This window comes from Pseudomonas sp. SF2, assembly GCF_036858055.1.
Lineage (GTDB): Bacteria > Pseudomonadota > Gammaproteobacteria > Pseudomonadales > Pseudomonadaceae > Aquipseudomonas.
The window spans coordinates 130361-180259 of record NZ_JAMBDI010000005.1 but is presented as its reverse complement, the minus strand read 5'-3'; the positions used below and the strand labels follow the sequence as shown (position 1 = coordinate 180259).

37 protein-coding genes, 1 other RNA gene and 1 pseudogene are annotated in these 49899 nt (G+C 65.4%); 15 read left to right on the top strand and 24 right to left on the bottom strand.

Translation table 11 applies throughout. The features are described from left to right. Positions 1–88 precede the first annotated feature (88 nt). The gene (gene ligA, locus M2S36_RS03390; protein WP_333956703.1) at positions 89–2419 is read left to right on the top strand and encodes an NAD-dependent DNA ligase LigA; all 2331 of its coding nucleotides are present in this window, start codon (positions 89–91) and stop codon (positions 2417–2419) included. Between the two features lie 280 nt (positions 2420–2699). Next, an RNA gene (gene ffs / locus M2S36_RS03385) (signal recognition particle sRNA small type) lies at positions 2700–2796 on the top strand. 28 nt (positions 2797–2824) lie between these two features. Here ffs and M2S36_RS03380 read toward each other — a convergent pair. Further along, positions 2825–3244 carry a helix-turn-helix domain-containing protein gene (locus M2S36_RS03380; protein ID WP_241105875.1) on the bottom strand — a complete coding sequence of 140 codons (420 nt, stop codon included), beginning with the start codon at positions 3242–3244 and terminating at the stop codon, positions 2825–2827. 82 nt (positions 3245–3326) lie between these two features. Here M2S36_RS03380 and M2S36_RS03375 point away from each other — a divergent pair, with 82 nt between their 5' ends. Continuing rightward, complete coding sequence (locus M2S36_RS03375; protein ID WP_207830004.1) at positions 3327–3815, top strand: DUF2938 domain-containing protein; 489 nt, start codon at positions 3327–3329, stop codon at positions 3813–3815. A gap of 164 nt (positions 3816–3979) precedes the next feature. On the opposite strand, the gene M2S36_RS03370 is transcribed toward M2S36_RS03375, so the two are convergent. After that, positions 3980–4747 carry a substrate-binding periplasmic protein gene (locus tag M2S36_RS03370; protein WP_333956702.1) on the bottom strand — a complete coding sequence of 256 codons (768 nt, stop codon included), beginning with the start codon at positions 4745–4747 and terminating at the stop codon, positions 3980–3982. A gap of 122 nt (positions 4748–4869) precedes the next feature. Between M2S36_RS03370 and dnaX the strand changes: the two genes are divergently transcribed. The 3 genes from dnaX to recR all read left to right on the top strand — a co-directional run bounded on the left by dnaX (position 4870) and on the right by recR (position 8249). Continuing rightward, positions 4870–6948: a DNA polymerase III subunit gamma/tau gene (gene dnaX, locus M2S36_RS03365; RefSeq protein ID WP_207830009.1), complete on the top strand. Its 2079-nt coding sequence runs from the start codon at positions 4870–4872 to the stop codon at positions 6946–6948. Positions 6949–7012: 64 nt separating this feature from the next. Next, entirely contained in the window at positions 7013–7348 is a 336-nt protein-coding gene (locus tag M2S36_RS03360; protein ID WP_003259671.1) for a YbaB/EbfC family nucleoid-associated protein, read from the top strand. Between the two features lie 298 nt (positions 7349–7646). Further along, positions 7647–8249, top strand: a complete 603-nt coding sequence (gene recR, locus M2S36_RS03355) for a recombination mediator RecR (protein ID WP_003259670.1) — start codon at positions 7647–7649, stop codon at positions 8247–8249. Between the two features lie 41 nt (positions 8250–8290). Here the strand turns inward: recR and M2S36_RS03350 are convergent, their stop codons facing one another. The 16 genes from M2S36_RS03350 to ccoN (M2S36_RS03275) all read right to left on the bottom strand — a co-directional run bounded on the left by M2S36_RS03350 (position 8291) and on the right by ccoN (M2S36_RS03275) (position 23980). Continuing rightward, positions 8291–8839, bottom strand: a complete 549-nt coding sequence (locus M2S36_RS03350; RefSeq protein WP_009683910.1) for an adenine phosphoribosyltransferase — start codon at positions 8837–8839, stop codon at positions 8291–8293. A 55-nt stretch (positions 8840–8894) separates the two neighbouring features. After that, positions 8895–9629, bottom strand: a complete 735-nt coding sequence (gene fnrA / locus M2S36_RS03345) for a Crp/Fnr family transcriptional regulator FnrA (RefSeq protein ID WP_016711709.1) — start codon at positions 9627–9629, stop codon at positions 8895–8897. A gap of 185 nt (positions 9630–9814) precedes the next feature. Continuing rightward, on the bottom strand, positions 9815–11197 hold the full coding sequence (gene hemN, locus M2S36_RS03340) for an oxygen-independent coproporphyrinogen III oxidase (RefSeq protein ID WP_063912765.1): 1383 nt from the start codon (positions 11195–11197) through the stop codon (positions 9815–9817). 142 nt (positions 11198–11339) lie between these two features. Further along, positions 11340–12023 (bottom strand): sulfite exporter TauE/SafE family protein, encoded by a 684-nt coding sequence (locus tag M2S36_RS03335; RefSeq protein WP_207830012.1) that lies wholly within the window; start codon positions 12021–12023, stop codon positions 11340–11342. Next, positions 12016–12231 (bottom strand): cbb3-type cytochrome oxidase assembly protein CcoS, encoded by a 216-nt coding sequence (gene ccoS / locus M2S36_RS03330; RefSeq protein ID WP_087499884.1) that lies wholly within the window; start codon positions 12229–12231, stop codon positions 12016–12018. The genes M2S36_RS03335 and ccoS overlap by 8 nt, the downstream gene beginning before the upstream one ends. Beyond that, positions 12210–14684, bottom strand: coding sequence for a heavy metal translocating P-type ATPase (locus M2S36_RS03325; protein ID WP_241105873.1), 2475 nt, complete (start codon positions 14682–14684; stop codon positions 12210–12212). The genes ccoS and M2S36_RS03325 overlap by 22 nt, the downstream gene beginning before the upstream one ends. A gap of 150 nt (positions 14685–14834) precedes the next feature. Beyond that, positions 14835–15359 (bottom strand): FixH family protein, encoded by a 525-nt coding sequence (locus M2S36_RS03320; protein ID WP_207830018.1) that lies wholly within the window; start codon positions 15357–15359, stop codon positions 14835–14837. A gap of 15 nt (positions 15360–15374) precedes the next feature. Further along, the gene (gene ccoG, locus M2S36_RS03315; RefSeq protein WP_207830021.1) at positions 15375–16790 is read right to left on the bottom strand and encodes a cytochrome c oxidase accessory protein CcoG; all 1416 of its coding nucleotides are present in this window, start codon (positions 16788–16790) and stop codon (positions 15375–15377) included. A 322-nt stretch (positions 16791–17112) separates the two neighbouring features. Beyond that, complete coding sequence (gene ccoP, locus M2S36_RS03310; RefSeq protein WP_207830023.1) at positions 17113–18090, bottom strand: cytochrome-c oxidase, cbb3-type subunit III; 978 nt, start codon at positions 18088–18090, stop codon at positions 17113–17115. Then, a complete protein-coding gene (locus tag M2S36_RS03305; RefSeq protein WP_015271138.1) occupies positions 18087–18284 on the bottom strand; it encodes a CcoQ/FixQ family Cbb3-type cytochrome c oxidase assembly chaperone in 198 nt (65 codons plus the stop codon). The genes ccoP (M2S36_RS03310) and M2S36_RS03305 overlap by 4 nt, the downstream gene beginning before the upstream one ends. A gap of 5 nt (positions 18285–18289) precedes the next feature. Next, positions 18290–18898 carry a cytochrome-c oxidase, cbb3-type subunit II gene (gene ccoO / locus M2S36_RS03300; protein ID WP_207830025.1) on the bottom strand — a complete coding sequence of 203 codons (609 nt, stop codon included), beginning with the start codon at positions 18896–18898 and terminating at the stop codon, positions 18290–18292. Further along, positions 18898–20340, bottom strand: a complete 1443-nt coding sequence (ccoN, locus tag M2S36_RS03295) for a cytochrome-c oxidase, cbb3-type subunit I (protein WP_063912758.1) — start codon at positions 20338–20340, stop codon at positions 18898–18900. Before ccoN (M2S36_RS03295) ends, ccoO (M2S36_RS03300) begins: the two co-directional genes overlap by 1 nt. Before the next feature lie 458 nt (positions 20341–20798). Next, positions 20799–21737, bottom strand: coding sequence for a cytochrome-c oxidase, cbb3-type subunit III (gene ccoP / locus M2S36_RS03290; protein WP_207830027.1), 939 nt, complete (start codon positions 21735–21737; stop codon positions 20799–20801). Continuing rightward, the gene (locus tag M2S36_RS03285; RefSeq protein WP_063912756.1) at positions 21734–21928 is read right to left on the bottom strand and encodes a cbb3-type cytochrome oxidase subunit 3; all 195 of its coding nucleotides are present in this window, start codon (positions 21926–21928) and stop codon (positions 21734–21736) included. Before M2S36_RS03285 ends, ccoP (M2S36_RS03290) begins: the two co-directional genes overlap by 4 nt. A gap of 5 nt (positions 21929–21933) precedes the next feature. Then, positions 21934–22542 carry a cytochrome-c oxidase, cbb3-type subunit II gene (gene ccoO / locus M2S36_RS03280; protein ID WP_207830029.1) on the bottom strand — a complete coding sequence of 203 codons (609 nt, stop codon included), beginning with the start codon at positions 22540–22542 and terminating at the stop codon, positions 21934–21936. Positions 22543–22555: 13 nt separating this feature from the next. Beyond that, positions 22556–23980: a cytochrome-c oxidase, cbb3-type subunit I gene (gene ccoN / locus M2S36_RS03275; RefSeq protein WP_233693699.1), complete on the bottom strand. Its 1425-nt coding sequence runs from the start codon at positions 23978–23980 to the stop codon at positions 22556–22558. Between the two features lie 50 nt (positions 23981–24030). On the opposite strand from ccoN (M2S36_RS03275), the gene M2S36_RS03270 reads away from it, so the two are divergent. Beyond that, a complete protein-coding gene (locus M2S36_RS03270; RefSeq protein WP_233693698.1) occupies positions 24031–24723 on the top strand; it encodes an alpha/beta family hydrolase in 693 nt (230 codons plus the stop codon). Between the two features lie 113 nt (positions 24724–24836). Here M2S36_RS03270 and ppnP read toward each other — a convergent pair whose 3' ends face one another. Both ppnP and M2S36_RS03260 read right to left on the bottom strand, forming a co-directional pair. Further along, positions 24837–25121, bottom strand: coding sequence for a pyrimidine/purine nucleoside phosphorylase (gene ppnP, locus M2S36_RS03265; RefSeq protein ID WP_003259920.1), 285 nt, complete (start codon positions 25119–25121; stop codon positions 24837–24839). 74 nt (positions 25122–25195) lie between these two features. Beyond that, positions 25196–25747: an exonuclease domain-containing protein gene (locus M2S36_RS03260; RefSeq protein ID WP_207830033.1), complete on the bottom strand. Its 552-nt coding sequence runs from the start codon at positions 25745–25747 to the stop codon at positions 25196–25198. 173 nt (positions 25748–25920) lie between these two features. Between M2S36_RS03260 and M2S36_RS03255 the strand changes: the two genes are divergently transcribed. Together M2S36_RS03255 and M2S36_RS03250 are read left to right on the top strand one after the other, a co-directional pair. Beyond that, positions 25921–26721 carry a substrate-binding periplasmic protein gene (locus tag M2S36_RS03255; protein WP_207830034.1) on the top strand — a complete coding sequence of 267 codons (801 nt, stop codon included), beginning with the start codon at positions 25921–25923 and terminating at the stop codon, positions 26719–26721. Positions 26722–26784: 63 nt separating this feature from the next. Beyond that, positions 26785–27798: a GNAT family N-acetyltransferase gene (locus M2S36_RS03250; RefSeq protein WP_207830038.1), complete on the top strand. Its 1014-nt coding sequence runs from the start codon at positions 26785–26787 to the stop codon at positions 27796–27798. A gap of 115 nt (positions 27799–27913) precedes the next feature. On the opposite strand, the gene M2S36_RS03245 is transcribed toward M2S36_RS03250, so the two are convergent. After that, the gene (locus tag M2S36_RS03245; protein WP_207830039.1) at positions 27914–28444 is read right to left on the bottom strand and encodes an RNA polymerase factor sigma-70; all 531 of its coding nucleotides are present in this window, start codon (positions 28442–28444) and stop codon (positions 27914–27916) included. Between the two features lie 370 nt (positions 28445–28814). On the opposite strand from M2S36_RS03245, the gene M2S36_RS03240 reads away from it, so the two are divergent. Next, entirely contained in the window at positions 28815–41768 is a 12954-nt protein-coding gene (locus M2S36_RS03240; protein ID WP_333956693.1) for a non-ribosomal peptide synthetase, read from the top strand. Positions 41769–41840: 72 nt separating this feature from the next. On the opposite strand, the gene dsbG is transcribed toward M2S36_RS03240, so the two are convergent. The 3 genes from dsbG to dsbD are packed head-to-tail and all read right to left on the bottom strand — an operon-like array spanning position 41841 to position 45152. Further along, positions 41841–42599 carry a thiol:disulfide interchange protein DsbG gene (gene dsbG / locus M2S36_RS03235; RefSeq protein WP_233686966.1) on the bottom strand — a complete coding sequence of 253 codons (759 nt, stop codon included), beginning with the start codon at positions 42597–42599 and terminating at the stop codon, positions 41841–41843. A 1-nt stretch (position 42600) separates the two neighbouring features. After that, the gene (locus M2S36_RS03230) at positions 42601–43437 is read right to left on the bottom strand and encodes a TlpA disulfide reductase family protein (RefSeq protein ID WP_207830046.1); all 837 of its coding nucleotides are present in this window, start codon (positions 43435–43437) and stop codon (positions 42601–42603) included. Beyond that, the gene (gene dsbD / locus M2S36_RS03225; protein ID WP_333956692.1) at positions 43437–45152 is read right to left on the bottom strand and encodes a protein-disulfide reductase DsbD; all 1716 of its coding nucleotides are present in this window, start codon (positions 45150–45152) and stop codon (positions 43437–43439) included. The genes M2S36_RS03230 and dsbD overlap by 1 nt, the downstream gene beginning before the upstream one ends. Positions 45153–45369: 217 nt before the next feature. Between dsbD and M2S36_RS03220 the strand changes: the two are divergent. From M2S36_RS03220 to M2S36_RS03200, 5 genes and pseudogenes are all read left to right on the top strand, one after another. Next, positions 45370–45510, top strand: a pseudogene (locus M2S36_RS03220) (XdhC family protein); the annotation flags it as partial. Positions 45511–45533: 23 nt separating this feature from the next. Next, entirely contained in the window at positions 45534–46103 is a 570-nt protein-coding gene (locus M2S36_RS03215; protein WP_207830050.1) for a nucleotidyltransferase family protein, read from the top strand. Between the two features lie 113 nt (positions 46104–46216). Then, entirely contained in the window at positions 46217–46900 is a 684-nt protein-coding gene (locus tag M2S36_RS03210; RefSeq protein WP_013973469.1) for a response regulator, read from the top strand. Continuing rightward, complete coding sequence (locus M2S36_RS03205; protein ID WP_207830055.1) at positions 46897–48219, top strand: ATP-binding protein; 1323 nt, start codon at positions 46897–46899, stop codon at positions 48217–48219. Before M2S36_RS03210 ends, M2S36_RS03205 begins: the two co-directional genes overlap by 4 nt. A 216-nt stretch (positions 48220–48435) precedes the next feature. Next, positions 48436–49827 carry an aspartate aminotransferase family protein gene (locus M2S36_RS03200; protein WP_233686964.1) on the top strand — a complete coding sequence of 464 codons (1392 nt, stop codon included), beginning with the start codon at positions 48436–48438 and terminating at the stop codon, positions 49825–49827. Positions 49828–49899 lie beyond the last annotated feature (72 nt).

Below are 49899 nucleotides of genomic sequence, written 5' to 3'. Positions count from 1 at the left end.
CGAAGAGGCCGGCACAGGCAATAAATACCTCAAGCCCCCGGCACCACCCCCAGGCTGCTCTTTTGCTTTGCAAGAGAAGACAAATCCCATGACCGCCGAAACCCGCATCCACGAACTGCGTTCCCAGCTCGACCAGCACAACTACCGCTACTACGTGCTCGACGAGCCCAGCGTGCCCGATGCCGAATACGACCGCCTGTTCAACGAGCTCAAGGCGCTTGAAGCCGAATACCCGCACCTGGTAACCCCTGACTCGCCCACCCAGCGTGTCGGCGGTGCAGCCTTGGCCGCGTTCAGCCAGGTGCGCCACGAAGTGCCGATGCTCAGCCTGGGCAACGCCTTCGAAGAAGCCGACCTGCGTGAGTTCGGCCGTCGCGTGGTAGACGGCCTCGACCAGCCCGGTGCGGTCGACTACAGCTGCGAGCCCAAGCTCGACGGCCTGGCCGTAAGCTTGCTGTACCGCGACGGCCAGCTGGTACAGGGCGCCACCCGTGGCGACGGCACCACCGGTGAGGATATCAGTGCCAACGTGCGCACCGTGCGCAACATCCCGCTCAAGCTGCAAGGCGAGGGGTGGCCGGCGGTGCTGGAGGTGCGCGGTGAGGTGTACATGAGCAAGGCCGGTTTCGACCGGCTCAACGCCGCCCAGGCCGAAGCCGGCGGCAAGACCTTCGCCAACCCGCGCAACGCCGCCGCCGGCAGCCTGCGTCAGCTGGATTCGAAAATTACCGCCAGCCGCCCGCTGGAGTTCTGCTGCTATGGCGTCGGCCAGGTGTCCGCGAGCATCGGCGACAGCCACATCGGCATCCTCGAACAGCTCAAGGCCTGGGGCCTGCCGATCAGCCGCGAGCTCAAGCATGCCGCCGGCATCGAAGAATGCCTGGCCTACTACCGCGACATCGGCGAGCGGCGTAACAGCCTGCCCTACGAAATCGACGGTGTGGTGTTCAAGGTCAACAGCCTGGCCGCCCAGCGCGAACTGGGCTTCCGCGCCCGTGAGCCGCGCTGGGCAATTGCCCACAAGTTCCCGGCCATGGAAGAGCTGACCGAGGTGCTGGATGTCGAGTTCCAGGTCGGCCGCACCGGCGCGGTAACGCCCGTGGCACGCCTGAAGCCAGTCAAGGTCGCCGGTGTGACCGTGTCCAACGCCACCCTGCACAACATGGACGAAATCGCCCGCCTGGGCCTGCGCATTGGTGACACGGTGATCATCCGCCGCGCCGGTGACGTGATCCCGCAGGTGATGCAGGTGGTGCTGGAGCGCCGCCCGGAGGATGCCCGCCCGGTGCAGGTGCCGAGCGAGTGCCCGGTGTGCGGCTCGCAGGTCGAGCGTACCCAGCTGGTCAAGCGTAGCAAGGGCAAGGAAACCACCAGCGAGGGCGCGGTGTACCGCTGTGTCGGTCGCCTGGCCTGTGGCGCCCAGCTCAAGCAGGCGATCATCCACTACGTGTCGCGCCGCGCCATGGACATCGACGGCCTGGGCGAGAAGAGCGTCGAGCAGTTGGTGGACGAAGGCCTGATTGGCTCGCCGGCCGACCTGTACAAGCTGGAGTTCGACCAGATCGTCGGCCTGGAAGGCTTTGCCGAAGTGTCCAGCAGGAAGCTGCTGGATGCCATCGAAGCCAGCAAGCGCCCGGTTCTGGCGCGCTTCATCTACGCCCTGGGCATCCCGGACGTAGGCGAGGAGACCGCCAAGGTACTGGCCCGCTCGCTGGGTAGCCTGGCGCGAGTGCAGCAGGCGCTGCCGCAGGTGCTCACCTACCTGCCGGACATCGGCCTGGAGGTGGCCTACGAGATCCACAACTTCTTCCAGGACGAGCACAACCGCAAGGTCATCAAGCAGCTGCTCGACAGCGGCATGCAACTGCAGGACGAAGGCGAGCTGGCTGCCGAATTCGCCGCCAGCACCACCCTGGCCGGGATGATCGCCAAGCTCGACATCGCCTCGGTTGGCCCGACCGGTGCCGAAAAGTTGGTGGCCAAGCTCGACAGCCTGGACAAGATCATCGCCGCCGACGGTATCGACCTGCGCCAGGCCCTGGCGGCCAAGCAGGCCGAAGCTGTGCGCGAGTTCTTCAAGGATGAAGCCAACCAGAAGCTGGCCCGGGACATCGAGGCACAATTACTGGCGTTCGGCATGCACTGGAGCAGCGAGAAGAAAGTGGCTGAAGGCTTGCCGCTGGCCGGCCAGACCTGGGTGCTGACCGGTACCCTGGAGCGCATGAGCCGCGATATTGCCAAGGAGAAACTGGAAAGTCTGGGGGCCAAGGTAGCGGGTTCGGTTTCCGGCAAGACCCACTGTGTGGTGGCGGGGCCGGGGGCGGGCTCCAAGCTGGCCAAGGCCAGTGAGTTGGGGGTGAAGGTGCTCGATGAAGATGCCTTTGTCACCTTCCTGGGCGAGCAGGGCATCGCTGTCTAGAAGTCCTTGCACGGTCCATGTGGGAGCGGGCGTGCCCGCGAACACGGGCGAAGCCCGTGCCATCCGCCGCGGCGCCTGCTCCCACAGGTCCTGCGCTGGTCTTGCTGTCAGCGCCACCCCTGTAGGAGCGGGATCACCCGCGAATTGGCAGCTCCAGGCCACCCCGGCCGGGACAAGTCATTGAGAAATGATGACTTTTTCTCCTCCAGAGGTTGTATCTGCCCCCAAGACCGGTACAATGGCGCCACTCGCTGCTCAGCGAGCCTTGTAGTGGTGGCCCCATCGGTCCCCCCGCATTGATTACCCGTTAACCTGGTCAGGCCCGGAAGGGAGCAGCCATAGCGGGAACATCGAGTGCCGGGGTGTGGCTGGTGGGGCCGCCTCCATTTCCGGGGGCCGAAAACCTCAATCTGCAGTGAACGCCTTAGTTCTGTCCTGCTTCTCGCCCAATACCCCCGCCGCCGACAGCTTCATCAGCCGCTGGAATTTCGGGCATGCCAGGTGATCTTCCTCAGGGCACTGCGCCGCATGCCGCAAGCCCTTGCTCATCGCCTGCAAGCGCCTGATCCGTGCATCCAGTTCGTCGGCCTTGGCGATCAGCATCTGCCGGTCGACCTGCAGCTCCACCAGCATCGCCCCCACTTCATCCAGCGAAAACCCCGCAGCCTGGCCCAGGGCGATCAGCGCCAGTCGGTCTGCCACATCGGCTGCGAACTGCCGCCGCTGGCCAGGTCCGGCGAGTGATTTGAGCAGGCCTTTCTTCTCGTAGTAGCGCAGCGTCGAGGCGGGTACGCCTGTGCGTTTGGCGACGTCGGCAATGTCCATTTCGGGCCCTTGACTTGAAGTTGACTTCAACTTCTATGCTGCGCGGCAGAGTGATGACCGTCAATCTTCGAGGGCTTGTTCAATGACGTTTGCTGCGATGGTTTCCGCTGCCTTGCCGATTGGCATTGGCGCCACGGTGATGATGGACCTGTGGGGGCTGCTGCTGAGGCGGCTGGGTGTCGCCACGCTGAATTTCGCCATGGTTGGGCGTTGGGCGGGGCATCTGCTGTACGGGCGTGTGCGGCACCAGGCGATTGCCAAGGCTGAGCCGGTCCGGCATGAGCTGGCGTTGGGGTGGGGGATTCATTACGCCATCGGCGTGCTGTTCGCGATGCTGCTGGTTGTGATCGTGGGCGAGGGTTGGCTACTGGCGCCTACAGTGTTGCCTGCGCTGGTTGTTGGTGTGGGGACCGTCGTGGCGCCGTTGTGCTTCATGCAGCCGGCGATGGGGGCGGGGTTCTTTGCGTCGAGGACGCCGACGCCGGCGCGCAACTGCCTGAAGAGCCTGGCTACGCATTTTGTGTTTGGCGTGGGGTTGTTCTTGAGTGCGGATTTGCTGGCTTTGGTGTGAGGGCCAACGGGTCAAGATTTCTGGACGGTGCTGGGAATGGGCATGCCCGCGCAGAAGGTGACTCGGTGGATGGCACCGGCGTTGCCGGTGTTCGCGGGCTCGCCCGCTCCCACAGTGATCGCGCCGACTTCGAGATTGTTGGTGCCTGCCGGTATTCCAGGAAATCAGGGGCGAGCCACAGACATGGTGGTCGGATAGCCCGCCCCACCATGGCGCTGCACAATTCGCTCGACTTCCCCCGACTGCTTCATCCGCACCAGCGCCCGCAACACTTCTTGTGCCGGTATCGCCGGGTCGTTACGCACCATGCACCCCAGGTCCTGTTCCTCCAGCACTGCCAGCGGCTGCAGGCGCTGTTCCGCCGGCAAGCCCTGGTTGAACCACTGCAACGATAACTGGTTGCTTACCGCATGCCGATACCGCCCGGCCTGCAGCTTCTGTAGCACCAGCAACTGGTTGCGGCTGTCTTCACGGTGCAGTCGGCCCTGGTCAAGCAATGGCTGCAGGGTCGAATAGGTGTAGCCCAGCACCGTGCCGATCGCCTGGGGTGGCAGTTGTTGCAGAGATAGCGGGGGGCTGTCGCCCGGGCGGCCGACCAGCAGGTCGCGCTGGTGAATCAGTGGAATGCTCCAGACAAAATTCCTTGGAGGGTCATCGAACCACTGGCTGCTGACATAACAGCGCACGTCGATATCACCGTGGACCATGGCCTCCTGCAGGCGCAGGCGGGCCATCATATGGTAAACAGGGCGTGCGCCCACCTCTTTGGCTAACGCCTGCGTCAGGTCGTACAGCAGGCCTTCAACCGGCTGGTCACCTTCGATGCGCACCAACGGCATGCTCCAGCTCTCGGCCACGGAAAAGCGCAGCAGCGGCTGTTCGGCCATGCCCTGCGAGGTCCAGAGCAACAGCAAGGCCAGTAATCTTCGCAAGGCTTATCCTCCCTGGACAGCGTACAGTTTCATAGCTTAGCCGAGCTGCGCAGGGTGCAATTTTGCCCCCGCTCCGCTAGCATTAGCGATCTTCCGCTCGATCAGGCTACGATGGTTTTTCGATGAGTTATCAGGTTCTTGCACGTAAATGGCGTCCGCGCTCGTTCCGCGAAATGGTCGGCCAGGCCCATGTGCTCAAGGCCTTGATCAACGCCTTGGACAATCAGCGCCTGCACCATGCCTACCTGTTCACCGGTACCCGGGGCGTGGGCAAGACCACCATTGCGCGTATCATCGCCAAGTGCCTGAACTGCGAAACCGGTATCACCTCCACGCCCTGTGGCACCTGTTCGGTGTGCCGGGAGATCGACGAAGGCCGTTTCGTCGACCTGATCGAGATCGACGCCGCCAGCCGCACCAAGGTCGAGGACACCCGTGAACTGCTCGATAACGTGCAGTACGCCCCGAGCCGTGGGCGCTTCAAGGTCTACCTGATCGACGAAGTGCACATGCTCTCGACTCACTCGTTCAACGCCTTGCTCAAGACGCTGGAAGAGCCGCCACCCTACGTCAAGTTCATCCTTGCCACCACCGACCCGCAGAAACTGCCGGCCACCATCCTGTCGCGCTGCTTGCAGTTCTCGCTGAAGAACATGAGCCCGGAGCGGGTGGTCGAACACCTCAGCCATGTACTGGCCGCCGAGAATGTGCCGTTCGAGCCGGACGCCCTGTGGCTGCTGGGCCGCGCGGCCGATGGCTCGATGCGTGACGCGATGAGCCTGACCGACCAGGCCATCGCCTTTGGCGAAGGCAAGGTGCTGGCCGCCGATGTGCGGGCCATGCTTGGCAGCCTCGACCATGGCCAGGTCTACGGTGTGCTGCAGGCGCTGCTCGAAGGCGATGCCCGGGCCTTGCTGGAGGCCGTGCGCAACCTGGCCGAGCAGGGGCCGGACTGGGCTGGCGTGCTGGCCGAGATGCTCAATGTGCTGCACCGCGTGGCGATTGCCCAGGCGCTGCCGGAAGCGGTGGACAACGGCCAGGGCGACCGTGAGCGAGTGCTGGCGCTGGCCTCGGCACTGCCGGCCGAGGATGTGCAGTTCTATTACCAGATGGGCCTGATCGGCCGCCGTGACCTACCCCTGGCGCCGGACCCGCGTGGCGGTTTCGAAATGGTCCTGCTGCGCATGCTGGCGTTCCGCCCGGCCGACACCGACGATGCGCCGAAGCCGGTACTAAAGCCAGCGGGGATCAGCCAGGCCACAGCTGATCCTGCAACACCGGTGGCAGCGCCGGCGGTTGCCGTGGCGCCGCCGGCTGCTGCTGTCGTGGAGCCTGTTGCACCGGCTGCCGCGCCACAAGTGCAGGCGCCCGCACCGGTCGAGCCAGCGCCACAGCCGGTTGTAGAGCCTGTGGTGGCGGCTGAGCCTGCCCCGGTTTGTGAACCTGAGCCAGAACCCGAACCAGAGCCCGTGGCAGAGGCGGTTGACCTGCCATGGGAAGAGCCCGCACCAGCGCCCGCACCGGTAGTGGCCGAGCCTGCGCCGGCTCCTGCACCGCCCCCTGCGCTGGCGCCGGCGCCTGCCGCCCCGGCACACGACGACGAGCCGCCCTTCGACCCGTCCGCCTATGCCGCCGTGGGCATGGACCGCGACGATGAGCCGCCACTGGACGAAGACTATTACGGCGGTGAGAGCGACCCGGTCGGCTTCAGCTACCTGGACGAACTGGCCGAGCACGTCCAGGAAGAAGCACCCAGGCCGGCAGCCGAGCCGCTGCCAGCAGCCAAGCCAGCCACCGGCCTGGCCCTGCAATGGCTGGAATTATTCCCACAGTTGCCTGTGTCCGGGATGACAGGCAACATCGCGGCAAACTGTACGTTGATCGCCGCTGATGGCGACGACTGGTTACTACACCTGGACCCTGGCCAGGGTGCGCTGTTCAACGCCACCCAGCAGCGGCGCCTGAACGAAGCGCTCAACCAGCACCTGGGGCGCACGCTGAACCTGCGTATCGAACTGATCCTGCCCGAGCAGGAAACCCCGGCCCAGGCAGCGGCGCGCAAGCGTGCCGAGCGCCAGCAGGACGCAGTCAACTCGATCGAACAGGATCCGTTGATCCAGCAGATGATCAAGTTGTTCGGCGCCAAGGTGCGGCAGGATACTATTGAGCCTGTAGAAGCCCTGGTGAATCAGGGCCAGTAACGGATAACCATGCGGCCGGCCCGGTGCCGGGCCGCATCACATGACCCAATCGAGGTATACCCCCATGATGAAAGGTGGCATGGCCGGCCTGATGAAGCAGGCCCAGCAGATGCAGGAAAAGATGCAGAAGATGCAGGAAGAGCTGGCCAACGCCGAAGTCACCGGCCAGTCCGGTGGCGGCCTGGTGAGCGTGGTGATGACCGGTCGTCACGACGTCAAGCGTGTCAGCATCGACCAGAGCCTGATGTCGACTGATGAAGACGACAAGGAAGTGCTGGAAGACCTGATCGCCGCCGCGCTGAACGACGCTGTGCGCAAGGTCGAGCAGAACAGCCAGGACAAGATGGGTAGCATGACCGCTGGCATGCAGCTGCCGCCGGGCTTCAAGATGCCGTTCTAAGGGCATTTGCGTTACCGAAAACCGCCGCTGACAACAGCGGCGGTTTTTTTGTTGGTGAGATTTCAACCCTGGTGCGGTCTGTTTTTTTGTGGGAGCGGCCTTGTGTCGCGAAAGGGGCGCGCAGCAGCCCCGGCAATTCACGCTGCGAAGCTGAAATCCCGGGGCCGCTGCGCGCCCCTTTCGCGACACAAGGCTGCTCCCATAAACAAGGCGGACCGCACAGGTCGCGGGGCCGATTTGACGCCATTGCCCCCCGCTGGGTATAAACCGCCTCTTATTTGTTTGTCAGGCCTTTCCCATGAGCTTCAGCCCTCTCATCCGCCAACTGATCGATGCCCTGCGTATTCTCCCGGGTGTCGGCCAGAAAACCGCCCAGCGCATGGCCCTGCAACTGCTCGAGCGTGACCGCAGTGGCGGCCTGCGCCTGGCCCAGGCCTTGACCCAGGCCATGGAAGGAGTTGGGCATTGCCGTCAGTGCCGCACCCTGACCGAGCAGGAGCTGTGCCCGCAATGCGCCGACACGCGCCGTGACGATACCCAGTTGTGTGTGGTCGAAGGGCCGACCGACGTGTATGCGGTGGAGCAGACCGGCTACCGTGGCCGTTACTTCGTGCTCAAGGGCCATTTGTCACCGCTGGATGGCCTGGGGCCGGAGGCGATCGGGATTCCGCAGCTGATGGCGCGGATCGAGGAACAGGGCACCTTCACCGAGGTGATCCTGGCGACCAACCCGACGGTGGAAGGGGAGGCGACGGCGCATTACATTGCCCAGTTGCTGAGCGAGAAGGGCCTGGTGGCGTCGCGGATTGCCCATGGCGTACCGCTGGGCGGCGAGCTGGAGCTGGTGGATGGTGGGACCTTGGCCCATGCCTTTGCGGGGCGGCGGCCGATTTCGCTCTGATTCAGAATTGCCGGGGCTGCAAAGCAGCCCCAAAATCAAACTCAGTACTCGCTGAGCGAAAACTCGGTCAGGCAGAAGGTCGGCACACCCGCCGCCTGCAAACGGCGCGAGCCGTCCAGTTCTGGCAGATCGATGATCGCCGCCGCCTCGAACACCTGCGCCCCGGTCCGACGCACCAGGTTGGCCGCTGCCAGCAGCGTACCGCCAGTAGCAATCAAATCATCGAAGATCAACACCGAATCCCCTTCGCACAGGCTGTCGGCATGCACTTCCAGGAAGGCTTCGCCGTACTCGGTCTGGTAACCCTCGCTCAGCACGTCGGCCGGCAGCTTGCCCTGTTTGCGGAACAGGATCAGTGGTTTGTTCAGCTGGTGGGCGATGATCGAGCCAATCAGAAAGCCCCGCGCATCCATGGCACCGATGTGGCTGAACTCGGCTTCGACATAGCGCTCGATGAACTGGTCGGCCACATAGCGCAGCCCGCGCGGCGACTGGAACAGCGGGGTGATGTCGCGGAAGATCACGCCGGGTTTGGGGAAGTCCACTACCGGGCGGATCAGGGCTTTGAGGTCGAAGGCGTCGCTGTGCATTGTTGCGGGTATCCTGGAAAAACGAATGCCCAAGTATACCCGCTAAACGCCGGCTTCAGGCCTCGATTGCACCACCGGCCAGCGCGCATAGCTGGATCGGGTCGAGGATGTGCACTTCCTTGCCTTCGGCACGGATCAGGCCGTTCTGCTGGAAGCGGGTGAACACCCGCGACACGGTTTCCACCGCCAGGCCCAGGTAGTTGCCGATTTCGTTGCGCGACATGCTCAGGCGGAACTGGTTGGCCGAATAGCCGCGGGCGCGGAAGCGCGCCGACAGGTTGACCAGGAAAGTGGCAATACGTTCGTCGGCGGTCTTTTTCGACAGCAGCAGCATCATTTGCTGGTCGTCGCGGATTTCCCGGCTCATTACCCGCATCAGCTGGCGGCGAAGCTGCGGCAGTTGCACCGACAGCTCGTCGAGGCGCTCGAACGGAATTTCGCACACCGAGGTGGTTTCCTGGGCCTGGGCCGATACCGGGTAAGCCTCGGTATCCATGCCCGACAGGCCGACCAGCTCGCTGGGCAGGTGGAAGCCGGTAATCTGTTCTTCGCCGCTGTCGCTGAGGCTGAAGGTTTTCAGGGCGCCGGAACGTACCGCGTAGACCGAGCCGAAATTGTCACCCTGGCGGAACAGGAACTCGCCTTTTTTCAGCGGCCGCCCACGCTTGACGATTTCGTCCAGTGCATCCATGTCTTCCAGGTTCAGTGACAGAGGCAGGCACAGGGGGGCCAGGCTGCAGTCCTTGCAATGGGCCTGGTTGTGTGGGCGCAGTTTGACTGGCTCGGACATTTTCATTCGATCCTTGTGGGAAAGCACACATAAGACGTAAGGGTAACTCACGGCGTAGGTTGTAGGCCAGCGTGCGCTGCTGTGGTGCGAGCTGGACTGGCCGCGGCGGGTGCGCGCCGGGGCCTTCGCTGTGCCCATGGTGTGCCTGGCAAGGAAACTTGTCCATGCGGTTGAACGACTCGGTTTCAGATCACCCGCGAAAAGCGCTGGCGGTTGTGCATTGCCAGGTAGGCGTCGAACACCATGCACACCGAGCGCGCCAGCAGGCGGCCGGCCGGCAGGATGCGGATGCCCTTGTCGTCCAGGCGGATCAGGCCGTCGCGCTGCAAGGTCAGCAGTTCCGGCCAGAGGTCGTTGAAGTAGCCGCGAAAATCGATGGTGAAGGCCTGTTCGATCGGCTCGAAATCCAGCTCGAAATGGCAGATCAGCTGCTGGATCACCGCGCGGCGTATGCGGTCGTCGTGGTTGCACAGCAGGCCGCGCTGGGTGGCCAGCTGGGCGTTGGACAAGCTGTCCTGATAGGTGTTGAGGTCGCTGCTGTTCTGGCAGTACAAGTCACCGATCTGGCTGATGGCCGACACGCCCAGGCCGATCAGGTCGCAGTGCCCATGGGTGGTGTAGCCCTGGAAGTTGCGCTGCAGGGTGCCTTCCTCCTGGGCGATGGCCAGCTCGTCGTCGGGCAGGGCGAAGTGGTCCATGCCGATGTAGCGGTAGCCGGCTGCGGTCAGTTGGTCGATGGTGGCGTGCAGCATCTCCAGCTTGGCGGCCGCGCTGGGCAGGTCATTGCTGTCGATGCGCCGTTGCGGCATGAAACGCTCGGGCAGGTGGGCGTAGTTGAACACCGACAGGCGGTCGGGTTGCAGGCGGATCACTTCTTCGACGGTGCGGGCAAAGCCTTCCGGAGTTTGCTTGGGCAGGCCGTAGATCAGGTCGAGGTTGATCGAGCGGAACTGCAGGGTGCGCGCGGCTTCGATCAGGGTGCGGGTCTGCTCCAGGCTCTGCAGGCGGTTGACCGCGCGCTGCACGGCCGGGTCGAGGTCCTGCACGCCCAGGCTGACGCGGTTGAAGCCCAGTTCGCGGAGCAGGCCCATGGTCGACCAGTCGGCCTCGCGCGGGTCGATCTCGATGCCGTAGTCGCCGGAATCATCGTCCAGCAGATGGAAGTGCTGGCGCAGGGTGGCCATCAGCTGACGCAGTTCCACATGGCTGAGGAAGGTCGGTGTGCCGCCGCCGAAATGCAGCTGTTCAACACGTTGTTTAGGGGCGAGGTGGCAGGCGATCAGCTGGATTTCCTGCTCCAGGCGCTGCAGGTAGGGCGCGGCGCGGCCGCGGTCCTTGGTGATGACCTTGTTGCAGGCGCAGTAGTAGCAGATGTTGGCGCAGAATGGCACGTGCACGTACAGCGACAGCGGGCGCACGGCCCGACGGCTCTCGCGCAGGGCGTGGAGCAGGTCGAACGAGCCCACTTCGCTGTGCAGTTGCACGGCGGTCGGGTAAGAGGTGTAGCGTGGTCCGGCCAGGTCGTAGCGGCGGATCAGGTCGGTATCCCAACGTAGGTCGTCGAGCATGAGGGCGGTCCCCGGAAAGAGCAGCAGTGCCCCGGAGTCTATGGCCGTCTGTAGGAATCTGTGTTGATTTGTATCAAGGGCATTGGGGCTGCTCTGCAGCCCTTCGCGGGCTTGCCCGCGAAGGGTCGCAAAGCGGCCCCGATCAATGCCCCATCAACCAATGCTGGTGCGGTCCAGGCATGGTCCAGATACCAAACAGCATCACCAGCACCCCGCCAGCCACCCGCACACTGCGTCTTTTCAACAAAATGTTTACCCGCTCCGCGGCTAATCCGGTAGCCAGCAGCACCGGCCAGGTCCCCACGCCGAACGCCAGCATCAGCGCCGCGCTGTACCCGGCATTGCCTTGGCTGGCTGCCCACAGCAAGGTGCTGTACACCAGGCCGCATGGCAGCCAGCCCCACAGCGACCCCAGCAGCAACGCGCGGGGCAGGCTGGACACTGGCAGCAAGCGCGACGCCACTGGCTGGATATGCCGCCACAACCCCCGGCCCAGCGCCTCGATGCGGGTCAGCCCGCTCCACCAGCCGGCCAGGTACAGCCCCATGGCGATCAACAGCAGCGCCGCCACCACCCGCAGTGCCAGCGCCGCCGGGCTGCTGGCCACGGCCCAGCCGGCCAGGCCCAGCAGCAGGCCGGCACAGGCATAACTGAGAATGCGCCCAAGGTTGTAAGCCAGCAGCAGGCGCAAACGCCGGCCACGCTGTTCGGGTGGGATGGCAAGGGTCAGCGCGCCCATCAGGCCGCCGCACATGCCCAGGCAGTGGCCGCCGCCGAGCAGGCCGAGGATCATCGCCGAGCCCAGCAGGGGCAGCAGGTCAGGCACGGGGTGGGGGTTCCTTGTCGGTGTCGGCCTGGCTGTCGTCAGGCTTCACCGCCGCCTGGTGGCGCGGGTCCTGGTCGTCGAACAGGATGCTGTGGGCCGGGCTTTCCAGGTCGTCGTACTGGCCACTGTCCACCGCCCAGAAGAAGATGTACACGGCCACGCCGACCAGCAGCAGGGCCGCGGGGATCATGACGTAGAGGGCGGGCATGGTGACTTCCTCCCAGGCAGGGGCGCTTCATTCGTTGGCAAGCCCGATGCCAAGGGCAGGCGGGTCAGGCGCAGGGCGTTGAGCACCACGATCAGTGAACTGACCGACATGCCGATGGCTGCCCATACCGGGGTGATCCAGCCGAGCGCGGCAAACGGCAACATCAGGCCATTATACAGGGTCGCCCACAGCAGGTTCTCGAGGATGTTGCGGCGGGTGCGGCGGGCCAGTTCGAAGGCCTGTACCAGCGCCTGCAGGCGGTTGGACAGCAGCACGGCGTCGGCGCTGGTCTTGGCCAGGTCGGTGGCGCTGCCCATGGCGATGCTGATGTCGGCGGCGGCCAGCACCGGCACGTCGTTGACCCCGTCGCCCAGCATCAGCACCTTGTGCCCGGCTGCCTGCAGCGCCTTCAGCCGGTCCAGTTTGTCGTCCGGGCGCAGGCCGCCGATGGCCTGGTCGATGCCCAGCTGTGCGGCCACTTCGGCAACCATCGGCGAGCTGTCGCCGGACAGCAGCAGCGTGCGCCAGCCACGGGCCTTGCAGGCTGCCAGCAGGGCAGGGGCATCGTCGCGCAGGCGGTCGTCCAGGCCAAACCAGGCCAGCGGGCCCTGGCGGTCGCCCAGCAGCAGCCACTGTCCGCGTGGCTCCGGTACACTGGGGATCTCCGCGCCGCTCAGGGCACAGACGAAGGTGGCCTGGCCAATGCGCAGGTGCTGGCCTTCGACCAGCCCTTCCAGGCCCAGGCCAGGTACGGTCTGCACATCGTCAGCAGGCGTGGCGGTGCGGCCGAAGGCACGGGCGATGGGGTGTTCGGAGCGGTTTTCCAGCGCCGCGGCCAAGGCCAGGCAGCGGTCGGCGGGCAGGCTGCCGAGCGGGCGGATGCTGCGCAAGGTCAGGCGGCCTTCGGTCAGGGTGCCGGTCTTGTCGAAAATCACCGTGTCGATCTGGTTCAGGCCTTCCAGCACATGGCCGCGGGTCACCAGCAGGCCGAGCTTGTGCAAGGTGCCGGTGGCCGCAGTAAGCGCCGTTGGCGTGGCCAGGGACAGCGCGCAAGGGCAGGTCGCTACCAGCATGGCCAGTACGATCCAGAACGCCCGCGCCGGGTCCAGGTGCCACCACCACAGGCCGATGGCTGCGGCGGCCAGCAGCGAGAACAGCAGGAACCACTGCGAGGCCCGGTCGGCGATTTCGGCCAGGCGTGGTTTCTCGGTCTGGGCGCGTTCCAGCAGACGGACAATGGCCGACAACCGCGAGTCGTGGCCGAGGGCTTCCACTTCCACGTTCAGGGTGCTTTCGACATTCAGGGTGCCGCCGGTAACCCGCTCGCCGACTCGGCGTGGTTGCGGCAGGTATTCACCGGTCAGCAGCGATTCATCGACGCTGGAGCGGCCTTCGACGATGCGCCCGTCGGCGGGGATTACTGCGCCTGGCAGCACCTGTACCGTGTCACCGCACTGCAGTTCGCTGAGCAGGATGCGCTCGCTGCGGCCGTGGGTGTCCAGGCGCAGGCACGAGGCCGGCAGCAGGTTGACCAGCTGCGCAGTGGCCGCGGCGGTGCGTTCGCGGGCGCGGCGCTCCAGGTAGCGGCCAGTGAGCAGGAACAGCGCAAACATGCCCACGGTGTCGAAATACAGCTCGCCGCTGCCGGTGATGGCGGTCCAGATGCCCGCGCCGAAGGCCAGGCCAATGGCCAGCGACACCGAAACGTCCATGGTCAGGTGGCGGGTGCGCAGGTCGCGTGCCGCGCCCTTGAAGAACGGTGCGCAGCTGTAGAACACGATGGGGATGGTGAGGAACAGCGCCACCCAGCGCAGGATGGTGTGCAGTTCGGGCGACAGGTCGATGTTGAATTCCGGCCAGGTGGCCATGGTTGCCATCATCGCCTGAAACCACAGCAGCCCGGCCACGCCCAGGCGGCGCAGGGCGCTGCGGTTCTCGCGGGCCAGTTGCTCGGTGGCCTGGTCGGGCTGGTAGGGGTGGGCGGCGTAGCCGATCTGGCGCAGCTCGGCGAGCAGGCGCGAGAGTGGCAGTAGCTTGTCATCCCAGTTCAGCAACAGGCGGTGGTTGGACAGGTTCAGGCGTGCTTCGGCAACACCGGGCAGGTTGCGCAGGTGCTTTTCGATCAGCCAGCCGCAGGCGGCGCAGCTGATGCCTTCGACCAGCAGGGTAGCTTCGGCCAGATCGCCGGCATGGCGCACGAAGGTTTGCTGTACGTCGCTGCGGTCGTAGAGGGCCAGTTCGTCCTGTAGCTGATTGGGCAGGGCCTCGGGGTTGGCGCTGTTGTCGCTGCGGTGCTGGTAGTAGTGCTCCAGGCCACCGGCAACGATCGACTCGGCCACCGCCTGGCAGCCGGGGCAGCAGAACTGCCGGGGTTGGCCGAGGACCACGGCGCTGAAGCGGTTGCCGGCGGGGACGGGCAGGGCGCAGTGGTAGCAGGGGGTGGGCTGGGTCATCACATCATTTGCCTTACACAAATCGGCTGGTTGGGCACGGTGCCTGTGGGAGCGGGTTCACCCGCGAAAGCGTCAGATCCGGCGATGATGCTTTAAGGTCTGACGCCTTCGCGGGTAAACCCGCTCCCACAAGGAGCGGCGGAGGTGCGTTTATCGGTGCTCGGCCCCCTGGAGCGCTTCATCACCCAGCTGCAAGGTCACACCATGCTCCACCTTTTCTTCCTCGAACAAGCGCCACACCTGGCCGCCTTCGCTCCCCAGCAGTTCGACGAAGCGCCGCCCGTCGACCTTGTCTTCCAGCTGCCCCACATAGCGCCCTGCCTCGACCCTGCTCAGCAGCACCTTGCGGTCTTTCTCCGGCTGGGTCGGCGAAATCAGGTTCAGCTCCAGGCTCTGCGGGTCGCTGTTGCCGGCCAGGCGCACGTCCACTTCGCCGGTCAGCTCGTCCAGGTGCACGCCGGCCTTCAGGCCCAGGTTCTGTGCCAGCAGTTCTCGGTCCAGCGAGCGGTTGATGCCCTTGCCGGCCTCGTAGTAATTGTCGTTCACCAGGTTGTCCGGGTTGTGCACGGCGATGCTGACCATGGTCAGGCTCAGGCACACCGAGGTGGCGAGGATACCGATGATGATCCAGGGCCAGAGGTGCTTGTACCAGGGGCTGGCGGCGGTGGCAGGCATTGGTGGTTATCTCTCTTAGCGGATCTGTGGGCCGATGAAACGGCTCTTGGCTTCAACCTGGGCGTCGCTGTCATCGGCGCTCTTGAGGATGAAGGTGATTTCGTTGGTGGTCGACGGCAGTTTCTCGGGCGCGACCGACAGTTGCACCGGCAGGCTGACGATATCACCAGCGTCCACGCGGATCTCGCGCTGGCCTTCAAGCTTCAGGTCCGGCAGGCCAGTGGCGTCCAGCACGTAGACGTGGTCACGCTGGTCCTTGTTCATCACCTTCAGGCTGTACACGTTCTCGATCCGCCCCTGGGCGTTCTCGCGGTACAGCACACGGTCCTTGCTGACGTCGAAACCGACCAGCGAACGGGTGGCGAAGGCGGTGGCCAGGCCGACCATCATCACCAGCAGTACCACGGCGTAACCGATCAGCCGCGGGCGCAGCAGGTGGGTCTTCTGCCCGGACAGGTTGTGTTCGGTGGTGTAGCTGATCAGCCCTTTGGGGTAGTTCATCTTGTCCATGATGTTGTCACAGGCGTCGATGCACGCGGCGCAGCCGATGCACTCGATCTGCAGGCCGTCACGGATGTCGATGCCGGTGGGGCAGACCTGCACGCACATGGTGCAGTCGATGCAGTCGCCCAGGCCCGCAGCCTTGTAGTCCAGGTCCTTTTTGCGCGGGCCGCGGGTTTCGCCACGGCGCGGGTCGTAGGAAACGATCAGCGTGTCCTTGTCGAACATCACGCTCTGGAAGCGCGCGTAGGGGCACATGTACACGCACACCTGCTCGCGCAGCCAGCCGGCGTTGCCGTAGGTGGCGAGGGTGAAGAAGCCGACCCAGAAGTAGGCCCAGCCGTCGGCCTGACCGGTAAAGAATTCGGTGGCCAGTTCACGGATCGGCGAGAAATAGCCGACGAAGGTCATGCCGGTGACGAAACCGATCAGCAGCCACAGGCTGTGCTTGGCGAACTTGCGCAGGAACTTGTTGCCGCTCATGGGGGCTTTGTCGAGCTTCATGCGCTGGTTGCGGTCGCCCTCGGTGACCTTTTCGCACCACATGAAAATCCATGTCCACACGCTTTGCGGGCAGGTGTAGCCGCACCACACCCGGCCGGCGAACACGGTGATGAAGAACAGGCCGAAGGCAGCAACGATGAGGATGCCTGAAAGCAGAATGAAGTCTTGCGGCCAGATGGTGGCGCCGAAGATGTAGAACTTGCGCTCGGGCAGGTTCCACCACACGGCCTGGTGGCCGCCCCAGTTCAGCCACACGGTGCCGAAGTACAGCAGGAACAGCACTGCCCCGCCGACCATGCGCAGGCGTCGGAACAGGCCGGTGAAGGCACGGGTGTAGATCTTTTCCCGGGAGGCGTAGAGGTCGACGGAATCCTTCCCTTTGTTGGCAGGCGGGGTCACGTCATGTACCGGAATTTGCTTGCTCATCATCAAGTCCCACGGCAGTGGAGAAACGCCGCAGCCAGTGCGTGCCGGCCGCAGTCTCGCGCAATCTGCTAGCGCTCTGCGGCCCATGATACGCCGCTGATGGCGGTATGGGGCTGCACTGCGACCTTTAGTCGCGTTGGGTTCGTGGCACGAATCGTGTTATGGCAGGTGTCAATTGATCCAGGTCATGGAGCCTGCAACAAATGTGTTTTCAGTACCGGCCTCTTCGCGGGTGAACCCGCTCCCACAGGGACCGCACAGATTCTGACGCGAGCGCAGTGCCTGTGGGAGCGGGTTTACCCGCGAAGAGGCCGGGCCTGCCTTACTCGGCCTTGGCCGGTTCGGCCTGCTGCGACAGGCTGTAAACATACGCCGCCAGCAAGTGCACCTTGTCATTCCCCTGCAACTGCTCCTGGGCCGGCATCTGCCCCTGGCGGCCATAGCGGATGGTCTGCTGCAGTTGCGCAAAGCTCGAACCGTAGATGAACGCCTGCGGATGGGTCAGGTTTGGCGCGCCCATGGCCGGCGTACCCTTGCCCTCGGGCCCGTGGCAGGCCACGCAGTTGGCGGCGAAGATCTTCTGCCCGTTCTCGGCATCGGCCTTCACGCCTTCTGGCAGGGTACGGCCATCGAGCTTGCTGACCACGAACGCGGCCACGTCGGCCACGCCCTGGTCACCGATCACCTCGGCCCAGGCCGGCATCACGCCGTGGCGGCCGCCCATGATGGTGGTCTTGATGGTGTCCGGCTCGCCGCCCCAGCGCCAGTCGTTGTCGGTGAGGTTAGGGAAGCCGAAGGCACCCTTGGCGTCGGAGCCGTGGCACACCGAGCAGTTGGAAGCGAACAGCCGCGCGCCCATCTTCAGGGCCTGCGGGTCCTTGGCCACCTCAGTGATGGGCATGGCCGCGAACTTGGCGAAGATCGGCCCGAAGCGGGCGTCGGCCTTGGCCATTTCCTTTTCCCACTCGTGCACGCCGGTCCAGCCCGGCTGGCCGTTGGAGAACTCGGTCTGCTTGTCGTTATCCAGGTACGAGTAGCCCGGCAGGATGCCTTTCCAGTTGCCCAGGCCCGGGTACAGCACCAGGTAGCCGAGGGCGAAGACGATGGTGCCGACGAACAGCCAGAACCACCATTTCGGCAGCGGGTTGTCGTACTCCTCGATGCCATCGAAGGCATGCCCGACGGTTTCGTCGGTGACCTCTTCGCGCTGGCCCTTGCGGGTCGACAGCAGCAGCCAGGTCAACGAGAAGATGGTGCCCAGGGTCAGGACGGTAACGTACAGACTCCAGAAGGTTGTCATTGTTTTTTGCTCCCAGAAGCTTTTGCGTGCTCTTGCTCGACGTGGCGGCAGGCCTCGGGGTCATCCGCGAAGGGCAGTTGGGTGGCTTCGTCGAAGTCCTTTTTACGCCGTGGGTTGAACACCCACAGCGCCAGGCCCACGAAAGCCACCATCACCACGACGGTGCCCAGGCCGCGAATCATCCCGATATCCATCAGCGTCACCGTTTGCTCTTGATGATGGTGCCAAGACCCTGCAGGTACGCGACGATGGCGTCCATTTCGGTCTTGCCCTTGACCGCATCGCGGGCCCCGGCGATGTCGGCGTCGGTGTACGGCACGCCCAGGGTGCGCAGCACTTCCATCTTCTTCGCGGTGTCCTTGCCGTCGAGCTTGTGCTCGACCAGCCATGGGTACGACGGCATCTTCGATTCCGGTACCACGTTGCGCGGGTTGTACAGGTGCGCGCGGTGCCAGTCGTCGGAGTAGCGGCCACCGACCCGGGCCAGGTCCGGCCCGGTGCGCTTGGAGCCCCACAGGAACGGGTGGTCCCACACGCTTTCACCGGCCACCGAGTAGTGGCCATAGCGCTCGGTTTCGGCGCGGAACGGGCGGACCATCTGCGAGTGGCAGCCCACGCAGCCTTCGCGGATGTAGATATCGCGGCCTTCCAGTTCCAGCGCGGTGCGCGGCTTCATGCCTTCCACGGGCTTGTTGGTGACGTCCTGGAAAAACAGCGGGACGATCTGGGTCAGGCCACCGACGCTCACGGCGATGACCATGAAGAAGGCCAGCAGGCCTATGTTCTTCTCGACGGCTTCATGCTTCATCAGTGCGCTCCCACGACGACGATCTTGGCGGCTTCCTCAGCCTGTGCCGGGTTGGCGGCACGTACGGTACGGAACACGTTGTAGGCCATCAGCAGCATGCCGGTGGCGAAGAACGCACCGCCCAGGGCGCGGACGATATAGCCAGGGTGGCTTGCCTGCAGGGCTTCGACGAAGGAGTAGGTGAGGGTGCCGTCATCGTTGATGGCGCGCCACATCAGGCCTTGGGTGATGCCGTTTACCCACATCGAGGCGATGTACAGCACAGTGCCGATGGTGGCCAGCCAGAAGTGCGCGTTGATCAGGCCGATGCTGTGCATCTGCTCGCGACCGTAGAGTTTCGGGATCATGTGGTACACGGCGCCGATCGAGATCATCGCCACCCAGCCGAGGGCGCCGGCGTGGACGTGGCCGATGGTCCAGTCGGTGTAGTGCGACAGCGAGTTCACGGTCTTGATGGCCATCATCGGGCCTTCGAAGGTGGACATGCCGTAGAACGCCAGCGACACCACCAGGAAGCGCAGGATCGGGTCGGTGCGCAGTTTGTGCCAGGCACCGGACAGGGTCATCATGCCGTTGATCATGCCCCCCCAGCTTGGTGCCAGCAGGATGATCGACATCACCATGCCCAGCGACTGTGCCCAGTCAGGCAGGGCGGTGTAGTGCAGGTGGTGCGGGCCGGCCCAGATGTACAGGGTGATCAGTGCCCAGAAGTGCACGATCGACAGGCGATACGAGTAGATCGGGCGTTCGGCCTGCTTGGGTACGAAGTAGTACATCATCCCCAGGAAGCCGGTGGTGAGGAAGAAGCCCACGGCGTTGTGGCCGTACCACCACTGGATCATCGCGTCGGTAGCGCCGGAGTAGGCCGAGTACGACTTGAACAGGCTTACCGGCAGCGAGATGTGGTTGACGATGTGCAGCATCGCGGTAACCACGATGAAGGCGCCGTAGAACCAGTTGCCGACATAGATGTGCTTGGTCTTGCGCTTGACGATGGTGCCGAAGAACACCAGCCCGTAGGTGACCCAGACGATGGCCAGCAGGATCGCCAGCGGCCACTCGAGCTCGGCGTATTCCTTGGTGGTGGTGTAGCCCATCGGCAGGGTGATCAGCGCGCCGACGATCACCGCCTGCCAACCCCAGAAGGTGAAGGCGGCCATGCTGTCGGAGATCAGCCGGGTCTGACAGGTGCGCTGCACCACGTAGTAGCTGGTGCCGAACAGCGCACAGCCCCCGAAGGCGAAGATCACCAGGTTGGTGTGCAGCGGGCGCAGGCGGCCGAAGCTGGTCCAGGGCAGGTCCAGGTTCAGTTGCGGCCATACCAGCTGCGAGGCGATGAAGACGCCGAGGCCCATGCCAAGGATCCCCCAGACCACCGTCATGATGGCGAACTGGCGGACGACCTTATAGTTATAAGCAGTCGGACTGATTGCTGTGCTCATTGCTAAGGTTCCACGGTTTTGATGTTCTTGTTGGTCGAAAAATCGGCGCCAGTATTGATAACCACTGGGGTTACCGCAACGCAACTTTGGTACGCCGACCCGTGCCCGAGCCCGTTCACTGATGTCCCGCAGTAATCGGGTTCTGGCGATTGTACACAAATAAATATTTGTAATGTGTACCGTTTTTCGTCTTTTTCTGATCGATCGGTCAAGCTTTTTATCGGGACGGCAACAGGCTACGCGCCGCGTCTGCTTCGGTCCTTTCGGAGCGAGGCCCACTGAGGCAACAAGCTTAGTTCTGTTCGGAGGGGGTGCAAGGAGGGGTAGAGCAGGGAGAGGGGCTGCTTTGCAGCCCTTCGCGGGCTTGCCCGCTCCCACAGGTTCACCACAATACTTGAAATCTGTGGTTGACCTGTGGGAGCGGGCGAGTCGGGACGCCGAACCGCCGCGAATGGGTGTTACTTGGCTGTCAGGTCTGGCGAAGCTTGATCCTGCGACAGGCTATACACATACGCCGCCAGCAGGTGCACCTTGTCGTTGCCCTGGATCTCGGCCTGCGCCGGCATCTGCCCCTGGCGACCATAGCGAATGGTCTGCTGCAACTGGGCAAAGCTCGAACCGTAGATGAACGCCTGCGGGTGGGTCAGGTCTGGCGCACCCATGGCCGGAGTGCCCTTGCCTTCAGGCCCGTGGCAGGCCACGCAGTTGCCGGCGAAGATCTCCTTGCCTTTGGCCGGGTCGGCCTTGACCCCTTCCGGCAGGGTGCGGCCAGCGAGGTCGGTGAGCACGAACGCGGCCACATCCGCCACGCCCTGCTCGCCGATCACTTCGGCCCAGGCCGGCATCACGCCGTGGCGGCCGTTCATGATAGAAGCCTTGATGGTTTCCGCCTCGCCGCCCCAGCGCCAGTCCTTGTCGGTGAGGTTGGGGAAGCCGTAGGCACCCTTGGCGTCCGAGCCGTGGCATACCGAGCAGTTGGAGGCGAACAGGCGGCTGCCCATTTTCAGCGCCTGCGGGTCCTTGGCCACTTCTTCCACGGGCATGGCAGCATACTTGGCGAAGATCGGGCCGAATTTTGCGTCGGCCTTGTCCATTTCCTTCTGCCATTCGTTGGCGCCGGTCCAGCCGTTTTCATAGCCTGGCAGGATGCCCTTCCAGTTGCCCAGGCCCGGGTAGAGGATCAGGTAGCCGACCGAGAACACCAGGGTGCCGACGAACAGCCAGAACCACCACTTGGGCAGCGGGTTGTCGTATTCCTCGATGCCGTCGAAGCTGTGGCCCATGGTCTGGTCGGTGGTGTTGCTCTGGCCCTTGCGGGTGGCGAGCAACAGCCAGGTCAGGCCAATCAGGCTACCGATGGTCAGTACGCAGATGTACGTACTCCAGAAGGTGGTCATTGCCCGTTACTCCTTTTTGCAGCAGGTTCCTGTCCGGCAGAGGGCAGGCGGTCGTCGACGAAGGGCAGCAGGCGCGCTTCGGCGAAATCATGGTCGCGGCGGCGGTTGAATACCCACAGGGTGAGGCCGATGAAGGCGATCATCACCACCAGGGTACCCAGGCCGCGGATCATGCCGATGTCCATTTCCATCGCACTCACCTCTTGTTCTTGATCGCGGTGCCGAGCACCTGCAGGTAGGCCACCAGGGCGTCCATCTCGGTCTTGCCCTTGACCGCGTCGCGGGCCCCGGCGATGTCGGCGTCGGTGTAGGGCACGCCCAGGCTGCGCAGGGTGCGCATCTTGGTGTCGGTGTGGCTATTGTCGACCTGCTGGGCGACCAGCCACGGGTACGACGGCATCTTCGACTCCGGGACCACGTTGCGCGGGTTGTACAGGTGCGCACGGTGCCAGTCGTCCGAGTAACGGCCACCGACCCGGGCCAGGTCCGGCCCGGTGCGCTTGGAACCCCACAGGAACGGGTGGTCCCACACGCTTTCACCGGCCACCGAGTAGTGGCCATAGCGCTCGGTTTCGGCGCGGAACGGGCGGATCATCTGCGAGTGGCAGCCTACGCAGCCTTCGCGGATGTAGATGTCGCGGCCTTCCAGTTGCAGTGCGGTGTAGGGCTTCATGCCTTCCACCGGTTTGTTGGTGACGTCCTGGAAGAACAGCGGGACGATCTGGGTCAGGCCGCCGATACTGACGGCAAACACCATCAGCAGGGCCAGCAGGCCGACGTTTTTCTCGATGACTTCATGTTTCATCAGGCAGGTCTCCTCAAGCCAGCTGGGCGTTCGCAGGGGCGACATCGAGCGCCGGCGAACGCACGGTGCGCCAGGTGTTCCAGGCCATCAGGAACATGCCGCTGAGGAAGATCGCACCACCGACGAAGCGCACGATGAAGCCTGGGTGGCTGGCCACCAGGGTTTCCACGAACGAGTAGGTGAGCGTGCCGTCACTGTTGACCGCGCGCCACATCAGGCCCTGGGCGATACCGTTGACCCACATCGAGGCGATGTACAGCACGGTGCCGATGGTGGCCAGCCAGAAGTGCGCGTTGATCAGGCCGATGCTGTACATGCGCTCTTTGCCGAACACTTTCGGGATGGTGTGGTACAGCGCGCCGATCGAGATCATCGCCACCCAGCCGAGGGCGCCGGCGTGCACGTGGCCGATGGTCCAGTCGGTGTAGTGGGACAGGGCGTTGACCGTCTTGATGGCCATCATCGGGCCTTCGAAGGTGGACATGCCGTAGAACGCCAGCGACACCACCAGGAAACGCAGGATCGGGTCGCTGCGCAGTTTGTGCCAGGCACCGGACAGGGTCATCATGCCGTTGATCATGCCGCCCCAGCTGGGTGCCAGCAGGATCAGCGACATCACCATGCCCAGCGACTGGGCCCAGTCAGGCAGGGCGGTGTAGTGCAGGTGGTGCGGACCGGCCCAGATGTACAGGGTGATCAGCGCCCAGAAGTGCACGATCGACAGGCGATAGGAATAAACCGGGCGTTCGGCCTGCTTGGGCACGTAGTAGTACATCATCCCCAGGAAGCCCGCGGTCAGGAAGAAGCCCACCGCGTTGTGGCCATACCACCACTGCACCATGGCATCGGTAGCGCCGGCATAGACCGAGTAGGACTTGGTCAGGCTGACCGGCAGTTCCAGGTTGTTGACGACGTGCAGCATCGCCACGGTGAGGATGAAGGCGCCGAAGAACCAGTTACCGACATAGATGTGCTTGGTGTTGCGTTTCATCAGCGTGCCGAAGAACACGATGGCGTAGCTCACCCAGACGATGGTGATCAGGATGTCGATCGGCCATTCCAGTTCGGCGTATTCCTTGGAGCTGGTGTAGCCCAGCGGCAGGCTGATGGCCGCCAGCAGGATCACCAGTTGCCAGCCCCAGAAGGTGAACGCGGCCAGGCCTGGTGCAAACAGGGTGGTCTGGCAGGTGCGTTGCACCGAATAATAGGAGGTGGCGAACAGCGCACAGCCGCCAAAGGCGAAGATCACCGCATTGGTATGCAGGGGACGCAGGCGGCCGAAGCTGGTCCAGGGGAGGTCGAAGTTGAGGGAAGGCCAGGCGAGCTGGGCGGCGATGAAGACGCCGAGCCCCATCCCGACGATTCCCCACACCACCGTCATGATGGCGAATTGGCGGACCACCTTGTAGTTATAGGCGGTACTGCTGGTTGTGTTCATGTATGGGTTCCCATCCACGGTTATTTGGCAGGCTTTACAGCGAGGCAAGCATGATTAATGGGCAAAGTGCCGGTATTGACGGGGATCAATGGGCGAAGGTCGGAAATGTCCCAGGCTTGCGCTGCGATCCTCCGCACGTTCAGGGCCAGGACGGCTACAAGGGTTGCCTGATCCTGGCCCATGGCGCAGGTGCACCGATGGACAGCGGGTTCATGGACGAAATGGCGCAAAGGCTTGCGGCGCTTGGGGTGGCGGTAGTGCGCTTCGAGTTCCCGTACATGGCCGAGCGCCGGGTTACCGGCGGCAAGCGGCCGCCGAACCCACAGAAGGTGTTGCTGGAGTGCTGGCGCGAGGTGTACCGGCAGGTGCGACCTTTGGTCACGGGCAAGCTGGCGGTGGGTGGCAAGTCCATGGGCGGGCGCATGGCCAGCCTGCTGGCCGATGAGTTGGGGGCTGATGCACTGGTGTGCCTGGGCTATCCGTTCTATGCGGTGGGCAAACCGGAGAAGCCACGGGTCGAGCACCTGGCCGAATTGAAGACGCCGACCTTGATCGTGCAGGGCGAGCGGGATGCGCTGGGTAACCGCGAGGCGGTGGCAGGGTATGCGTTGTCGCCGGCGATCGAGGTGAGCTGGCTAGTGGCGGGGGACCATGACCTGAAGCCGCTTAAGGCCTCGGGGTTCAGCCACGAGCAGCATTTGCAGGCGGCGGCTGAGAAGGTTGCAGCATTCCTGAAGGATTAGTGCCGGGTTCTTCGCGGGTGAGCCCGCTCCCACAGGTTCACCACAGGATCTGAAAACTGTGCAGTACCTGTGGGAGCGGGTTTACCCGCGAAGAGGCCGGACCAGGCTGACGCTTAGTCGCGGTACTCGCACAGGTAAGCGGTATCCACCTTCACCTGCAACTGGAACTTGCTGTCCGCCGGCACGTTGAACTTGTCGCCCGCCTTGAAGGTTTCCCAGTTGTCGCTACCTGGCAGTTTCACGGTCAGCGCACCCGAAACCACGTGCATGATCTCGCGCTTGGCAGTGCCGAACTCGTATTCGCCCGGGGCCATCACACCGACAGTGGCCGGGCCTTCTTCGCCCGCGAATGCGATCGACTTGACGGTGCCGTTGAAGTACTCGTTGACCTGGAACATGGGCGACTCCTGAAAAGGGGGGGATGAAAAGGGCTGGCCAGTATGCCCAAGCCCACGGGCCCCGTCATCTGCTTTCAGGTTGCCCCCGCAGGCAGGCTCAACGGCAGCAGTCGCGCGGTATTGCGCGCATCTTCCAGAGCCCGGTGCTGCTGCCCGCAAAAGTGCATGCCGGCCAGCTGCAGGGCACCGTTCAGGCCGGTGGGGCGCTGCAGGTGGCGAGCCTTGGCGAAGCGTTGCTTGAGGTTGATGTGCGGCAGGGTCCGCAGCAGGCTGTCCAGCCCATGCTGCTGCCATTCCTGATGCAGCTGCTGGCGGTCGTAGTCGCCCCAGCTGACCCAGGCCTGAAGCTGCCCACGGTGGTGCCCGAGCCAGCGCTCGAAGCTTGCCCACACCTCGCGGAACGATGCGGCACTGTCCACGCTGGCCTGGCTGATGTGGGTCAGCTCGCGGCAGAACGGGGTCAACTGCGGCCGCCGCCGAGGCTTGACGAAGCGCTGGAAGTGGTCGACCTCACGGCCTTCGCGGGTAACCAGGCTTGCGCCGATTTCAATGACTTCCATCTCTGTGACCGGCCACCCACCATCGTCGGTGGTGGCTTCCAGGTCGATCACCAACCAATGGCCCATACCAGGCTCCCTTGCAGATCCTGCTAGAGCGTAGCCAAACTCCGGGCATCCGGCACCCCCTGGCAATTTGCCCGCGGCTTTGGCACAAAGGGCCACATAACCGGCAGTTGTATCCGGCCCGGAAAACGCCTAGCTTAGGCGGACCCAGGCATGAACCGTGATGAGTGTCCGTCTTGACTCCAGCGCCCGGCCTCAAGGCCTTGTCTTCCCTGATGCTGCTGGCTGTGTTCTGGCTGGCGGTGCCGTCATGGGCGGCTGGTACCGTCGAAGTGAAGATTGGCGCGGCGCATTTCCCGCCCTACACCGTGCGCCCGGAGCAGGGCGCCGACACCGGCCTGCTGCCGCAACTGGTCGACGCGCTCAATCGTGCGCAGCAGCACTACCGCTTCGTTCTGGTGCCCACGTCCATCCAGCGGCGTTTCGGTGACTTCCAGCAAGGCCGCACCGACATGGCCATTTTCGAGAACCCGCAATGGGGTTGGCAGCAGATAGCCCACCAGACCGTGGACATGGGCCTGGAAGACGCCGAAGTGTTCGTTGCCCGGCAGGCCAATGGCCGTGACCCGCATTACTTCGATGACCTGCATGGCAAGCGCCTGGCGCTGTTCAACGGCTATCACTATGCGTTCGCCGGCTTCAATCCCGACCCGGACTACCTGCGCAAGGCCTTCAACGCGACCCTGACCTACTCCCACGACAGCAACCTGCTGATGGTGCAGGCCGGCCGCGCCGATATAGCCCTGGTCACGCGTTCCTACCTCAGCGATTTCCTGGCGCGCAACCCGGCCAGCCGGGAGCGGTTGGTGCCTTCGCAGCGCATTGACCAGGTCTACCACCACTACGCCTTGCTGCGCCCGGGGGCACCCATCGGCGAGCAGTCGTTCGCGGCGCTGCTGCGCGCCCTGCGCGACAGCGGCGAGCTGGCGCGCATCTTCGAGCCCTACCGCATCACGGTGGCCGCACCACGCAACTAAATTCGCGCGTCGCGGCAACGTTCTCAGCAGTGAGCCTTTTCTTCATTGCCGTGAGTCAAGCCCATGCCGTTCGATGCCGCTTCGCAGCCCCTGTCAGTACCACGCTGGCGCAGCCTCAGTGCCGAGGAGGGCGACAGCTGGCTGAGCCTGTCCCTCGAAGGCCGCCCGCTGATCCAGTTGCGCCTGGAGGCGGGCGCTACCCTGCACCTTCACCTTGAGCGCCTGTGCCCCGAGCGCCCCTATCAGGCCTTGTGGGCCGCCTGTTATTGGCTGCTGTCCCGCGATCCGGCCTGTCAGCGCCTGGCCTGGCACCTACCCGAGGCGTTGCCCCAGGCATTGACCAGTGGCCTGCTGCTAGCCGGTGAGCAGCCAGGCCAGTACCTGTGCGAGCGAGCGCTGTTCTGGCAGCTGCCGCAGCCGTGGCTGGGCGAGTCGGCCACCGTGGCATACCCGCAGCAGATGCAGATCAGCAACGGCAAGCGCCACCCACGCCGCACGCCCAAGCCCCGTGGCGAGGTGTACCGGCGCTTCGATGCGCGCCTGGGCAGTTGGGTGTCGCTGCGGACCTTGGAGATCGAGCATGACCTGGAGCGCTTCAACCGCTGGCAGAACAACCCACGGGTGGAGGCGTTCTGGCAGGAGGGTGGCACCCTTGCGCAGCATCGCGAGTACCTGGGCAAGCTCGAGGCCGACCCGCATACCCTGACGCTGATCGGCTGCTTCGATGACCAGCCGTTTGCCTACTTCGAGGCGTACTGGGCCAAGGAAGACCGCATTGCGCCGTTCTACCCGGCCGATGACTACGACCGTGGCATCCACATGCTGGTAGGGGAGGAGAGCCACCGCGGGCCGCACAAGGTGGCCAGTTGGCTATCGGCGCTGGTGCATTACCTGTTCCTGGATGACCCACGCACCCAGCGGGTGGTGGCCGAGCCGCGTGCCGACAACGGCAAGATGATCGGCTACATGCACGACCAGTGCTTCCATTGCGACAAGGAGTTCGACTTCCCGCACAAGCGTGCGGCGTTGATGATTCTGGGGCGGGAACGGTTTTTCGACCGCTGCAAACTGGCTTGATATCGAGGTGGCTTCTTCGCGGGCACGTCCGCTCCCACAGGTCCCCCTCAGTCTTTGAGGTCTGTGCTTATCCTGTGGGAGCGGGCTTGCCCGCGAAGAAGCGAACTCTGCTTGATCAGGCCTGCCGACTGGCCGTCTTGCGGCAATGTACCAGCGCATCGCGGATCATGAAGTTGACCAGCGTCGGCGACACGCCCAGCTCCTTGGCAATGTCTTTTTGCGGCACGCCATGCAGGCGATACATCTCGAAGGCATAGCGGGTGCGCTGAGGCAGTTCGTTCAGCGCCTCGGCAATGTCATCCAGCGCGGCGAGGTTGATGTGGGTGGCTTCGGGGGAGGCGTTTTGCACGACCACGTTCAGGCCTTCCTCCTCGCTGCCGGAGTACTTCAACTCCATGGCCTGCTTGCGGTAGTGGTCGATGGCCAGGTTGCGCACGATCTGGAACAGGTAGCTCAGCTGCGCCTTGAACGACGAGGTGATGTGCGGAGCGGCGCCGAGCCGGAAAAAGGCGTCCTGCACCACATCTTCGGCGCGCGAGCGGCAGCCGGTGATGCGGGCGGCGATCTTGACCAGGATGCTGCGGTTGTCGACGAAGGCCTGTAGTAATGGTGAATCGCACTTACTTGTGGATAGTTGTTCCGCCATGGAAATCACCTTGTCACAGAGGGGAAAGGACGCACCCAAAGTTGGGAAGCTTCCTACGACGGGCGACAAGCTATTCAGAATGATAATAATTGTCAAATGCGAAATGTAATTAGTTTCATGTGATTTCAGTTCTAAGGCGTGAGGGTTGCTGGGTGCATGGCAGGGCGTTTTCAGCGCCTGTGAGATCGAGCGCCGCACCACCCAAGGCATACCCCCAGCAGCCCAAATGCAGCCCCCAAACCCTTTCATACGCTAATTTATCCCCCCGCCCATCCGTTCCCCTGTGTACACCCCAGGCCGCCACACGCCGCCGCGCCCACGTTCGCGCAGCAGCCGGCCCGACCCAACCAGACACTGGCAGGAACACCCCATGACGGACGCCTTCGAACTCCCGCTCTCGCTGGTCCAGGCCCTGGCGCAACGCGCCGCGCAGAGCCCGGACAAAGTCGCCTTGCGCTTTCTGGCCGACGCGCCCGGCGAGCAGGCCGTGCTCAGCTATCGGGACCTCGACCAGCGTGCGCGCACCATCGCCGCTGCCTTGCAGGCCCGGGCCGGCTTCGGCGACCGTGCAGTGCTGCTGTTCCCCAGCGGGCCAGACTACGTGGCGGCGTTCTTCGGCTGTCTGTATGCCGGTGTGATTGCAGTGCCGGCCTACCCGCCGGAGTCCGCGCGCCAGCACCACCAGCAGCGCTTGTTGTCGATCATCGACGACGCCGAGCCGCGCCTGCTGCTGACCGTTGCGGCGCTGCACGGCAGCCTGCAGGGCCTGGAGGCCCTGGCGGCGCCCAACGCTCCCGAACTGCTGGCAGTGGATAGCCTGGACCCGGCGTTGGCTGCGAACTGGCGCGAGCCCGCACTCAAGGGTGATGACATCGCCTTCCTGCAGTACACCTCAGGCTCCACCGCATTGCCCAAAGGCGTGCAGGTCAGCCATGGCAACCTGGTGGCCAACGAACAACTGATCCGCCAGGGCTTTGGCATCGACCTCAATCCTGATGACGTGATCGTCAGCTGGCTGCCGCTGTACCACGACATGGGCCTGATCGGCGGCCTGTTGCAGCCGATCTTCAGCGGCGTACCCTGCGTACTGATGTCGCCGGGCTACTTCCTGGCCCGGCCGCTGCGCTGGTTGCAGGCCATCAGTGAATACGGCGGTACCATCAGCGGCGGCCCCGACTTCGCCTACCGGCTGTGCAGCGAGCGGGTCAGCGAAGCCTCGCTGGCCGGGCTCGACCTCAGCCGTTGGCGGGTGGCCTATTCCGGCTCCGAGCCGATCCGCCAGGACAGCCTGGCGACCTTCGCCGACAAGTTTCAGGCCTGCGGCTTCGACTCACAGAGCTTCTTCGCCAGCTACGGCCTGGCCGAGGCGACCCTGTTCGTCAGCGGCAGCCGCCGTGGCCAGGGCATCGCCGCATTGGAGCTGGACGCCGAAGCCTTCGCCGCCAACCGTGCGGAACCTGGCAAGGGCAGTGTGCTGATGAGCTGTGGCTACCCGCAGCCCGGGCATGCCGTGCGCATTGTCGAACCACAACGCCTGCAGGTGCTGGGCGACAACCAGGTGGGCGAGATCTGGGCCGGCGGCCCGAGCATCGCCCTGGGCTACTGGCGCAACCCAGAGGCCAGCGCCCGCACCTTCGTCGAGATGGACGGCCAGACCTGGCTGCGTACCGGTGACCTGGGTTTCATGCGCGAAGGCGAAGTGTTCGTCACCGGGCGCCTGAAAGACATGCTGATCGTGCGTGGGCAGAACCTGTACCCGCAGGACCTGGAAAAAACCCTCGAGCGCGAAGTGGATGTGCTGCGCAAAGGCCGGGTGGCGGTGTTCGCCGTTGAGCAGCAAGGCGAGGAGGGCATCGGCGTGGCGGTGGAAGTCAGCCGCAACGTGCAGAAGGCGATCAAACCCCAGGACCTGATCAAGACCCTGCGCCAGGTGATCGCCGACGCCTGCCGCCAGGCCCCGGCCGTGGTCCTGTTGCTGAACCCGGGCGCGCTGCCCAAGACCTCCAGCGGCAAGCTGCAGCGTTCGGCCTGCCGCTTGCGCATGGACGATGGCAGCCTGGACTGCTATGCCCGCTTCCCTGAAGTGGGCGAGCCCGTTGCCACGGGGGCAGCCGGCGATGAACTACAGGCACGCATCGCCGCTGTGTGGCGCGACATCCTCAAGGTCGAGGCGGTGGCAGCAGACGACCATTTCCTGCTGCTGGGCGGCAACTCCATCGCCGCCACCCACGCCACCGCACGCCTGGCCGATGAACTGGGCATCAACCTGGGCCTGCGCACCCTGTTCGAGGCGCCGGTACTGGCTGATTACGCCAAGGCAGTGGCCGCGATCATCGCCGAAGGCGGTGGCCGGGTCGGGGCCATCGCCACCCTGGAGCGCACCCAGGCGCTGCCCCAGTCGCTGGCGCAAAACCGCCTGTGGCTGCTATGGCAGTTGGACCCGCAGTCGGCCGCCTATAACATTCCGGCCGGCCTGCAGTTGCGCGGTGAGCTGGACGAAAGTGCCCTGGAAGCGGCCTTCAAGGCGCTGGTGGCGCGCCACGAATCACTGCGTACCCTGTTTGCCGAAGAGAACGGCCAGGCGCTGCAGCGCATCCTGCCGCAACAGGCGTTCAACCTTCGCCGCCTGGACCTCGAAGGCCAGGCCGCCGAACAGGTCGCCGCCCAGCGGGAAACCGAGGCCCGCCAGCCGTTCGACCTGACCCATGGGCCATTGCTGCGGGTGACCCTGGCGCGCCTTGACGATGAACACCATCAGCTATGGGTGACCCTGCACCATATCGTCGCCGATGGCTGGTCGCTGAACATCCTGCTCGACGAATTCGCCAAACTGTACGCCGCCCGTTGCCAAGGCCTTGAGGCCAACCTGGCAGCGCTGACCCTGGGTTACGCCGACTACGGCACCTGGCAGCGACAGTGGCTGGCCGCAGGCGAAGCCGGGCGTCAGTTGCAGTACTGGCAGGTGCGCCTGGGAGATGAACTACCGGTGCTCGACCTGTGCACCGACCATCCACGCGCCAGCCAGCGCGACCACCGTGCCGCCCGCTTCAGCCTCAAGGTACCGGCCAGGCTCACCGAGGCGCTCAAGGGCCTGGCCCGCGAACAGCAGGCCAGCCTGTTCATGGTCCTGCTGGCCGGCTGGCAGGCGCTACTGCACCGCTACAGTGGCCAGGCCGATATCCGCGTCGGCGTGCCCAACGCCAACCGCCCGCGCCTGGAAACCCAAGGTATGGTCGGCTTCTTCATCAATACCCAGGTGCTGCGCGCGCAACTCGATGGCCGCCTGCCGTTCGATCAGTTACTGGCCCAGGTGCGCCAGGCCACCCTGGACGCCCAAGCCAACCAGGACCTGCCGTTCGAGCAACTGGTCGACGCCTTGCCCGAGGCACGCGAGCAAGGCCTGTTCCAGGTCATGTTCAACCACCAGCAACGTGACCTGTCTGCCCTGCGCCGCCTGCCGGGCCTGCTGGCCGAAGAACTGCCGTGGCACAGTCGCGAAGCCAAGTTCGACTTGCAGTTGCACAGTGAGGAAGACCACCAGGGCCGCCTGAGCCTGGCTTTCGACTATGCCGCAGAACTGTTCGACGCCAGCACCGTCCAGCGTCTGGCCCGGCACCTGCTGGCCCTGCTGGAGCAGGTGTGCGCCGAGCCGCAGCGGGCGCTGGGCGAGGTGCAATTGCTCGACGAGCCTGGCCGCGCGCAACTGCTGAGCTGGGGCCAGGCACCGGTAGCGGCACCGCAGCGTCTGCTGGTCGAGCAGCTCAATGAACAGGCACGCCTGACCCCGCAGCGCACCGCCCTGGTGTGGGACGGTGGCAGCCTGGAGTACGCCGAGCTGCACCAGCAAGCCAACCGTCTGGCCCACTATCTGCGTGACAAAGGCGTCGGCCCCGACACCTGCGTGGCCATCGCCGTAGAGCGTTCGCCGCAGCTGCTGGTCGGCCTGCTGGGCATTCTCAAGGCCGGTGGCGCCTATGTGCCGCTGGACGTCGATTACCCGGCCGAGCGCCTGGCCTACATGCTCGGCGACTGCAACGCTGGCCTGCTGCTGAGCCACAGCAGCCTGCTGGGCAGGCTGCCACAGGTCGAGGGCGTCAGCGCCATTGCCCTCGACCAGTTGCACCTGGACAGCTGGCCTACCCATGCGCCTGGCCTGCACCTGCATGGCGACAACCTGGCCTACGTGATCTATACCTCCGGCACCACTGGCCAGCCAAAAGGCGTGGGCAATACCCATGCAGCACTGGCCGAGCGCCTGCAGTGGATGCAGGCCAGCTATGCGCTGGACGACAGTGACGTGCTGATGCAGAAGGCGCCGATCAGCTTCGACGTTTCGGTGTGGGAATGCTTCTGGCCGCTGGTGACCGGTTGCAAGCTGGTGCTTGCCGGCCCCGGCGAGCACCGTGACCCGCAGCGCATCGCCGCGTTGGTGCAAACCCATGGCGTGACCACGCTGCACTTCGTGCCGCCGCTGTTGCAGGTATTCATCCAGGAGCCGCAGGCGGGTGCCTGCAGCAGCCTGCGCCGGCTGTTCTCCGGTGGTGAAGCGCTGTCCGTCGCGCTGCGTGACCGGGTGCTACAGGCGCTGCCACAGGTGCAACTGCACAACCGCTATGGCCCGACCGAAACCGCCATCAACGTCACCCACTGGCATTGCCAGGCTAGCGATGGCGAGCACTCGCCGATCGGCCGCCCGCTGGGCAATGTGCTGTGCCGCGTGCTGGACGACGAGCTGGAACTGACGGCCCCTGGTGTACCGGGCGAGCTGTACCTTGGCGGTGCAGGCCTGGCCCGTGGCTACCTGGGCCGCCCGGGCCTCACCGCCGAGCGCTTCGTGCCCCGGGCCGACGGCCATGGCGAACGCCTGTACCGCAGTGGCGACCGCGCCCGCTGGCAGGTGCAGACCGAGGCGCTGGAGTACCTTGGCCGCCTCGACCAGCAGGTCAAGGTGCGTGGCTTCCGGGTCGAGCCCGAGGAAGTCCAGGCCTGCCTGCTGGCGCAAGCGTGGGTCGAACAGGCGCTGGTGCTGATCCACAAGGATGCCGTCGGCGCACAACTGGTCGGCTACTACACCGGCAGCGCCCAGCCTGATGCATTGCTGACGGTGCTGGCTGAACAACTACCGGCTTACATGGTGCCGGCACAACTCATCCCGCTGGCGCAGATGCCGCTGGGCCCCAGCGGCAAGGTCGAGCGCAAGGCATTGCCGGCCCCGGTGTGGCAGCAGCGTGCGCACGTCGAGCCACAAACCGAGCTGCAGCAGCAGGTTGCCGCCATCTGGCGCGAGGTGCTGAACCTGCCGTGCATCGGCCTGCAGGATGACTTCTTCGCCCTCGGCGGCCATTCGCTGCTGGCCACTCAAATTGTTTCGCGCACGCGTCAGGCCTGCGATGTCGAGCTACCGCTCAAGGCCCTGTTCGACGCCAGCGAGCTGGGCGCCTTCTGTGCCGAGATCGCGCGTGTCCGCGCTGCCGGTGAGCACAACCTGCAAGGCGCAATCGCCCGTGTCGACCGCCGTCAGGCGGTGCCGCTGTCGTATTCGCAGCAGCGCATGTGGTTCCTCTGGCAAATGGAGCCGGACAGCCCGGCGTACAACGTCGGCGGCATGGCACGCCTGCGCGGCGCCCTGCATGTGGATGCCTTCGAGCGTGCGCTGCAGGCGCTGGTGGTGCGCCACGAAACCCTGCGCACCACCTTCCCCGGCATCGATGGCGTGCCGTACCAGTGCGTGGCCGAAGACAGCAGCCTGCACCTCGACTGGCAGGACTTCAGCGCCTTGCCCGCCGATGCCCGCCAACAACGCCTGCAACAACTGGCCGACGACCAGGCGCACCAGCCGTTCGATCTGGAGCGCGGCCCGCTGCTGCGCGCATGCCTGGTCAAAGCCGAAGAGCGTGAGCACTTCTTCGTACTGACCCTGCACCACATCGTCACCGAAGGCTGGGCCATGGACATCTTCGCCCGCGAACTGGGCGAGCTGTACGAGGCCTTCGTCGATGACCGCGAATCGCCGCTGGCGCCGCTGCCGGTGCAGTACCTGGACTACAGCGTTTGGCAACGGCAATGGCTGGAGAGCGGCGAGGGCGCCCGCCAGCTGGCCTACTGGAAGGATCGCCTGGGCGACGAACACCCGGTGCTGGCGTTGCCTGCCGACCGCCCGCGCCCGGCCGTGCAGAGCCACCGTGGCGAGCTGTACCGTTTCGAGCTCGACCCGGCGCTGGTTGCCCGCGTACATGCCTTCAACAGCCAGCGTGGCCTGACCCTGTTCATGACCATGGCAGCCACCCTGGCCGCCTTGTTGCACCGCTACAGCGGCCAGCGTGACCTGCGCATTGGCGCGCCGGTGGCCAACCGCATCCGCCCGGAAAGCGAAGGGCTGATCGGCGCGTTCCTCAACACCCAGGTGCTGCGTTGCGAGCTGGACGGCCAGATGACCGCCGCACAGTTGCTGGAGCAGATGCGCCAGGTTGCCATCGAAGGCCAGTCGCACCAGGACCTGCCGTTCGACCAGCTGGTGGAAGCCCTGCAGCCACCGCGCAGCAGTGCCTACAACCCGCTGTTCCAGGTGATGTGCAACGTGCAGCGCTGGGCCTTCCAGCAAAGCCGCCAGCTTGCTGGCATGCAGGTGGATTACCTGGTCAACGACGCCAGCGCCACCAAGTTCGACCTGTACCTGGAGGTGACCGACCTCGACGGCCGCCTGGGTTGCTGCCTGACCTACAGCCGTGACCTGTTCGACGAACCACGCATTGCACGCATGGCCGAGCACTGGCAGCAACTGCTGGCCGGCCTGCTCGACAACCCGCAGCAGCGCCTGTGTGAGCTGCCGATGCTGAGTAGCGCCGAGCAGCAGGTGCTGGCGGGCCAGTTGCAGGGCGAGCAGGACCTCGACCTCGGCCAGACCCTGCACGGCCTGTTCGCCGCCCAGGCTGCGCGCACGCCGCATGCAGGTGCGTTGACCTTCGCCGGCCAGCACATGACCTATGCCGAACTCGACCAGCAGGCCAACCGCCTGGCCCGCGCCCTGCGCGAGCGCGGCGTCGGCCCGCAGGTGCGCGTGGGCCTGGCGCTGGAGCGCTCGCTGGAAATGGTCGTCGGCCTGCTGGCCATCCTCAAGGCCGGTGGCGCCTACGTGCCGCTCGACCCCGAGTACCCGCTCGACCGCCTGCGCTACATGATTGAAGACAGCCGCATCGGCCTGCTGCTGAGCCAGCGCGCGCTGCTGCAAACCCTGGGCGAGCTGCCCGAAGGCGTGACGCGCTGGAGCCTGGAGGACGACAGCGCCAGCCTGTCGGCCTACAGCGATGCGCCGCTGGACAACCTCAACCTGCCGCAGCACCAGGCCTACCTGATCTACACCTCCGGCTCCACCGGCAAGCCCAAGGGCGTGGTAGTCAGCCACGGCGAGTTCGCCATGCATTGCCAGGCGGTGATCGCGGCGTTCGGCATGCGCAGCGATGACTGCGAGCTGCACTTCTATTCGATCAATTTCGATGCCGCCAGCGAACGCCTGTGGGTGCCGCTGCTGTGCGGCGCCCGCGTGGTGTTGCGTGCCCAGGGGCAGTGGGGTGCCGAAGACATTTGTCAGCTGGTGCACGAGCAGCAGGTGAGCATCCTCGGCTTCACGCCCAGCTACGGTAGCCAGTTGGCGCAGTACCTGGCCGGGCAGGGCGAGCAGTTGCCCGTGCGCCTGGTGATTACCGGTGGTGAAGCGCTGACCGGCGAACACCTGCAGCGCATCCGCCAGGCCTTCGCGCCGCAGCAGTTCTTCAACGCCTACGGGCCGACCGAAACTGTGGTCATGCCGCTGGCCTGCCTGGCACCACAGACACTGCCAGCGGAGCTGGGCAGCGTACCGATCGGCCGCGTCATCGGTAGCCGCACGGCCTACATCCTTGACGAGGACCTTGCCCTGTTGCCACAAGGCGGTATTGGCGAGCTGTATGTCGGCGGTGCCGGCCTGGCCCAGGGGTACCACGACCGCCCGGGCCTCAGCGCCGAGCGCTTCGTCGCCGACCCGTTCAGCAGCGAAGGCGGGCGCCTGTACCGCACCGGTGACCTGGTGCGCCTGGGCAGCGATGGCCTGGTCGAGTACGTCGGCCGCGCCGACCAGCAGGTGAAGATTCGCGGTTTCCGCATCGAACTGGGCGAGATCGAAAGCCGCCTGCAGGCGCATGCCGATATCGACGAGGCCGTGGTGCTGGCCCTCGACCTGCCGGGCGGCAAGCAGTTGGTGGGCTACCTGGTGTGCAAGCAGGCCGCTGCCGACAGCGAGACCCAGGGCCTGCTGCGCGACGCGGTGAAGGCCGATGCCCGCCAGCATCTGCCGGACTACATGGTGCCAGCGCACCTGGTGCTGCTCGACAGCCTGCCGCTGATGGGCAACGGCAAGCTCGACCGCCGTGCGCTGCCGCTGCCGGACCTGGAGCAGGCTCGCCAGCAGTACCAGGCGCCCGGCAGCCCGGTAGAAGCGCAATTGGCGCAGATCTGGTGCGACGTGCTCAACGTTGCCCGGGTCGGCGTGCAGGACAACTTCTTCGAGCTGGGCGGCGACTCGATCCTGTCGATCCAGGTGGTCAGCCGGGCCCGTCAGGCCGGTTTGCAGTTCACCCCGCGCGACCTGTTCCAGCATCAGACCATCCAGACCCTGGCGGCCATCGTTCGGCACAGCGAAGCCGCCAGCAGCATCGAACAGGGCCAGCGCCAGGGCCAGACCGGCCTCACGCCGATCCAGCACTGGTTCTTCGACAGTGAAGTGCCACAGCCGCAGCACTGGAACCAGGCCGTTCTGCTGGAGGCGCGCGAGCCGCTGGATGAAGGGGTACTGGAGCACGCCTTGGCCGCCCTGGTGCAGCACCACGACAGCCTGCGTCTGCGCTTCAGCCAGGCCCAGGGCCGTTGGCAGGCCGAATATGCCCTGCCTGGCACCGGGCAATTGCTATGGACAGCCACGGTTGCCGACTTCGCCGATTGCCAACCGCTGTATACCGACCTGCAACGCAGCCTCGACCTGCAGCAGGGCCCACTGTTGCGCGCCTTGCTGGTAAAGGACGGGCAGGGCAGCCAGCGCCTGTTGCTGGCGATCCATCACCTGGTGGTCGATGGCGTGTCGTGGCGCGTGCTGCTGGAAGACCTGCAGGCGCTGTACCGTGGCCAGCCGCTGGCGGCCAAGACCCATGCCATGGGCGACTGGGCCGCACGCCTGGCCAGCTACGCCGGCAGCGATTCGCTGCGTGACGAGCTGGGCTGGTGGCAAGGCCAGTTGGGCAGCGTGCGCCGCGAACTGCCATGCGATCACCCGCAGGGCGGCAACCTGCACCGTCACGCCCGTACCCTGGCCATCGGCCTGGATGTGGTGCAGACCCGGCAGTTGCTGCAACAGGCCCCGGCGGCCTATCACACCCAGGTCAATGACCTGCTGCTGACCGCGCTGGCACGTGCCCTGTGCCGCTGGAGCGGCGACGAAGAAGTGCTGGTACAGCTTGAAGGCCATGGCCGCGACGGGCTGTTCGAAGACATGGACCTGACCCGCAGCGTCGGTTGGTTCACCAACGCTTATCCACTGAGCCTGCGCCCGCTGCCAGGCGAGGACGACGCGGCGCGGGCCGGTTCGATCAAGCGCATCAAGGAGCAGCTGCGCCAGGTGCCGCACAAAGGGCTGGGTTACGGTGTGTTGCGCTACCTGGCGGATGAGGCCGGGCGTGAGCAGATGGCGGCCTTGCCGCAGGCGCGTATCACTTTCAACTACCTGGGCCAGTTCGACCAGCAGTTCGACAGCTCTGCTCTGTTCCAGCCAATGGACGCCCCGGCCGGCCTGGCCCACGACCTCGATGCACCGCTGCCCAACTGGCTGAGTGTCGATGGCCAGGTGTATGGCGGTGCCCTGCAACTGCGTTGGACCTTCAGCACCGAGCGCTATGACGAGCGGACCATCGCCCGCCTGGCCGAGGCTTATCGCCAGGAGCTGCTGGCACTGGTCGAGCATTGCCTGGCGGATGGCAACGGCAGCTTCACGCCGTCGGACTTCCCGCTGGCACACCTGACCCAGGCGCAGATCGACGCGCTGCCGGTACCGGCTGCGCAGATCGAGGACGTCTACCCGCTGACGCCGATGCAGGAGGGCATGCTGTTGCACACCCTGCTGGAGCCGGGCACCGGCCTCTATTACATGCAGGACCGCTACCGCATCAACAGCGCGCTCGACCCCGAGCGCTTCGCCCAGGCCTGGCAGGCGGTAGTGGCGCGCCACGAAGCGCTACGTGCATCGTTCAGCTGGAATACCGGCGAGGCGATGCTGCAGATCATCCACAAGCCGGGCAACACACCGGTGGACTACCAGGACTGGCGCGGCCTCGATGACGACGCCCAGGAGCAGCGCCTGCAGGCCTTGCACAAGCAGGAACGCGAGGCGGGTTTCGCCCTGCTCAGCGAGGCGCCGTTCCACCTGCGCCTGGTGCGTGTGGCCGACGAGCGCTACTGGTTCATGATGAGCAACCACCACATCCTCATCGATGCCTGGTGCCGCTCGTTGTTGATGAACGACTTCTTCGAGGTCTACCAGGCCCTTGGCGAAGGCCGTCAGGCCCAGCTGCCGGTGCCACCGCGCTACCGCGACTACATCGGCTGGCTGCAACGCCAGGGCCTGGACGACGCGCGCGCCTGGTGGCAGGCCAACCTGGCCGGCTTCGAACGCGCCACCACCCTCCCCAGCGACCGCCCGCTGCGCCACGACCATGCCGGTAGCGGCATGATCGTCGGTGACTGCTACACCCGCCTGGCGGTAAGCGACGGCGTGCGCCTGCGCGAACTGGCCCAGGCCCACCAGCTCACCGTCAACACCTTTGCCCAGGCGGCCTGGGCCCTGGTGCTGGCGCGCTACAGCGGCGACCGCGACGTGATCTTTGGCGTGACCGTGGCCGGGCGCCCGGTGAGCATGCCGCAGATGCAGCGTACCGTCGGCCTGTTCATCAACAGCATTGCCTTGCGCGTGCAGTTGCCGGTGGCGGGTGAGCGCTGCAGTGTGCGCCAGTGGTTGCAAGGCCTGCTGGAGCGCAACATGGAGCTGCGCGAGTACGAATACCTGCCGCTGGTGGCGATCCAGGAATGCAGCGAGCTGCCCAAGGGTCAGCCGCTGTTCGACAGCCTGTTCGTGTTCGAGAACGCGCCGGTGGAAACCACCGTGCTCGACCACGCCCAGCACCTGAATGCCAGTTCCGACTCGGGCCGTACCCATACCAACTTCCCGCTGACAGCAGTGTGCTACCCGGGCGATGACCTCGGCCTGCACCTGTCGTTCGACCAGCGTTACTTCGACTACCCGACCGTCGAGCGCCTGCTGGCCGAGTTCAAGCGCCTGCTGCTGGCGCTGGTGCAGGGCTTTGAAGGGGAGGTGGGTGAACTGCCGTTGCTTGGCACCGAAGAACAGCGCTTCCTGCTGGAAGACTGCAACCGTACCGAACGGTCTTATCCGCTGGAGCAGAGCTACATCGCGCAGTTCGAAGCACAAGTGGCCGCGCATCCGCAGCGTACTGTGGCCCGTTGCCTGGAAGCCTCCTATGACTACGCCGGGCTGAACCTGGCGGCCAACCGCCTGGGCCATGCCCTGGTGGCTTCCGGGGTCCGCGTGGATCAGCCGGTGGCATTGCTGGCCGAACGCGGGTTGCCGTTGCTGGGCATGATCGTTGGCAGCTTCAAGGCTGGCGCTGGCTACCTGCCGCTGGACCCTGGCCTGCCGGCAGCGCGCCTGCAAAGCATCATCCAGCTCAGCGGCACGCCGGTGCTGGTGTGCAGTGCAGCCTGTGCTGAGCAAGGGCAGCTGTTGCTGGATGAGCTGGACCTGGCGACACGGCCGCAGCTGCTGGTTTGGGAAGACATCCAGGCCAGTGCCGTTGCCAGCCACAACCCAGGCATCCACAGCGGGCCGGATAACCTCGCTTATGTGATCTACACCTCAGGCTCCACCGGCCTGCCGAAGGGGGTGATGGTCGAGCAGCGCGGCATGCTCAACAACCAGCTGAGCAAGGTGCCGTACCTGGCGCTCAGCGAGCAGGACGTGGTCGCCCAGACGGCCTCGCAGAGCTTCGACATTTCCGTGTGGCAGTTCCTTGCCGCGCCGTTGTTCGGCGCCAAAGTGGAGATTGTGCCGAACGCCATCGCCCATGACCCGCAGGGCCTGCTGACGCATGTGCAGGCTACCGGCATCACCGTACTGGAAAGTGTGCCGTCGCTGATCCAGGGCATGCTGGCCAACGACCATCAGGCGCTCGACGGGTTGCGCTGGATGCTGCCGACCGGCGAAGCCATGCCACCGGAGCTGGCAGCGCAGTGGCTGCAGCGTTACCCGCAGATCGGCCTGGTCAACGCCTATGGCCCGGCGGAGTGCTCCGATGACGTGGCGTTCTTCCGCGTCGATGCCGCCTCGACCCGTGGCAGCTACCTGCCGATCGGCACGCCGACCGACAACAACCGCCTGTACCTGTTCGGCGAGGACCAGACGCTGGTGCCGCTGGGGGCGGTGGGTGAGCTGTGCGTGGCTGGCACCGGCGTGGGCCGTGGCTATGTCGGCGACCCGATGCGTACGGCGCTGGCATTCATCCCCCATCCTCATGGTGCGCCGGGCGAACGCCTGTACCGCACCGGCGACCTGGCGCGGCAGCGTCCGGACGGGGTGCTGGAGTATGTCGGGCGCATCGACCACCAGGTAAAGATTCGCGGCTACCGCATCGAACTGGGCGAGATCGAAGCCCGTCTGCACGAGCAGGCGGAAATCCGCGATGCTGCCGTTGGCGTGCAAGAGGGCGTCAATGGCAAGCACCTGGTGGGCTACCTGGTGGCGCATCAGGGCATTGCAGCCGATGCTGCGTTGCTGGAGCAGCTCAAGCAGCGCCTGCGTGCCGAGTTGCCGGAGTACATGGTGCCGCTGCACTGGGGCTGGTTCGACAGCCTGCCGCACAACGCCAACGGCAAGCTCGACCGCAAGGCCCTGCCGGCCATCGACATCGGTGGCCAGCACAGCCAGGCCTACCAGGCGCCGCGTAACGAGCTGGAGGAGGTGTTGGCCGGTATCTGGGCCGATGTGCTGAAGGCCGAGCGGGTAGGGGGGCACGACAACTTCTTCGAGTTGGGCGGGCATTCGCTGCTGGCCACGCAGATCGCCTCGCGGGTGCAGAAGGAGTTACAACTGAACGTGCCGCTACGGGCGATGTTCGAGTGCAGCACGGTAGAGGAGCTGGCTGAATATGTGCAGGGGCTGCAGGGCAGTGCGCTGGATGACGACAAAGTCGACCGGCTCAGTGACCTGATGGCGGAGCTGGAGGGGTTGTAGGGTTAGGGTTTCGCCTTGAGTTTTGCGGGGCGGCGCTCGATCTACGCCACACCGCAAAACCCCCGACATGCGCTACCGCTTGCCGAGAATCTTCCCAAGCAACTCCGGCCGTGGTGCGCCTTGCTGGCTCTGCAGGTTGCCCTGGTCATCCTGATAGAAAATCGCCGGGGTCGCCTGCAAGCCCATTTCTTCCATCAGCGCCATGTTCGCCGCCAGCTTCTGCTGCACCGCCTCTGGCACTTGCTCCAGTGCCTTCAACTTGCTGGCCTTGCCTGCTTTTTCATGCTCGTGCAGTGCCTGGGCCGGGTCTTTCGCCGCCAGCAGCGCCGCCGACTTGCCCGGGCTGTCCTCGCGGATGATGCCGACCATGATATGGCGCAACTGCACCTTGCCCGACTCCACCCACGGCCGCGCCTGTTCCCAGAACATGTTGCAGTACGGGCAGTTGGGGTCGCTGAACAGGTACACCTTGCGCGGTGCATCGTCCTTGCCGTCGGCGATCCAGGCGGTTTTCTCCATCTTCGCCCAGATTTCCTTGCTCATCGGCGCATACACCAGCTTTTTCAGCGGCTCGGCACTGAGGTCCTTGCCCTGTTCGTCGAACAGGCTGCCGACCAGTACATGCTTGCCGTCAGGGGTGAGGTACAGGGCCAGGCCGTTATTCTGGTACTCGGCGGCATACCCGCGCAGGCCGTTGGGGGCGTCGAAGCTGCCTTTGATCACGGCGCCCTTGGCTTGCAGTTGTTGAATCGCCTTGGGCAACTCTTCGGCCTGCAGGCTGGGGGCAGCCAGCAGGGCCAGGGACAGGGGCAGCAGTGCAGTCAGTCGCATGTCAGTTTCCTTGTGCGGCAGGGGCGGGCACGGTGGCCCGGTCGAAAGGCTCCAGGGCGTGGCGCAGGCTGGCCCGGGACAGCTCGCCGAGGTGGCTGCCGACCAGCCGCCCGTCGGCGTCGTAGAACAGGGTGGTGGGCAGGGCCATGGAGCCGACGCGCTGGGCCAGCAGGCCGGTACCGTCGAACAGCACGTGGGTCAGGCTCAGGCCGGTGGTGGCGAGGAAGGTGCTGACGTTTTCCGGGGTTTCGCCCTGGTTGACGAACAGGAAGGTCACGTGCGGGTAAGCGCTTTGCGCCTGTTGCAGCACCGGCATTTCGCGTCGGCAGGGTGGGCACCAGGTGGCCCAGATGTTGATGACCAGCGGCTTGCCGCGGTAGCTGTGCAACGCTACGGATTGGCCGCTGGCGTTGCGCAGGCTCAGTTCCGGCAGTTCGGTGCCCTTGCTGTACAAATGGCCGCCGAGGCTGGCCAGGCCCCAGAACAGCGCCCCGCTGAACAGCGCCCAGCCCAGCGGGCGGCGCAGGCCCGGGTGGCGCCAGCCCTGCCAAAGGGCGCCGAGCACGATGCCGGCCAGGCCCGACCAGAACAGGAAGCCGCCATCACGGATATCGATGATCTGCAGCGGGTCGTCCTGGTACATCGGCCAGTAGGCCAGCACGAAGCCGGCACGTGCGCACAGCAGGCCGACCAGGAACAGGTTGAACAGTGCCGATTCCGGGCTCTCGCCGCCACGCCGGGCGACCCACCAGCCGACCACGCTGGCGATCACCAGGGCGGTGAGCATCAGCAGGTGGTTGAGGGCCATGGTCAGCGGCCCGAGGGTTACGGTCAGCATCAGCCTTGGCTCCTGGTCTGGGTCCAGTGTTGCAGGAAGGCGGCCGCATCCACTTCACCGGTGATGCGCCGCGCACGGCGTTCGTCGCCTTCCGGGCCGACCCAGATGATGCTGGGCGGGCCGGGTACCTGGTAACGCTGCAGCAGGGCCTGGCTGGCCGGGGTGTCGGCGGTCACGTCCAGGCGCAGCAGGTGCACGCCGGCCAGGCCGGCCTGCACGTCGCTGCGGGCGAACACCTGTTTTTCCATGACCTTGCACGACACGCACCAATCGGCATAGTAGTCGAGCATCACCCACTGGCCACGGGCCTTGGCCGCATCCAGTTCGCGTTGCAGGTCTTCGGGGCGGCTGACGGTGACGAAGGCGTCCTCGGCGTGCTGGCCGGCGGCCGGCGCAGCAGCGCCACCGGCGAACGGGCGCAGCGGCTGCCAGAGGTCGTCGCCACCGGCCGCAGCACCCACCAGCAGCAGGCCACCCCACAGGGCACCCAGCAGCGGCACTGCGCGCAACGCCGGCAACCGCTGCAGGGCCGGCCAGGCAGCCCAGGCCAGGGCGATCAGCAAGGCGCCGCTCAGGGCCAGCAGCAAGGCCGCGGGCAGCAGGCTGCGCACGGTGTACAGCGCCATGCCCAGGAACACGAAGCCGAACACGCCCTTGACCCGGTTCATCCAGGCGCCCGGGCGTGGCAGGTAGCGGTTGCCCAGGGTCACCAGCAACAGCAGCGGCACGCCCATGCCCAGGCCGAGGCTGAACAGCACCAGCGCCCCCTGCAGCACGTCGCCGCTCTGGGCGATGTACAGCAACGCGCCGGCCAACGGCGCGGTCATGCACGGGCCCATGAGCAGGCCGGACAGCGCGCCCAGCAGCGCCGCGCCATACAGGTTGCCGCCACGGGTGCCTTGCCCGGCGCGGTCGAGGCGGTCACGCACAGCGGCGGGCAGTTGCAGTTCAAAGGCGCCGAACATCGGCAGGGCCAGCAGCACGAACAGCCCCGCCAGGCTGCCCAGCAGCCAGGGTTGCTGCAGCCAGGCCTGCAGGCTGGCGCCCAGCAGCGCGGCAACCACGCCCAGGGCGGCATACACCAGGGCCATGCTCAGTACATAGACCCCAGCCAGTACCCAGCCGCGCCGGGCACTGGCGCCATTGCCCAGTACCAGCCCGGCGAGGATCGGCAGCATCGGCAGCGTGCAGGGGGTAAAGGCCAGCAACAGGCCCAGGCCGAAGAACGCCAGCAGGCTCCAGGCCAGGTGGCCTTGTTGCAGGTCGCTGGCCAGGGCCTGGTCAGAGGCTTGTTCGGCCGCTGGCGCCACACTGCCGCCCAGGTCGATCAGCGTGGTTTGCGGCGGGTAGCACAGGCCGGCGTCGGCACAGCCCTGCCAGCCCAGGCGCAGCTGACCCTGGGCATTGGCCGGGAGCAGCAGTTCGAGCTGGTCGCGGTACACCGCACTGTCACCGAAGAATTCGTCGTGGTGGTTGAGGGCGGTTGGCAGTTGCGGGTGCTGTTCGGCAGGCAGGCCGTCGAACTTCAGGCGCTTCTGATACAGGTAGTAGCCTGGCTGGATCTGGAAGAACAGGCGCATCTGGCCGTCGGCCTGGCGGTCGTGGGTCAGCACGAAGGCCTGGTTGACCGGCAGGAATGCCGGTTTGACATCGAACGGGTTGGCCTGCAGCGGGCCGGCCAGCAGCAGTGTCAGGAAGAGCAGGAGGACGCGCATGTCTTCGCCTTGGCAGTACGTTGAAAGGGGTCATGCTGGCTTGGGTCGATTAACCCAAGGTTAACCCTTTCCTGTGGATGCAAATTCCTGCAGCCCGCACTGGCGCCGAGCCTGCTTGCAGGTGACTGACAGGTTCAACTGCCTGCGCCAGGCCTGGAGTGGATTGCCCGGCGACCTGGGCGTACAGTAGTTCGTCGAACTGAAGGCGGAGTAAAGCGTGCAGCATCTCGATCTCCAGGTGATCCGCCAGGCGTTGCAGTATGCGTGCGACCGCCAGCGGGTGTGGCTGTGCACGGTACTCGCCACCTATGGCTCGGCACCCCGTGCGCCGGGCTCGCTGCTGTTGGTGAACGCCAGCGCCGACACCGCGGTGGTGGCGCTGTGAGTGTGGTCGCGCTGGTGCTGGCGGCAGGCCGCGGCACGCGTTTCGGTTCCGACAAACGCCGGGCGGCCCTGGCCGATGGCCGCTGCCTGCTGGCACATAGCGTGGCGCGGGCGCGGGCAGTATTCGATGATGTACGCGTAGTGCTGCGCGAAGGGGAGCGGGGCGAGGATTTCGGGCTCTCAGCTGATTGCCGGGTTGTCGTGAGCCCTGGTGCGGCGTCGGGGATGGGGCATAGTCTGGCTGCCGGGGCTGGGGCGTTAGTCGACAGCAAGGCGCAGGCGGTGGCGATTTTGCTGGGTGATATGCCTTGGATCGAACCGGCCACTTTGCGGCAGTTGGCGGAAGCCGCCAGCGCTTCGAAAATCGTGTTGCCACGTCATGCCGGGCAGCACGGACACCCGGTGATTTTCGGGCGCGATTTCTGGCCGGCGCTGGGGCAACTGGCCGGGGATGAAGGGGCGCGTGCGGTGGTGCGGGCGCAGCGGGATTGTTGCGTGGTGGTTGAAGTGGAGGATGCCGGGGTTCTGCTGGATGTAGATACGCCGCAGGGGTTGATTCAGGCCTGATGTGCTCACTGCAAGCGTCAAGGTGAACACCCCTTCACGCCACAAAAGGTCCATAATCCCCCCTTAATCCGCCCAAGGTGCAATGCCAGCTACACCATTCCGGGAGCCCCACCATGCACGTTCTGCTCTGCGAGGACGACGACCTGATCGCCGCCGGCATCTGCGCCGGCCTTACCGCCCAGGGCCTGACCGTGGACCGTGTGGGCAACGCCGCCGATGCACGGGCGATGCTGCAGGCCGCGCAGTTCGACGTGATGATTCTCGACCTTGGCCTGCCCGACGAAGACGGCCTGAAGCTGTTGCGCCGCCTGCGCGAGAAAGGCGAGACACTGCCAGTGCTGGTGCTCACCGCCCGTGATGCGGTCACCGACCGGGTCGATGGCCTGCAGGCTGGTGCCGACGACTACCTGCTCAAACCCTTCGACCTGCGCGAGCTGGCCGCCCGCCTGCACACCCTGCTGCGGCGGGTGGCCGGGCGGGCGGTGAATGTGATCGAACACGGCCCGCTGCGCTACGATCCGAGCAGCTGCGAGGCAACCCTGGCCGGCCAGCCGGTCGACCTGTCCCGGCGTGAACAGGCATTGCTCCAGGCGCTGCTGCAGAACCCCGGGCGGGTGCTGTCCAGCGAGCAGCTCAAAGACTGCGTGTACGGCTTCAGCGACGAAGTCGAGAGCAATGCCCTGAACGTGCATATCCACCATCTGCGGCGCAAGCTGGGCAACGGCATCGTCGAGACCGTGCGCGGCCTGGGCTACCGCCTGGGCCCGGCGCAGGCGCCGGAGGAGGCCGCATCATGAGCCTGCGGGTACGCCTGAGCCTGATCCTGGGCAGTGCCTTCGTGATCATCTGGGTGCTGGCTGCCGCGTGGATGCTGCGCGACCTGCGCCAGCAGATGATGTTCTCCCTCGACCAGCGCCTGGTGGCTTCTGCGCGCATGGTCGCCGGGCTGATCGACCAGCTGCCGCAGCCGTTGACTGCCAAGGGTGGGGAGGCGCACTTTTCCGCCGACCAGTTCAGCGTGCCGGACGGCATGGCCTGCCAGGTCAGCTCGCTGCGGGGTGAAATACTTGCCAGCAACCACAAGCATGATGGCGCCATGGATGATGAGCGCAGCGGTTTCCGTGACCAGACCATCGATGACGCGCTGTGGCGCACCTTCACCTACAACCATGGCGATGTGCGTATCACCACCGCTGACCGGCACATGGAGCGCGAGGCGCTGAACCAGTCGATCCTGCTGGCGGCCTCGGCGCCGGTGCTGATGGCCCTGCTTGGCAGCCTGGGGCTGTTGTGGATCGGCCTGGGCAAGGGCCTGGAGCCGCTCAACCGCATGCGCGATGCCCTGCGCCGCCGGCGCGCGGACAGCGTCGAGCCATTGCAGGTGGCGGGCATGCCCAGCGAACTGCAACCATTGCTGGAAACCCAGAACCAGCTGTTTTTGCGCATTGCCCAGACCATCGAGCGTGAGCGGCGCCTGACCGACGATGCCGCGCATGAACTGCGCAGCCCGCTGACGGCGATCAAGACTCACTTGCAGGTAGCGCGGATGACCGACGGCGCCGTGCGCGAGCAGGCGTTGGAGCATGCCGAGCAGGGCGCCGACCGCATGCACCGCACGCTGGAGCAGTTGTTGATGCTGGCGCGTGTGGAAGGCAGCCTGTCGTTCGAGGATGGCGTGCAGTGCAGCGCCGAGCAGGTGGCCCGGCAGGCGGTGCAGGATGCCGGCGGCGGCGACAACCGGCGCATCGTGCTGCGTTTGCCTGAAGCCGCTACGCAGATTTACCTGGGCATGCCGGGACCGTTGGCGGTGGCAGCGCTGCGCAACCTGCTGGACAACGCCTTGCGCCATGGCGGCGACGAGGCGGTGGAGCTTGAGGTGCAGATGGCTGACGGCCAGGTGGGCTTCATGGTGCGTGACCATGGGCCGGGGATTGCCGAGGCGGACCTGGAGCACCTGACCGAGCGTTTCTGGCGTAACGGGCAGAGTGGTGGCTGCGGGTTGGGGCTGGCGATCGTACAGGCGATCGTGCAGCGTTGTGCCGGTAGCCTGAAGTTCGACAGCCGCAGTGATGGGTTGCGGGTGCTTTTGCAAGTGCCGGCGCGCTCGGGGCATTAATTTTTATTGCCTGTGCCGGCCTCTTCGCGGGTAAACCCGCTCCCACAGGTGCAGCATCAACCCTGAGGTCCGTGCAAATCCTGTGGGAGCGGGTTTACCCGCGAAGGGGCCGGGCCTGCTTTCAAAAATCCCGCAGCAACCGCTAAATCCTCCCCGCACTCAAGCGTTTCCCAAGCGACGAACACCCGCACTTTCGCTTGCTTGCGAGGAATCACCATGTCCACTGCTTCCTGCCTTGCCCAGGTCCCGCCGGCCAGCGCGCCGCGTGCCTTGTACGAGTTCACCGATTCACCCTTGCTGCAACGCCAGCAGCAACAGGAGTCCAATGCCCGCAGCTACCCGCGCCGAATTCCGCTGGCGCTCAAGCGCGCCCGTGGCATCCATGTGGAAGATGTCGAAGGTCGCCAGTTCATCGACTGCCTGGCCGGCGCCGGCACCTTGGCGCTGGGCCACAACCACCCGGTGGTGGTCGAGGCGATCCAGCGGGTACTGGCCGATGAGCTGCCCCTGCACACGCTGGACCTGACCACGCCGGTCAAGGACCGCTTCGTCCAGGACCTGTTCGGCGTACTGCCCGAGGCGTTGCGCCGTGAGGCCAAGGTGCAGTTCTGCGGCCCGACCGGTACCGATGCGGTGGAAGCAGCGCTGAAGCTGGTGCGCAGCGCCACCGGCCGCAGCACCGTGCTGGCCTTCCACGGCGCCTACCATGGCATGAGCCAGGGTGCGCTGAGCCTGATGGGTAGCCATGGGCCGAAGCAGCCGCTGGGGGCCTTGCTCGGCAACGGTGTGCAGTTCATGCCGTACCCCTACGACTACCGTTGCCCGTTCGGCCTGGGCGGCGAAGCCGGGGTCAAGGCCAACCTGCATTATCTGGAAAACCTGTTGCTCGACCCGGAAAGCGGCGTGCCGCTGCCGGCGGCGGTCATTCTGGAAGTGGTGCAGGGTGAGGGCGGGGTGATCCCGGCCGATATCGAGTGGCTCAAGGGTGTACGCCGTATCACCGAGCAGGCCGGCGTGGCGTTGATCGTCGATGAGATCCAGAGTGGATTTGCCCGCACCGGGCGCATGTTCGCCTTCGAGCATGCCGGCATCGTTCCGGACGTGGTCACCCTGTCCAAGGCCATTGGCGGCAGCCTGCCGCTGGCGGTGGTGGTGTACCGCGACTGGCTGGACACCTGGAAACCGGGCGCCCACGCCGGCACTTTCCGTGGTAACCAGATGGCCATGGCGGCGGGCTCGGCGGTGATCGATTACCTGGTCGAGCATCGCCTGGCCGAGCATGCCGAGGCCATGGGGCAGCGCCTGCGCCAGCACCTGCAGCAGCTGCAGCGGGCTTATCCGCAGTTGGGTGATGTTCGCGGGCGTGGGCTGATGCTCGGGGTAGAGCTGGTGGACCCGCAAGGGCAGCGGGATGCACTTGGGTATCCGGCGGCCAACCGCGAGCTGGCGGCGAAGGTGCAGCGCGAATGCCTCAAGCGTGGGCTGATCCTGGAGCTGGGTGGGCGGCATGGGGCGGTGGTGCGCTTCCTGCCGCCATTGATCATCAGTGGCGAGCAGATCGATGAGGTTGCGCAGCGCTTTTCCGAGGCGTTGATCGCGGCGGTCTGATCGATTGCCGGGGCCGCTGCGCGGCCCTGTCGCCGGCAAGCCGGCTCCCACGGAACTGCACATAACTCATTG

What these genes read in the sequence shown, in the direction of transcription:
- M2S36_RS03245 (WP_207830039.1), bottom strand. Translation starts at nt 28,444, where the DNA reads ATGGCGGAACAACTATCCACAAGTAAGTGCGATTCACCATTACTACAG.
- M2S36_RS03325 (WP_241105873.1), bottom strand. Translation starts at nt 14,684, where the DNA reads ATGACCCAGCCCACCCCCTGCTACCACTGCGCCCTGCCCGTCCCCGCC.
- M2S36_RS03380 (WP_241105875.1), bottom strand. Translation starts at nt 3,244, where the DNA reads ATGGACATTGCCGACGTCGCCAAACGCACAGGCGTACCCGCCTCGACG.
- M2S36_RS03350 (WP_009683910.1), bottom strand. Translation starts at nt 8,839, where the DNA reads ATGCACAGCGACGCCTTCGACCTCAAAGCCCTGATCCGCCCGGTAGTG.
- M2S36_RS03285 (WP_063912756.1), bottom strand. Translation starts at nt 21,928, where the DNA reads ATGGAAATGGACATCGGCATGATCCGCGGCCTGGGTACCCTGGTGGTG.
- recR (WP_003259670.1), top strand. Translation starts at nt 7,647, where the DNA reads ATGAGCTTCAGCCCTCTCATCCGCCAACTGATCGATGCCCTGCGTATT.
- ppnP (WP_003259920.1), bottom strand. Translation starts at nt 25,121, where the DNA reads ATGTTCCAGGTCAACGAGTACTTCAACGGCACCGTCAAGTCGATCGCA.
- ccoS (WP_087499884.1), bottom strand. Translation starts at nt 12,231, where the DNA reads ATGCCCGCCCTCTACGTCATGATCCCCGCGGCCCTGCTGCTGGTCGGC.
- hemN (WP_063912765.1), bottom strand. Translation starts at nt 11,197, where the DNA reads ATGCTCGACGACCTACGTTGGGATACCGACCTGATCCGCCGCTACGAC.
- fnrA (WP_016711709.1), bottom strand. Translation starts at nt 9,629, where the DNA reads ATGTCCGAGCCAGTCAAACTGCGCCCACACAACCAGGCCCATTGCAAG.
- M2S36_RS03305 (WP_015271138.1), bottom strand. Translation starts at nt 18,284, where the DNA reads ATGGATATCGGGATGATTCGCGGCCTGGGCACCGTCGTGGTGATGGTG.
- M2S36_RS03240 (WP_333956693.1), top strand. Translation starts at nt 28,815, where the DNA reads ATGACGGACGCCTTCGAACTCCCGCTCTCGCTGGTCCAGGCCCTGGCG.
- M2S36_RS03230 (WP_207830046.1), bottom strand. Translation starts at nt 43,437, where the DNA reads ATGCTGACCGTAACCCTCGGGCCGCTGACCATGGCCCTCAACCACCTG.
- ligA (WP_333956703.1), top strand. Translation starts at nt 89, where the DNA reads ATGACCGCCGAAACCCGCATCCACGAACTGCGTTCCCAGCTCGACCAG.
- M2S36_RS03250 (WP_207830038.1), top strand. Translation starts at nt 26,785, where the DNA reads ATGCCGTTCGATGCCGCTTCGCAGCCCCTGTCAGTACCACGCTGGCGC.
- M2S36_RS03320 (WP_207830018.1), bottom strand. Translation starts at nt 15,359, where the DNA reads ATGCCTGCCACCGCCGCCAGCCCCTGGTACAAGCACCTCTGGCCCTGG.
- ccoN (WP_063912758.1), bottom strand. Translation starts at nt 20,340, where the DNA reads ATGAGCACAGCAATCAGTCCGACTGCTTATAACTATAAGGTCGTCCGC.
- ccoP (WP_207830023.1), bottom strand. Translation starts at nt 18,090, where the DNA reads ATGACAACCTTCTGGAGTCTGTACGTTACCGTCCTGACCCTGGGCACC.
- M2S36_RS03205 (WP_207830055.1), top strand. Translation starts at nt 46,897, where the DNA reads ATGAGCCTGCGGGTACGCCTGAGCCTGATCCTGGGCAGTGCCTTCGTG.
- dsbG (WP_233686966.1), bottom strand. Translation starts at nt 42,599, where the DNA reads ATGCGACTGACTGCACTGCTGCCCCTGTCCCTGGCCCTGCTGGCTGCC.
- M2S36_RS03270 (WP_233693698.1), top strand. Translation starts at nt 24,031, where the DNA reads ATGATTAATGGGCAAAGTGCCGGTATTGACGGGGATCAATGGGCGAAG.
- ccoN (WP_233693699.1), bottom strand. Translation starts at nt 23,980, where the DNA reads ATGAACACAACCAGCAGTACCGCCTATAACTACAAGGTGGTCCGCCAA.
- ccoP (WP_207830027.1), bottom strand. Translation starts at nt 21,737, where the DNA reads ATGACCACCTTCTGGAGTACGTACATCTGCGTACTGACCATCGGTAGC.
- M2S36_RS03210 (WP_013973469.1), top strand. Translation starts at nt 46,217, where the DNA reads ATGCACGTTCTGCTCTGCGAGGACGACGACCTGATCGCCGCCGGCATC.
- M2S36_RS03260 (WP_207830033.1), bottom strand. Translation starts at nt 25,747, where the DNA reads ATGGGCCATTGGTTGGTGATCGACCTGGAAGCCACCACCGACGATGGT.
- M2S36_RS03375 (WP_207830004.1), top strand. Translation starts at nt 3,327, where the DNA reads ATGACGTTTGCTGCGATGGTTTCCGCTGCCTTGCCGATTGGCATTGGC.
- M2S36_RS03360 (WP_003259671.1), top strand. Translation starts at nt 7,013, where the DNA reads ATGATGAAAGGTGGCATGGCCGGCCTGATGAAGCAGGCCCAGCAGATG.
- M2S36_RS03200 (WP_233686964.1), top strand. Translation starts at nt 48,436, where the DNA reads ATGTCCACTGCTTCCTGCCTTGCCCAGGTCCCGCCGGCCAGCGCGCCG.
- ccoO (WP_207830025.1), bottom strand. Translation starts at nt 18,898, where the DNA reads ATGAAGCATGAAGCCGTCGAGAAGAACATAGGCCTGCTGGCCTTCTTC.
- dsbD (WP_333956692.1), bottom strand. Translation starts at nt 45,152, where the DNA reads ATGCGCGTCCTCCTGCTCTTCCTGACACTGCTGCTGGCCGGCCCGCTG.
- dnaX (WP_207830009.1), top strand. Translation starts at nt 4,870, where the DNA reads ATGAGTTATCAGGTTCTTGCACGTAAATGGCGTCCGCGCTCGTTCCGC.
- ccoO (WP_207830029.1), bottom strand. Translation starts at nt 22,542, where the DNA reads ATGAAACATGAAGTCATCGAGAAAAACGTCGGCCTGCTGGCCCTGCTG.
- ccoG (WP_207830021.1), bottom strand. Translation starts at nt 16,790, where the DNA reads ATGAGCAAGCAAATTCCGGTACATGACGTGACCCCGCCTGCCAACAAA.